Here is a 55,028-nt window from a genome sequence, read left to right on the forward strand (position 1 = left end):
CACGATGATCGGCAGGTTGAGCTCGCTGCAGCGCTCGTAGAGCGGGTACCAGTACGGCTCGTTGACGCCCGGGGTGGTGCGCAGGCCCTTCGGGTCCGGCGAGAGGTAGGCGGCGACGAAGTTGTACTCGTTCACGCAGCGGTCGAGCTCGGGCAGCACGTGGCTGATGTCCGCGGCGTCGGAGTCCTGCGGGAGCATCACCGCGCCGAGGAAGCGGTCGGGGTTGAAGGTGATCTGCTGGTGGATCGTGTCGTTCACGTAGCGCGCCCACGCCGGGATGAGGTGCGGGGACATCCAGCCGAGCTGCATGAACGGTCGCGGGCCGATGATCTGGACGTCGATGTCCCGGTCGTCCATGTAGGCAAGGTGACGGGCCGCAGCGGCGCGGAACTCCTCCTCGGTGGCCTGACCCCGTCCTCCCTGGGAGAGCGGGCTCTTCATCACCGTGTTCGACGCCATCAGGCTCGCGACGAAGGCGTTCGAAGACGCCGGCACGGAGACGTGACTGTGGACGTCGTAGACCTTGACGCCGTTGTACATGGATCCTCCCCTATCTCTGATCTCGCACTGCGACCCTGACCACTGCGGTGGACCATTCGGTGCCGACCGCCAAGGCGCTCAGTTCAGAACCTTCACACGGGAGCGGTCCCCCCGTCAACGTGAAACTCCGCCGGTGCGGTGGTGCCGCCGGGGAGGTCCCGCCCCGACGGCGGTCAGCCGGCCGGGGTCGGCCGCGGCGCGACCGCCGAGGGGGTCTCCGCGAGCGCCTTCAGGTAGGCGTCGTGGTTGCGCAGGAACTCGCTCAGGGAGTCTCCGCCGAACTTCACGAGCGCCTCGCCTGCAAGGACGAGGGCGACCATCGTCTCGGCGACGACGCCCATCGCGGGGACGGCGACGGCGTCGGTCCGCTCCCGGAAGGAGAGCGCGTCCTCTTTGGTCTCGACGTCGACAGTGTGCAGCACCGGGCGGTTGAGCGTGGCGAGGGGCTTCATCGCGGCGCGCGCGACGATCAGCCCGCCGGTGGTGATGCCCCCCTCGGTGCCCCCGGCGCGGGCCGTCTCGCGCACGTAGCCCTCCCCGTCCCAGAAGATCGCGTCGTGCGCCTCCGAGCCGCGGCGGCGGGCGAGGTCGAAGCCGTCACCGAGCTCGACGCCTTTGATCGCGTGGATGCTCATCAGCGCCTGGGCGAGGAGGCCATCGATCTTGCGGTCCCACTGGACGTGGCTCCCGAGGCCGACGGGGACGCCGTAGGCGAGCACCTCGGCGATGCCGCCGAGCGAGTCGCCGACCTTCATCGCGGCCTTGATCTCGGCGACCATCGCCTCGGCCGTCGCGGGGTCGAAGCAGCGCACCTCGGACTCGTCGACAGCCGCGAGGTCGCCGGGCAGAGGTCGGACGCCCTCGGGGGCGCGCGCCTCGCCGATCTGGACGATGTGGCTGATCACATCGACGCCGATGCGCGCCAGCAGGGCCTTCGCGAAGGTCCCGGCCACGACGCGCGCCGCGGTCTCACGCGCCGAGGCCCGCTCGAGGACGTCGCGGGCGTCGTTGAAGCCGTACTTCTGCATGCCGGCGAGGTCCGCGTGGCCGGGGCGGGGGCGGGTCTCGAGCTTGGAGGGGGCGCCCGGGAAGGGTGACATCTCCTCGGTCCACTTCGGCCACTCGGTGTTCCCGATCTCGACCGCGATCGGCGAGCCGAGCGTGCGCCCGTGGCGGATGCCGGCGAGGAGGCGGATCTCGTCCTTCTCGAAGCGCATCCGCGGGCCACGCCCGTAGCCGAGGCGACGGCGACCGAGCTCGCCGTCGATCTCCTCGATGGTGATCGGGAGCCCCGCCGGGAGGCCGTCGATGGTGACCACGAGCGACTGGCCGTGGGATTCCCCGGCAGTGAGAAATCGGAGCATAATCGGCAATCTACTGCGACCCAGGGTGCAGCGACGCAGCCGATCACGGGCGGTGACGGGCGTTCTCGCCCGCCCGCGAGCGACACCGCAGCACCTCCAGAGAGCCGAGCCGGTCCACCGGCGAGAGACGAGACGAGGGCGGCAGTCCAGATGATCACCAAGGTGCTCGTCGCGAACCGGGGCGAGATCGCCATCCGCGCCTTTCGCGCGGCCTACGAGCTCGGCCTGCGCTCGGTCGCCGTCTACCCCTACGAGGACCGCAACTCGCTGCACCGCCAGAAGGCGGACGAGGCCTACCAGATCGGCGAGCTCGGCCGTCCCGTCGCCGCCTATCTCGACGTCGAGGCGATCGTCGACGCCGCCATGCGCGCCGGCGTCGACGCCGTCTACCCCGGCTACGGCTTCCTCTCGGAGAACCCGGCCCTCGCCGAGGCCTGTGCGGCGCGTGGCATCACCTTCGTCGGCCCCTCCCCGCAGGTGCTGCGCCTCGCCGGCAACAAGGTCCAGGCGCTCGCCGCGGCGCGCGCCGCGGGGATCCCGACGCTGCGCTCCACGCCGGCCGCGACCGAGGTCGGCGAGCTCGTCGCGGCGGCACCGGCGGTCGGCTTCCCGCTCTTCGTGAAGGCCACCGCGGGCGGGGGCGGGCGGGGGCTGCGGCGCGTCGAGGAGCCCGCGGCGCTGGGCGCCGCGATCGAGGCCGCGATGCGCGAGGCCGCCTCGGCCTTCGGGGACCCGCGTGTCTTTCTCGAGCAGGCGGTGGCCCGCCCCCGCCACATCGAGGTGCAGGTGCTCGCGGACGCGAGCGGCGAGGTCATCCACCTCTTCGAGCGCGACTGCTCGGTGCAGCGCCGCCACCAAAAGGTGATCGAGGTCGCCCCCGCCCAGAACCTCGACCCCGCGGTGCGCGCCGAGCTGTGCGCGGACGCGGTGCGCTTCGCGAGGACGATCGGCTACGCGAACGCGGGCACGGTCGAGTTCCTCGTCGGCGAGGACGCCAGCCACGTCTTCATCGAGATGAACCCCCGCATCCAGGTCGAGCACACCGTGACCGAGGAGGTCACCGGGGTCGACCTCGTGCAGGCACAGTTCCAGATCGCGGGCGGCGCCTCGCTCGCGGAGCTCGGGCTCTCCCAGGAGTCGATCCGCGTCTCGGGGGCCGCCCTGCAGTGCCGGATCACCACCGAGGACCCGGCGAACGACTTCCGCCCCGACTCGGGGCGCATCTCCGGGTACCGCTCGGCGGGGGGCGCGGGGATCCGCCTCGACGGCGGGACCGTGGCGACGGGTGCCGAGGTCCTCCCCTACTTCGACTCGCTGCTCGTGAAGGTCACCGCCCGCGGCAGGACCTGGAACGAGGCCGTCAACCGCCAGCGACGGGCCGTCACCGAGTTCCGGATCCGCGGCGTCACCACCAACATCGCCTTCCTGCAGGCCGTCCTCGACGACCCCGACTTCCGCGCCGGCAACGCGACGACGGCGCTCCTCGAGGAGAAGCCCGAGCTGCTGCTCGCCCGCACCGGCACCGACCGCGGCTCGCGGCTCCTCGCCTACCTCGCCGACGTCACCGTGAACCACCCGAACGGCGTCGCGCCCGGCCCCTTCGACCCGCTCGCGAAGCTCCCTGCGTGCGACCTCTCGCTCGCCGCGCCGCCCGCTTCGCGGGAGCGGCTGCAGCGCCTCGGCCCGGCGGGCTTCGCCAGCTGGCTGCGCGACGAGACGGCGGTCGCGGTCACCGACACGACCTTTCGCGACGCGCACCAGTCGCTGCTCGCGACGCGGGTGCGCAGCGCTGACCTCCTCGCGGTCGCCCCCTACCTCGCCCGCCTCACGCCCGAGCTCTTGAGCATCGAGGCCTGGGGCGGCGCCACCTACGACGTCGCCCTGCGCTTCCTCCACGAGGACCCCTGGCAGCGCCTCGAGGCGCTACGCGCCGCGGTCCCCAACATCTGCCTGCAGATGCTGCTGCGCGGCCGCAACACCGTCGGCTACACCCCCTACCCCGAGGTCGTCACCGAGCGCTTCGTCGCCGAGGCGGCGCGCACCGGCGTCGACCTGTTCCGCATCTTCGACGCACTGAACGACGTCGGCCAGATGCGTCCGGCGATCGACGCGGTGCTCGCGGCCGGGGCGCTCGCCGAGGGCACGCTCTGCTACACGGGCAACCTGTCGAGCGCCGAGGAGCGCACCTACACCCTCGACTACTACCTGACCATCGCCGAGCAGCTCGTCGCCGCGGGCGTGCACATCCTCTGCGTGAAGGACATGGCGGGCCTCCTCCGCCCCCCCGCGGCGCGCACCCTCGTCGGGGCGCTCAGGGAGCGATTCGACCTCCCGCTCCACCTGCACACCCACGACACCGCCGGCGGGCAGCTCGCCACCTACCTCGCGGCGACCGAGGCCGGCGTGGACGCGATCGACGGCGCGAGCGCGCCGATGGCGGGCACCACCAGCCAGCCCTCGCTCTCGGCGATCGCCGCCGCGCTCGACTCGACCGAGCGGGCGGGCAGCCTCTCGCTCGCCTCCCTCACCTCGCTCGAGCCCTACTGGGAGGAGCTGCGGCGCCTCTACGCCCCCTTCGAGTCCGGCCTCCCCGGCCCGACCGGGCGCGTCTACCTCCACGAGATCCCCGGCGGCCAGCTCTCCAACCTCCGCCAGCAGGCGGCCGCCGTCGGCCTCGGGGACCGCTTCGAGGAGGTCGAGCTGCGCTACGCGCAGGCGAACGCGATCCTCGGCAACATCGTGAAGGTCACCCCGACGAGCAAGGTCGTCGGGGACCTCGCCCTGCAGCTCGCGGCGAGCGGGGCCGACGCCGCGGAGTTCGCCGCCGAGCCGGAGCGCTTCGACCTCCCCGACAGCGTGCTGCGCTTCCTCGCCGGCGAGCTCGGCACCCCGGCCAACGGCTTCCCCGAGCCCTTCCGCAGCCGCGCCCTCGAGGGTCGTGAGCCGCTCCTCCTCGAGAGCACGGTGAGCGAGGAGGAGGCGGCCGCGCTCGACGGGCCGGAGCGACGCGAGACCCTCAACCGGCTCTTGTTCCCGGGGCCGGCGGGCGAGTACGAGGAGGCCTTCGACCGCTACGGCGACCTCTCGGTCCTCCCCTCCAGCGCCTTTTTCTACGGCCTCACCCAGCACGAGGAGCTCAACGTCGAGCTCGAGCCGGGGGTGCAGCTGATCTATGCGCTGGAGGCGATCGGCCACGCCGACGAGCACGGGATGCGCACCGTCGTCTGCCTGCTGAACGGCCAGTACCGGCCGATCTCGGTGCGCGACCGGACCCTCGCCGGCGACGCCCCCGTCGCCGAGCGCGCCGACCCCTCCGACGAACGCCAGATCGGCGCACCCTTCACCGGGGTCGTGACGCTGCGCGTCACCAAGGACGACTACGTGGAGGCGGGCGACGTGGTGGCGACCATCGAGGCGATGAAGATGGAGGCTGCGATCACCGCCACCGTGCCGGGCGAGGTCGCCCACCTCGCGATCGCCCAGGTCGCCTCCGTGCAGGCCGGCGACCTGCTGCTCCGTCTCGCCTAGACGCCCCTCGCCTGGTCGGGGCAGCAGGGCTCCGGTAGCGTGCGGCAAGGACCGGGGAAGGGAGCACACGGTGGCCGACACGAGACGGCGTTCGATCGACATCGAGGGCGCGGCACACGGCGCGCCGATCCCGATGGGCTGCCGGATCGACAACATCGTGTACTCGTCCGGGATCATGGGCACCGACCCGGCGACGGAGAAGGTCGCGGAGAGCGGTCCCGACCAGGTCAAATACGCCTTCGCCAACCTGCGCAAGTTCCTCGACGCGGCGGGCGTCACCCCCGAGGACGTGATCCGCATGACTGTGCTGCTCGGCGACAACTCGCTGCGCGGCGCGATCAACGAGGAGTGGCTGAAGATGTTCCCCGACGAGGCGAGCCGGCCCGCCCGTCACGCGATGAACCTCGAGCTCGCCGGCACGATGCTGGTGCAACTCGAGGTCATCTGCGTCGCGAAGGACTGACGGAAGCACCGAGAAAGAACGACCATGAGCCTCTCCCAGGAGTTCGAGGACCACTTCACGAGGACGGCGCCGCTCATCCGCGCCTTCGAGGGCTACAACTCGGACCAGGGGATGGACCTCGGCGAGCTGGAGGGGCTGATCCTCGAGGAGTTCGCGCAGCTGAGCTCGCTCCTTTTGAAGATGTCGATGATCGTCGACCACCTCGTGAGCGAGATGGCGAACCACCACGAGGTCTGAGCGCGCTCAGCGGCTCCTTCCGATGACGATCAACGCCCTCAGCGTCCTTGACCAGTCGCCGATGCCCGAGGGCTCCTCGGCAAGCGAGGTCCTCGCGAACACCGTGGAGCTCGCGCAGCTCACCGAGCGCCTCGGCTACCGCCGTTACTGGCTGGCCGAGCACCACGGCACCCTCGGCCTCGCGGGCAGCGCCCCCGAGATCCTCATCGCGCACGTCGCCGCGCACACGACGTCGATCCGCGTCGGCTCCGGTGGCGTGATGCTCTCCCACTACAGCCCCCTCAAGGTGGCCGAGCAGTTCCACCTCCTCGAGTCGCTGCACCCCGGCCGCATCGACCTCGGCCTCGGGCGGGCGCCGGGGGGCGAGCCGCTCACCTCGATCGCGCTGCAGCGCAATCGCGAGCACCCCGCCGGGGACGACTTCCTCGAGCAGCTCGCCGAGCTCGTCGCCTGGTTCGGTGGCCGCTTCCCCGAGCAGCACCCCTTCGCGCGGCTGGCCGCGACCCCCCTCCCCGAGGGCAACCCGCCGATCTGGCTGCTGAGCTCGAGCGGCTACTCCGCAGCCGTCGCCGGTCACTACGGCATGGGCCTGTGCTTCGCGCACTTCATCAGCGACGAGGGCGGGCCCGCCGCCGTCGAGCACTACCGGGCGCGCTTCACCGAAGCGTGGCCCGAGGACGAGCCGCAGGCGACCTTCGCCGTCGGCGTGATCTGCGCGGAGAGCGACGCCGAGGCCGACGAGCTCGCCACGAGTGCCGACCTCTGGCGCCTCCGCTCCCGCCGCTACAACGAGCGCGGCCCCGTCCCGAGCGTCGCCTCGGCGCGCGCCTTTCCCTACTCGCCCACCGACCGGAGCTTCATCGAGCAGTCGCGACAGAAGCTCATCGTCGGCTCGCCCGGCGTGGTCCGCGAGCGGCTGGAGACGCTGGCGGCTGCCTACGGTGCCGAGGAGATCGTGATCGTCACCGTGATCCACGACCACGCGGCGAGGCTGCGCTCCTACGAGCTGCTCGCCGAGACCTTCATCCCCTCGGGTGCCGCCGCCGCGGGGCAGGTAACCGCTTAGGCGCCCTTGGCCTCGGCCAGCCGCTCGCGCCGCACCTCGCGGAGGCGGTGGCGCACGTAGACGGCGATCGCGACCACGACGAGCGCGACGACGACGTAGCCCGCCAGCGAGAAGCCGTGCGCCACCCGGTGCCACGTCTTTCCGACGGCGTCGCCGATCACTGTGAGCACGGTGACGTAGACGAGCGTGCCGATGAGGCTGAAGACGAGGAAGCGCAGCCGCGGCATGCGGGCGATACCGGCGACGAGCGAGACGAAGGCACGCACCACCGGGAGTGCGCGGCCGAGCGCGACGGCGAACTCACCGCGCCCCGACAGCCAGCGCTCGGCGCGGTCGAGGTCCTTCGCGGTGACGAGGGCGAAGCGGCCGGCGCGCTCGACGAGCGGGCGTCCACCTTGTCGTCCGATCGTGTACGCGACGTACGAGCCGGCGAGCTCTGCGAGGGTCCCGAGCACGATCACGAGGCCGAGCTCGAGGTGGTGCTCCGCGACGAGCACGCCGGCGTAGCCGAAGGTGATCTCCGAGGGGATCGGGATGCAGCACGCCTCGACGAAGGCGAGGAGGACCAGCGCGCCGTAGCCCGCGCTCAAGAGGAAGTGCTCCATGGCGAATGTTGTACTCGATCGGCGCCCTCGGGGCCGTCCACCGGTCCCACGGTCGCGCCGATAGCGTCGCCGGGATGCCGACCCTCCTCGACGCCGCGGGCGGCGGGCAGATCGCGCTGCACGAGCTCGCGGGCGACGGCGAGCCGGGCATCGTCGTTGTCCACGCGACGAGCTTCAACGCCGCCGCGCTGGCACCACTCGCACGACGGATGGAGGGCAAGCGGGTGGTCGGCCTCGACCTGCGTGGCCATGGCGCCGCGTCGCGCGGTGATGCAGCGACCTTCGAATGGCGATCGATCGGCGACGACGTGCTCGCAGCCCTGGACTGGCTCGAGGCCCACCTCCCCGGGCCCCTCCACGGCTTCGGGCACTCGGCGGGAGGAACCGCCCTGCTCCTCGCCGCCGCTGCCCGCCCCGAGCGCTTCGCCCGCCTCTACTGCTACGAGCCCATCGCCCTCACCGACGCGCAGCGCGCCGAGGAGAAGCTGCCGGGAGCCTTCGCCGGCGCCGCGCGTCGACGGGCGCGCTTTGACAGCACGCTTGACGCACTCGCCTACCTCGGCAAGCGCCCGCCCCTCTCCGGCCTCGACCCGGAGGTGCTCACCGCCTACGTCGAGGGCGGTCTCCGCGAGCACCCCGGCGGAGGCGTCGAGCTCGCCTGCGCACCGGAGTTCGAGGCGGCCGTCTACCGCGCCGGCTACGAGGCCGACGTCACCGCCGAGCTGGCAGCGGTGCACTGCCCGGTGACGGTCGCCTTCGGCGGCGACAGCAGGGGGATCGGCGTGGCCGGCTCCTCGCTCGTCGCCTCCACCGTCGCGAACGGCGATCTGCTCCGCCTCGAGCGCCTCGGCCATCTCGGCCCGCTCGACGATCCCGGTGCGGTCGCCGCCTCGGTGATCACCGTCTTTGAGACACCCGAGTCCTAACCTCGGCCCCGATGACCCTCACCCTGCCGAGCACGCTCACGCCCTCGAAGCTCGGACGGTTCGTGAGCTGCCCCCTGGCCTTCCGTTACTCCTACATCGAACACCTTCCCGAACCGCCCTCGATCTACCAACTGCGCGGCACCCTCCTCCACCGTGCCCTCCAGCTGCTGTTCGAGGAGCGCTCCTCGGAGCGGACGATGGTCGCCGCCTCTTCGGCCCTCGCACGCGCCACCGGCGAGCTCGGCGAGGAGATCGAGGGCCTCGAGCTCGGCGCCACCGATCTCGCGGCCTTCCACCGCGAGGCCGGGGTGCTCCTCGAGCACTACTTCGCCCTCGAGGACCCGACGGGGGTGCAACCGGTCGGCCTCGAGCTCGACCTGCGCGCGAACTTCGAGGGCATCGAGCTGCGCGGGATCATCGACCGCCTCGACCGCCTGGCCGACGGCCGCTTCGTAGTCGTCGACTACAAGACGGGCCGCTCGCCGCGCCCCGAGCAGTCCCGCTCGCGACTCGTCGGCGTGCAGTTCTACGCCTTCCTCTGTGAGCAGACCCTCGGCATCCGCCCGAGCGAGGTCCGCCTCATGTACCTGAAGGACCAGGTCGTGGTGGTCGAATCACCGACGGACCAGTCGATGCGCGGCCTCACCCAGCGGGCGCGGGCGGTGTGGACGGCGATCGAGCGCGCCTGCACGGCGGACGACTTCCGCCCCAACCCGTCCCCGTTGTGCAACTACTGCGCCTTTCAGGACTTCTGCCCCGCCTACGCGGCTGCCTCGGCCTGAGGCCTGGCTAACGTTCGGCGGTGCTCCGCCGCCTGGTGACCGTCTTCGATGATCGCGTCGAGGCCCTGATCGCCCCGCTGCGGGGCAACCGGGCTGCCGACCGAGTGTTTTACACCGCGTCCGCGGTCGGCGACTTCGGCCTCATCTGGGTCGTCTACGCGCTGCTGCGCGCGCTGCGCGGCGGACGGCTGAACGAGCGGGCCGCGATCCGGACCGTGGTCGCGACCGGGGTCGAGTCCGTCCTCGTGAACGCGATCCTGAAGTCCTTCGTCGGTCGCGGGCGCCCTGTCCAGGCCTTCGACCATCCCCTCCCCCTCCGCCAGCCGCTCTCGTCGAGCTTCCCCTCGGGCCACGCGACCGCAGCCTTCTGCGGCGCGACGATGCTCTCCGAGGCCGACGGTCTCGCACCCCTCTACCTCGCGACGGCAGGGGTCGTCGCGCTGTCGCGCGTCTATGTGCGGATCCACCACGCCTCCGACGTCGCCGCCGGGGTCGCGGTCGGCGTCGCCCTCGGCAAGCTCGGCAAGTGGCTCGTTCCCCTCGGGCGGCGGCGCTGATCCTGCCTACGATGCGGACCCACGTCCGACACCAGCAGGAGGCGGCATGAGCGTCGCGATCGTCATGGGAAGCGACTCCGACGAGGGCGTGATGCGCGCCGCCGCGGAGGCACTCGACGAGTTTGGCATCGCCTGGGAGATGCACGTCTTCTCGGCCCACCGGAGCCCGGACGCCACCCTCGCCTACGCGCGCGGTGCCGCGGACGCCGGCATCGAGGTGATCGTCGCCGGCGCGGGCGGCGCCGCGCACCTGCCGGGGGTCCTCGCCGCGGTGACCCCGCTGCCGGTCATCGGGGTGCCGATCGCGCTGAAGGCGCTCGACGGCCTCGACTCGCTGCTGTCGATCGTGCAGATGCCGCGCGGCATCCCCGTCGCCGCGGTCGCGATCGACAACGCCCGCAACGCCGGCCTCCTCGCGGTGCGCATCCTCGGCGTCGGCGACCCCGAGCTGCGCGCGAGGATCCGCGACTTCCAGGCGCGCCTCGCCGCCGAGGTCGGTGAGCGGGACGCCGCGATGCAAAGCCGCCTCGGCCGCTGATCCCGCGCCGGAGCCTCGCCATGGCAGCGCTCGTCGAACGCCTCGGCCTCGCGCCCGGCACCCGGGCCCTCGTCGTCTCCTGTGACGACCTCGGCTTCAGCCACGAGGCGAACACCGCTATCTACGGCGCGCTGCGCAGCGGTGCGGCCACCTCCGCCTCGCTGATGGTCCCGGGCCCCTGGGCGCGCGCCGCCGCCGCGGAGTACCGGGGTGAGGCGGTCGGGGTCCACCTCGTGCTGAACGCCGAGCTCGACCTCTACCGGTGGGGTCCGATCACCCACTCCCCGAGCCTGCTCGACGGCGACGGTGCCTTCCCGCGGACCGTCGACGACGTCTGGGAGCACGCCGACCTCGATGAGGTGCGTCGGGAGTGGCGCGCGCAGCTGGAGCGGGCGGTGCTCTGGGGCATCGGCGTCGACCACCTCGACGCCCACCTCGGCGGCGTCGAGCTGAAGCCCGAGTTCTTCGACGTCTATCTCGACCTCGCCGAGGAGTATCACCTGCCCGTCCGCCTCCCCGGCCCCGACGCCGAGCGCCGCCTCGGCTTCCCCTTCCGCGAGCTCGCCCACGAGCGCGGGATCGTCTCGCCCGACCGCGCGGTCGCGATGAGCGCCCTCGGGACGACCGTCGCCGAGATCCGGGCCGCAGTCGCAGGGCTCCCCGAAGGGGTGACCGAGGTCTACCTCCGGCCGGCGCTCGACTCGCCGGCGCTGCGCTACGCGGCACCGGACTGGGCGGAGCGGGTCCGCGAGGCAGAGCTGCTCGCCGAGGGGGCGCTCACGGTGGTCGGCGGGACAGCCGTGGCGATCAGTTACCGCGTGCTCGCACAGCTGATGGGGCGCTGATCACCAGGGCGGCAAACGAACGGAATTGTCGCCGGACGCGCAAGTTTTCCTAACAAATCGCTAATAGTCGCCCCACGGAATGACCACGGGTTGACCATGGCCGCGAACCTAGGATCGAGCACATGCAGCTCGTCGTCCTCGCCGCGGGCCGCGGTCAGCGCTTCGGCGGGCTGAAGCAGCTCGCCGCGGTGGGGCCGAACGGCGAGGTGATCATGGACTACACCGTCGCCGCCGCCTACCGCTGCGGCTACGAGTCCGTCGTGGTGATCGTCCGCGAGGAGATCCGCGAGGAGATCGCCTCGCACATCCGCCGCTGCTGGCCTTCTGAGCTCCCCGTCGAGCTCGTCTGCCAGCCGCCGGTCCCCGGCACCGCCCAGGCGGTCTACGCGGCGCGACCGGCGATCCACGGGCCCTTCGGCGTCGCGAACGCCGACGACCTCTACGGGGACCACGCGATCGGGGCGCTCATGGGCCACTTCGAGCCAGACGGCGTCTCGGAGGCACCTTCGGACGCGCAGCGCCACGTGCTCGTCGCCTACGGCCTCTCCCACACGGTGCTCAACAACCGTCCGCTCACCCGCGGCCTGTGTGAGGTGGACGAGGACCAGCGCCTCACCGCGATCGCGGAGCACGTCGTCTCGCTGCGGGAGGACGGCCAGTTCGACTGCCGGCCACTCCCGAGCAACGACCCGCACGCGGCGCGGCACCTCGAGGAGCTCGCACCGAAGGTCCTCGCCGGCGACGAGCTCACCTCGATGAACCTGTGGGGCTTCCACCCCCGGATGCTCGAGCACCTCGGCACCGCCCTCGAGCACTTCGACCTCGAGACGGCGGCGCGCGAGCTGCTCCTCCCCGACGTGGTCGGCAAGGTGGTCGCGAGCGCCGAGGACGAGGTCCAGGTGACGACGACGACGAGTCGCTGCATCGGGCTCACGAGCCGCGACGACCTAGCCGTCGTCCGCGAGGAGCTCGGCTTCGCCGCGGCGCGCGCCGCCACCGGCAGCCCGGAGACCGCGCCGGCGATCTGACGGGCGAGCGCGACGGGCCGCCTCGTGACGCACCTCGGTACGATCGGCGGATGCCACTCGCCTACGTGAACGGCGCCCTCCTCGCCGAGGAGGACGCCCGCATCTCGGTCTTCGACCACGGCCTCGTCGTCGGCGACGGCGTCTTCGAGACGGTCCTCCTCCACAACGGCGCGCCCTTCGCCCTCACGCGCCACCTGCAACGCCTCGAGCGCTCTGCGACGGGCCTCGGGATCTCTCCTCCGCCGAGCGAGGAGGTCGCCGCGGCGGTGGCGGCCGTGGTCGGCTCGGTCGACTACCTCCTCGGGCGCATCCGCATCACGGTGACCGCCGGCCTCGGACCCCTCGGCTCGGGGAGGATCCCCGGGCCGCCCACGCTCGTCGTCGCCTGCAGCGAGGTCGAGGACGAGGACCACCTCGGCCGCGCCGCGATCGTGCCCTGGACGCGCAACGAGCACGGCGCTCTCACCGGCCTAAAGACCACCTCGTACGCGGAGAACGCCCTCGCGCTCGCCCGCGCCGCCGAGGAGGGCGCCGACGAGGCCCTCTTCGCCAACACCGCCGGAATGCTCTGCGAGGGGACGGGCTCGAACATCTTCGTCGTCCACGAAGGCGAGCTCGTCACCCCGCCGCTCTCCTCGGGCTGTCTCGCCGGGGTCACCCGCGCGCTCGTCCTCGAGCGGATCGCGGGACACGAGGCGGACGTCCCGATGGCCGAGCTCGACTCGCCGAGGGTCACCGAGGCCTTTCTCACCTCGACGATCCGCGGCGTCCAACCGCTCGCCTGTCTCGGCAGGCGGGAGCTCGCGGCACCGGGGCCCGAGAGCGAGAAGGCCGCGCTCTGTTACCGCGAGCTCCTCGGCGAGGTGGACCCGTGACGGGGACACCGCCCCGGTCCGTCGACACCGTGGCGTGAGCGAAGGACCCGGCCTCGGCAACTTCGTCGAGGACCCCCTCACCGGCGAGCTCGCCGAGGTCCGGCGGATCCAGCCCTACGCAGCGGAGAAGGAGTACCGCTGCCCGGGCTGCAACCAGGAGATCTTCGCCGGCACCGGCCACGTGGTCGTCGTGCCGCTGTCGACGCCCTCCGAGCGCCGCCACTGGCACCTCGCCTGCTGGGACCGACGGGGCCGCAGAGCTGGTCGCTGAGCACCCGCGCAGGGCGCCCGCGCACCCCGCGGCCACACGCCAGTAGCATCGCGCCATGTCATTAGCGACGGAGGGGCCGATGAGCAACGCCTTTCTGTTCGTCGCGATCTGGCTCGCATGCGCGCCCTCGGGCTACCGGATCTCGGTCCGGCACCAGCTCCAGCGGGGTGTCACGCCCTGGAACTTCCCCTCGATCGTCTGGGCGCTGATCTGCCTCGCGACCGGCCCGCTCGGCATCCTCGTCGAGTTCTTCGCCGGCGTGACGACGCGGCCGGCGCCCAGCCCGCCCGCCGCCGAGCACGGCGAGCGGGCCACGGTCGGGCGCGTCGACCTCCCCGTTCGCAGAGAAGCGGTTGCCGAGATCCCCGATGAGCTGCCGATCAACCCGGCGGCAGGGCTCGCGTCACCGCGGACCGCCGACGGCACGACGGCGCTGTTCGGCTGGTACCCCGACGTCCTGCGCCGCCACGAGTTCCGCTACTTCGACGGCAAGTACTGGAGCGAGCACGTCGCCGACGCAGGCGTGGTCTCGACCGACCCCGTACAGCGCTAGAGATCCTTCTCCGGCAGCGCCTCGACGTTCACGTCGCGCACCGTGACGACGTTCACCGAGGAGACAAAGCGCGCCGGGCGGTACATGTCCCAGACCCAGGCGTCGCCGAGCTCGACCTCGAAATAGGTCGTGCCCGCCCCTTCGTGCGGCGTGACCTTGACGTCGTTCGCCAGATAGAAGCGTCGCTCGGTCTCGACGACGAACTTGAACATCGGGAGCACAGCCCGGTACTCCTGGTACAGCGCGAGCTCGATCTCCGCCTCGAACTGGTCGAGCTCCTCTTCGGCGCTCATGGGCGACCTCGCTCAGCGAGCGACGCGACGCTCTTTGATCTTGGCGGCGCGGCCCACCCGGTCGCGCAGGTAGTAGAGCTTGGCGCGCCGCACGTCGCCCTCGGTGATCCGCTCGATCTGGGCGATGATCGGGGAGTGCACCGGGAAGGTGCGCTCCACGCCGACGCCGAAGCTCACCTTGCGGACGCTGAAGGTCTCACGCGCCCCCGAGCCCTGACGGCGGATGACGGCGCCCTGGAAGATCTGGATGCGCTCGCGGGTCCCCTCCACCACGCGAACGTGCACCTTCACGGTGTCCCCAGGGCGGAAGGGGGGGACGTCGTCGCGCAGGGTCGCGCGGTCGACGAGGTCGGTGGGGTTCATTGCCGGTCAGTCTCCTCGGGGGGCTCCACTGCGGTGACGGGCGTCTCCGCCTCGTCGTCCGCGGTCGGTAGAGGATAGCCGTGCTCGGAGAGCAGCCGCGCCTCGTCCCCGCTGAGGCCGCCCCGGCGGGCGATGAGGTCGGGGCGACGGGCCGCCGTGCGCGCCAGCGCCGCGGCACGCCGCCAGCGGGCGACCCGACCGTGGTCTCCGGAGAGGAGCACCTCGGGGACCTGCGCACCCCGGAACTCCGCCGGCCTCGTGTACTGCGGGTACTCGAGCAAGCCGGTCGTGAAGCTCTCGTCCTCGACCGAGGACTCGTTGCCGAGGGCCCCCGGGATCAGCCGGCAGACCGCCTCGACGACGACAAGCGCAGCGAGCTCGCCCCCCGCGAGCACGTAGTCGCCGATCGACAGCTCCCCGTCGACGAGGCCGGTGACGACCCGCTCGTCGACCCCCTCGTAGCGGCCGCAGAGGAGGGAGAAGCCCCCCTCGAGTCGCGAGAGCTCGAGGGCGCGGGCCTGGTCGAAGCGCTCGCCCCCCGCGGAGAGGAGGAAGAGCGGCCGCGGCGGCGCGAAGAGCTCGACCGCGGCGAACAGCGGAGCGGGAGCGAGCACCATCCCCGCCCCGCCTCCGAAGGGTGCGTCGTCGACGCTGCGCCGAGCGTCGGTGGCACCGGCGCGCAGGTCGTGCACGGCGACCTCGAGCAGCCCCTCGCGTCGCGCCCTGCCGAGGATCCCGACCTCGAGGTAATGGGCGAGGGCCTCGGGGAAGATCGACAGCAGCGCGATCCGGCGCTGCGCGCCCCCGCCGCTCACCCGAAGAGGCCCTCGGGAACCTCCACCGTCACCTTCCCCTCCGCGAGGCCGGTCACGAACCGCACCGGCACGTAGCCGTCGTCGACGACGAGAAGATCACTCGCCGGGTTCGCCTCGATGGAGCGCACCGGGCCGTGGCTCACGCCCAGCTGGTCGACGAGCTCCGCGCCGATGAGGTCGTGCACGAAGAGGACGTCGGGGTCCTCGACCGCCTCTGCGCTCAGCACGAGGCCGCGCAGCGCCTCGGCCGCGTCGTGGTCGTCGATGCCCGCGAAGCAGACGAGGTAGCGGCCCTGATGGGGACGCGCGGTGAGCACCTCGAGGGTGCGTGCTGCCTCCCCGGGCACTGACGCCGTGAGCAGCGAGCCGGCATCCAGGCGGTCGGGACGATTCGTCACGAGGGAGACCACGACCTCACCGCGCAGGCCGTGAGGACGGACGATCCTCCCGACTTCGAGCAGCGCCATCGGCGCCCGGTCAGTCGACGATGTCGACGGACGCGTCGGCGCCGTCACGCGCCGCGGCGGCGCGCACGACGGCGCGGATCGCCTGCGCGACCCGTCCGCGCTTGCCGATCACGCGGCCCATGTCGCCGGGCGCGACGTGCAGCGAGAGCCGGGTCTGGCCACGGGACTCGCTCGCCTCGATGACGACGGCCTCGGGCTCCTCGACGATCGAGCGGGCGACGTGCTCGAGCACCGCCTGCGCGGTGCCGCCGGTGACGCGGTTGACGTCCTCGGCCGGCTCGGCAGCCTCCTCGACGAAGTCCTCCTCGACGAAGTCCTCCTCGTCGAAGGCCTCGTCGTCGTCATCGTCGTCGATCGACGCCTCGGGGAGGTCGGGGGGCTGAAAGGGCTCGCTCATGCTTCGGCGTCCGCGGACTCTGCGGCTGCCTCGTCGGCGACAACCTCGTCGGCAGCGACCTCGGCGACAACCTCGTCGGCGCTCGGCTCCTCGGAGATGGGGGTCGCCTTCGCGGCGGGAGCAGCTGCGGCCGGGACCTTCGGGGCCTCGGCCTTGGCCGCCTCAGCCTTGGGGGCGGCCGTCTTCGCGGGCGTCCCCTTCTTCGTGACCACCGAGGCCTTCGGGTGGGCGGCGCTGAAGGTCGCCCAGGCCCCGGAGATCTCGAGGAGCTTGCGCACGGTCTCGGTCGGCTGCGCGCCCTTCTCCAGCCAGGAGAGGGCCTTGTCGTTGTCGAGGTTGATCACCGAAGGCTCCGCGCGCGGCGCGTAGGTGCCCACGATCTCGATGAACCGTCCGTCACGAGGTGAGTGACTGTCGGAGGCGACGATCCGGTAGCTCGGTTGCTTCTTCTTTCCGACCCGCATGAGGCGGAGTTTTACGGACACAGCGTTTCCTCTTTGCTTTCTGGTTGTCGCGATTGTCTCACGTGGGCACGGGGTCGCTACCCGAAGGAGCGCCCACCCTTTGCCGTGACGCGCCCGCCCTTTTTCTTGCCGCGGGCGGCACCACGGGCGAGCCCACCGACGAGGCCCGAGGACCGCATCAGCTTCTGCATCTCTTTGAACTGCCGTAGCAGGTTATTCACATCCGTCGGGCTCGTCCCACTCCCGTTCGCGATGCGCAGTCGCCGCGAGCCGTTGATGAGCGCCGGCTCGTCGCGCTCCGCGGGGGTCATCGAGCGGATGATCGCCTCGACGCGCGCGACGTCGCGGTCGTCGATCGAGGCGTTGCGGATCTCCTTCGGCATGCCCGGGAGCATCCCCATCAGGCTCTGCAGTGGACCCATCTTCTTCATCTGCTGCAGCTGCTCGTGGAAGTCGCCGAGGGTGAAGCGCCCCTGGCGGAGGCGCTCCATCGTGTCGGCGGCCTGGTCCTCGTCATAGACGCGCTCGGCGCGCTCGATGAGGGTGAGGACGTCGCCCATCCCGAGGATGCGGCTCGCCATGCGGTCCGGGTGGAAGGGCTCGAAGTCGGCGATCCGCTCGCCGGTCGAGACGAAGGCGACCGGGCGGTCGACGACGTGCTTCACCGAGAGGGCCGCGCCTCCGCGCGCGTCGCCGTCGAGCTTGGTGAGGATGAGGCCGTCGAGGCCGATCGCCTCGTTGAAGGCGCGCGCCGTCCCGAGCGCGTCCTGGCCGGTCATCGCGTCGAGGACGAGGAAGCGGTACTGCGGGGTGAGCGCCGCGGAGATCTCGCGGACCTCGTCCATCAGCGCCTCGTCCAGGGTGACGCGCCCGGCGGTGTCGATGATCACGACGTCGCGCCCGACCCGCTCCGCCTCGGCGACGCCGCGGCGGGCGACGTCGACGGGGTTGGTCGCCTCGGAGAAGACCGAGGCCCCCACCTCGCGCCCGAGCACCCGCAGCTGCTCGACGGCGGCGGGGCGCTGAAGGTCGGCGGCGACGAGCAGCGGGTGGCGCCCCTGCTGGCGGAACCAGTGGGCGAGCTTGGCCGCGGCGGTCGTCTTGCCCGAGCCCTGCAGCCCGGCGAGGAGGACGACGGTCGGCGGCCGTGAGGCGTACTGGACGCGGAAGGGCTCGCCGCCGAGCGTCGCTGTGAGCTCCTCGTTGACCACCTTGATGACCTGCTGGGCGGGGGTGAGGCTCTTGGAGAGCTCGGCGCCGCTGCAGCGGGCGCGGATCGCCTCGACGAGGTTGCGGACGACCTCCAGGTTGACGTCGGCCTCGAGGAGGGCGACGCGGATCTCGCGGAGGACCTCGTCGACCTCGGCGTCGCCGAGGCGGCCGTGGCCGCGCAGGCGCGTGAAGATCTGGTCGAAGCGGTCGGTGAGGGTGTCGAACATCGGCGGGGAGAGGTTAGTGCCGCCGCTCCCCACGCCCGTCGGCGGGAGGCGATCGCTCGTCAGGCGAAGAGCGCGGCGGCGAATTCCTCCGGGTCGAACTCGACGAGGTCCTCGGCGCCCTCGCCGAGGCCGACGAGCTTGATCGGCAACCCGAGCTCGGCGCGGATCGAGAGCACGATGCCGCCCTTGGCGGTGCCGTCGAGCTTGGTGAGGACGATCCCGGTGACGCCGACCGCCGACGCGAACTCGCGCGCCTGCGCGAGGCCGTTCTGTCCGGTGGTGGCGTCGAGCACGAGCAGCACCTCGCGCACGCGCCCCTCCGGGCGGTCGGCGACGCGCCGCACCTTCTTCAGCTCCTCCATGAGGTTGGTCTTGGTGTGCAGCCGCCCGGCGGTGTCGGCGAGCACGAGATCGGCGTGCACCGCGGCGCCGTGCTCGATCGCGTCGAAGACGACCGAGGAGGGATCCGCACCGTCGGCGCCGCGCACGATCTCGGAGCCGGAGCGCTCGGCCCAGAGCTCGAGCTGCTCCCCGGCGGCTGCCCGGAAGGTGTCGCCGGCGGCGAGCACGACCCGCTCACCGGCGCGCGTCGCCGCGGCGGCGAGCTTTCCGATCGTCGTCGTCTTGCCGACCCCGTTCACCCCGACGAAGAGCCACACCGCGGGCTGGCCCCCCCGGTCAAGGGCCCGCTCCTCGCCGGCGAAGAGCGCGGCGACGGCGCCGCGGAGCGCGCCGAGCAGCTGCTCGGGCTCGGGTGAGATCGTCCCGTCACGGACCCCCGCGCGGAGCGGCTCGAGGAGGCGGGTCGTCGTCGGCAGGCCGACGTCGGCGAGGAGGAGCGCCTCCTCGAGCTCCTGGAAGGCCGCCTCGTCGACCTTGGCGCGGCTCCGAAGGGCGCCGAGCGGTGCCCCGAAGACCGAGACGGCGCGGGCGACGCGCTCGCGAAAGGCGGGTGTCGCCGGGGCTGGTGGGGCCTGTGGGAGGGGTTCGACAGCCGGACGTTCCGTGGCGGTGGGCGCGCTCGCCGCCGCCGGTGGCGCAGCGGTCGGCGGGGCGGGGCGGGCGAGCGCCTCGCCGGCCTCGCCGCCGATCGCCGGGTGACCGGCGCGCCCGCGGCGCACCAGAAGGAACGAGGCGGCGAGGACGACGACGACCGCGAGCACCACGATCACGACCGTCATGCCCAGCCTCCGCTCGGCTCGAGCGCGCGCCGGGGGCCCCCGGCACGGCTGACCCGCTCGCTCAGCACCTTGGAGCCGCCGCCGGGCTGCATCGAGATCCCGTAGAGGGAGTCGGCGATCTCCATCGTCTTTTTCTGGTGGCTGACGATGATCAGCTGCGCCTCGCCGCGGAACTCGTCCACCAGGCCGTGGAAGCGGGTGAGGTTCACCTCGTCGAGGGCCGCCTCGACCTCGTCCATCAGGTAGAAGGGCGACGGGCGCGAGCGGAAGACGGCGAAGAGGTAGGCCATCGCGACGAGCGAGCGCTCACCTCCCGAGAGCAGCGAGAGGCGTCGCACGTTGCGCCCGGCGGGGCGGGCCTCGATCTCGACGCCGCTCTCCAGCAGGTCGTCGGGAGCGGTGAGGCTGAGGCGCCCCTCGCCGCCGGGGAAGAGCATCGAGAAGAGCGACTCGAAGTGCGCCGCGACGTCCTCGTAGGCGGCGGCGAAGACGTCGACGATCTCGGCGTCGACCGCCCTGATCACCTGGTTGAGCTCGCGCCGGGCGCGGCGCACGTCCTCGAGCTGTCCCTCGAGGAAGACGCTCCGCTCGGTGAGCGAGGCGAGCTCCTCGGCGGCGAGGGGGTTCACGGGGCCGAGCTCGCGCAGCTCGCGCTCGAGCATGCGAAGGCGTGCTGCCGGCTCGATCCCCGGGGCGAGCTCGGGGCGCGGCGCGGCGAGCGCCTCGGCGGGCTCGATCTCGAGATCGCGGCGCAGCGCGTCGAGCGCCGTCTCGTGGCGGATCCTCGCCTCCGCGATCGCGATCTCGGACCGCTGGCGCCGCTCGCGGGCCTCGTGGGACTGCCGCTCGAGGTCGTCGCGCTCGCGGCGCAGGGAGCCGAGGCGTTCGAGGTGCTCCCTCCCGAGGGCGTGGCGGCGGTCGCGCTCCGCGGCGACGGCGGCGACCCGCCGGGCGAGGGACTCGGCGAGCGGCCGGAGCTCGCCCGCCAGTCCGAGCAAGGTCGCTTCCTCGGCGTCGAAGAGCGCCCGGCGCTGCCTCGCCTCTGCGACCGCCTCGCGCCGCTGCGCGAGCGCCGCGTCCAGCTCCTCACGCCGCCGCAACAGCTGCTCTCGGCGCCCCTCGAGGCCGGCGGCGCGCACCTCGAGGTCGCGACGGAGCGCGGCGAGCGCCCGCGCCCGCTCGTCGAGGAGGTGGCGGGCGGCGTCGGCCTCTTCGTAGTGCACGGCCGCCTGCGCCGCCTCGGCCTCGAGGAGCACGAGCTCGCGGGTGATCGCCGCGGCTGCCGCCTCGGCGGGCACGAGCTCGGCAGCTCGCGCCGCCTCCTCCGCAGCTGCGGTCTGCGCGGCGCGCTCCAGCTCGGCGAGCTCGCTCCCGAGGGAGTCGAGCTCGCGGTCCAGCCCCCCGAGCTCCGCGCCCGCGGCGTCGGCGGCGAGACGGCAGCGGCCCTCCTCCGCCGCGGCCTCGTGTTCGAGAGCACGCAGGCGGGCGACCTCCTCCTCGACCGAGGACTCGGTCTCGGCGGCGGCCCGCGAGAGCGCCCGCGCCTCGGCGTGGGCGGAGGCGGTCGCGCCCACCGACGAGGAGCAGAGGCGGATCGCTCCGCGAGCCACTACGTCACCGGCACGCGTCACGACGACGACGTCGTCCGCGCCGCGAGCGGCCTCGAAGGCCTCCGCCGCGGGCAGATCGGTGATCGCGACGCCGCGCAGCTGGGCGTCGAGGAGCGCGCGGAGCCCCGCACCCTCGGCGTCGACGAGCTCGCGCAGCCAGCGCGTCCCCACCGGGGCGGGGCCCGCGGGCGGCGTGGGGCCGTCGGGAAGCGGCAGGAGCACGCCGCCGCGCCCGGCGAGGAGCGCGAGCGCTTCGCCGAGGGCGCGCGGCTCGGCGAGGACGGCGGCGTCGAGGGCACCGAGCAGCGCCGCCTCGAGGGCGGGGGCGGTGGCGTCATCGACCACGACGAGCTCGCGGAGCGTGCCGAGCAGCCCCGGGAGCGCGCCGAGTCGGCCGAGGTCGGCACGCTCGCGCGCCTCGGAGAGGGCGAGCTCGAGCGCCTCCTCGCGGGACTGCGCGCGGCGCCGCGCGTCGGCGGCGACCGAGAGGCGCTCCTCCCCCTCGCGCCGCTCGGCGGCGCTGCGCTCGAGGGCTTGTCGCGCCGCCTCCGCGGCGCTGCGGAGGGTCGCTGTCGCCGTGCGGAGCTCGCCCTGTCGGTCCGCGAGCGACGCAGCGCGGCCACGGCGCAGCGCGAGGCGCTCTGCGAGCTCTCCCGCCCGCGCCCGGGCGACGAGTTCGTGCTGGCGGCGCTCCGCGAGCGTGGCGCGCGCCTCGTCTGCTGCGGCGCGGCGCCCGGCGAGCTCCGGCGCGGCGGAACGCGAGAGGCCGACGAAGCGCTCCGCGTGGGCCACCTCGGCTTCGATGAGCGCCGTCTCGGCCACCGCGAGGCGCTCCCATTCGGGGCCGAGCGCGATCGCCTCGCGCTCGGTCTCCTCGAGCTCGGTGAGGATCCGCCGGCGGCTCTCCTCGAGCGGGGCGACGTCGCCTGCCGCCTCCAGCGCGGCGAGCAGGGCGGCGCTCGCCCGCCGTCGCTCCTCGATCAAGGTGAGCAGCCCCGTCGAGCGCTGGTGGAGGCGGTCGAGCGAGCTGAGCTGGGGGGCGAGGTCTTCGTCGGGCTCACGGGCGAGCGAATCGGTCGCCGCCTCGAGCTTCGCTTCGACCTGCTCGAGCGAGGCCGCGAGCACGGTGGTCCGCTCCTCGAGCGAGCGCAGGCTCGCCGCCCCCTCGCGCACCGCCGTCTCGAGGGTGCGCAGCTCGACCCCGGCGAGGAAGCGCCGGATCGCGGTGAGCTCCACCTCGAGCTCGCCGTGCAGGTGCGCCGAGGCCGCCTGGCGCTCGAGGGGCCGCATCTGCCGACGGACCTCACGCAGCAGGTCCTGGAGGCGGGTGAGGCTCGCCTCGCTGCTCTCGAGGCGACGCACGGCGCGCTCACGGCGGCGCCGGTACTTCAAGATGCCGGCCGCCTCCTCGATCACCATCCGCCGCTCCTCGGGGCGGGCGGTGAGGATGCCGTCGATCTGGCCCTGGCCGATGATCACGTGCTGGCTGCGCCCGACGCCCGAGTCCGAGAGCAGCTCTTGGACGTCGAGGAGGCGGCACGCCACGCCGTTCAGCGCGTACTCGCTCTCCCCGCTGCGAAAGAGCGTGCGCGTGATCGTGACCTCGTTGAAGTCGAGCGCCAGCTCGTGTGCGGAGTTGTCGATGACGAGCGAGACCTCGGCGCGGCCGAGGGCGGGGCGCTTCGCGGTGCCGGCGAAGATGACGTCGTCCATCTTCGCCGAGCGCACGACGCGCGGCCCCTGCGCGCCAAGCACCCAGGCGACGGCGTCCACGACGTTCGACTTGCCGGAGCCGTTCGGGCCGACGACGACGGTGACGCCCGGCTCGAGCTCGAGGGTGGTCGGATCGGCGAAGGACTTGAAGCCCTTCAGCGTGAGCGACTTGAGGTACACGGCGGCCTCACCCTACCCAGCCCGCCGACCGGTCGGGTTGGATGGCAGGGCGCCGAGCGCTCCTGTCGGACAGGCCGGCGGCCCCCCTCGTTTCGAAGCGCCCCTCAGCGCTCGGCGTCCGCCGCCAGCTCGCCGAGCGCCGCGGCGGAGGCGCTGTTCGGCGGCTCGGCATCGAGGACCTCTTCGTCGCAGATGATCTCCCGCACCGCCGCGATCTCCCGGCGGAGCGACTGAGCGGCCGGCGAGGACGTCGCCCCGCCCTCCCCGTCCAGGTAGTGGCGCTTGAAGACCCGCATCACGTGCGAGACGCCCTCGTCGGTGATCGAGCGGAGGTCGTCGGCGAAGTAGCGACCGCCCGAGGAGGTGCTGGTGACGATCTCATAGGAGGGGAAGTAGTCGACGTGGCCGTAGGCGGCGCTCACCTCCGCGGCGGCGACGCGCAGCACCGCCTTGGAGTACACCGTCGCGGGGAGCACGTGCTGGTCGGTGTAGGTCGCGATGAGCGGCACCGGACTCACCGTGAGGAGCACCTTCAGCTGCGGGTTCACCTTGCGGAGCTCGCGCACGAAGCGGTGCAGGTCGGCCGTCACCTCCGCCGCGCCGAAGTTCACGAACTCGTAGTCCGCGGCGCGGTACTCGCCGCCGCTCGCGCCGGGCACGACGGGGAAGACGAGGCCGCTGTGACGCGAGCGCCAGCCCTCGGTGAGGCCGAGGGTGAAGACGAGGACGTCGCTCTCCTCGAAGACCCGGCGCACCGCGAGCAGGTGCGCGGCGCGATCGGCGCGCAGCTCCTCCTCGGAGGGAAAGCCCGCCGGCTCGACCTGGGGGCGGAGGCTGTCGACGTAGCGGTCCCCGCGTCGCCAGACCTCCTCCCTGCGGCGCCAGCGGCGCGAGTAGACCCGCTCGACGAGCTGGACCGCCTGGCGAACCGTGTAGACGTTGCCGTAGCGGGCGGAGAAGGTCCCGTAGTTGCGGAGCGCACGCTCCTCCTCGCCGAGCGCCTCGTCGCCGCCCTCGGTGACGAAGTAGTTGAGCCCCGAACGCGACAGGAAGCGTGAGAGGTGCTGCGCGAAGCACGAGCCCATCGTCGCGACCTTGTCGTCCGGGCCGACGTGGAACTTGGCGGTGCGCACCGGATCGAGCGAGTGGAAGGCCACCGGCGTCACGACCCGCGACCAGAAGTGCAGGTCGTCGAGCTCCTGGTAGGGGTGACGAGCCATCAGTGCCTCCCTCGGATCTCGGCGAGCGCCGGGGCGAGCACCTCGTCGTAGCGGCCGTCGCCGAGGCGGTGACAGGTCACCGAGGAGGGGTCGACGCCCGCGTACGCCCCGTACGCCGCCTCGAGGTACTCCGCGACCGAGAGGTACTGCCGCTCCTGGAGGCGCCAGTGCCACGCCCCCGGGACCCCGAGGCGCCTGCCGACGAGCGGGAAGACGGGCCACACCGCGCTCGGGCAGTAATCGGTGAGGTAGCGGGTGAGGGGGTAGTCCCAGACGTCGGTCGAGGCGCCGATGCGCGCCGCGATGGACTTCGCGAACGCCGCCACCCCGAGGAGGTTCGGGTGGTTGATGGTGTGCATGAAGACGCCGCTTCGGTGCACGTTCGCCCAGAAGGGGGCGAAGTCGAGGTCCGAGGCCTCGAAGGTCTCGCGCGCCGCGTCGACCGAGACGTCCCAGTACTCGTCGTAGCCGAGGGCGACGAGCAGGTCGTCGCGGAAGAGCTGGCTCGCCTGCTCGGCGCTCGCCCCCTGCTTCCAGGCCCAGAGCCCGATCGCCGAGTGGTAGTCGGCCTCCCCGCGGAAGAGGTCGCCGTCGGCGGCGAGTGCGTAGACCATGTCGGGGTGGAAGGCCGAGAAGGTGAAGGACGGGATCTCGACCAGCTGCTGGCCGGGGGCCTCCCCGATCATCTCCTGGCTGAGGGGGCTGTCGACGAGCGGCATGCGGATCTGGACGTCGAGGGAGCGCAGGTAGGCCGTCGCCTTCGCGGTGTACTCCTCGTCGAAGTCCCAGCTCGCGATCTCGATCACGAGGTCGCCCGGGAACAGCATCCGCAGCGCGTCCGCGAGCGGCCGCACCTGGCAGTTGCCGACAATGAAGATCGATCGCTCGGCCATCGCCTACCTGGGGGGAGAGGGCGCCGTCAGCCGGGCACTCTACCGGTGCGGGTGAGGGGACGGGCCTGGCGGGGGCGGGACCGGCCGGAGCGGCGAACGGTCAGCGCTGGCAGCGCGGGCAGGAGTAGGAGGAGCGCCCGGCGACCCGCACGCGGCGGATCGTCCCCGAGCAGCGCAGGCAGGGCTCGTCGAGGCGGTCGTAGACCGCGTGGCGGATCTGGAAGGTGCCGGTGCCACCGAAGAGGTCCCGGTAGCGGGCGTCGCGCAGCGTCGAGCCACCGAGGGTGACCGCCTCGGTGAGGACCTCGTCGATCGCCGCGACGAGGCGGTGCACCGCAAGGCGGGTGAGGGTGTCGCTCCGTCTGAGCGGCGAGAGGCGGGCGACGAAGCAGATCTCGTCGGCGTAGATGTTCCCGATCCCCGCGAGCTCGCGCTGGTCGAGGAGGAAGGCCTTGAGGGCGACCCGCCGGTGGGCGAGGCGATGGCGCAGCTCGGCCTCGTCGACCCCGTCCACGAGGGGGTCGCGCCCGATCGAGGCGAGGGCGAGGGGGGCGTCCCGCCCGTCGAGCTCGCGGGCGACGAAGAGCTCGCCGAAGGTCCGCGGGTCGCTGAAGCGCACCTCGCTGCCGTCATCGAGGGCGAGGACGACGTGGGTGTGCGCGACCGTCGGCGACTCCGGGCGGGCGTGCAGCAGCTGGCCGCTCATCCGCAGGTGGACGACGAGCACCGCCGCGTCGTCGAGGTCGACGAGGAGGTACTTCCCCCGCCGGCGCGCGCCGACGAGGACCCGCCCCTCGAGCGAGGCGCAGAACTCCGGTGCCGACTGGCGCCGGACCGAGCGGCGCCCGGTCACCGAGACGGCGACGACCCTCCTCCCGAGGAGCGTGCCCTCGATCCCGCGGCGGACCGTCTCGACCTCGGGGAGCTCAGGCACGGGGAGGCCCCGCGGCGCCCCTCCCCGGTGCGGCGAGGCGGACGAGGAGCGCCTCGGCGGCGAGGCGCTCGGCGAGCTTCTTGCTCCGCCCCTCTCCTTCGCCGAGGTGCTCCCCGACGGTCACGACCGAGCGGAACGAGCGCGCGTGGTCCGGACCCCGCCCCGTCGTCTCGTAGGCCGGCGTGGGGAGCGAGAGCCGCGCGGCGAGCTCCTGGAGGCGGTTCTTCGCGTCGCCGAGCTCGCGCCGCGCGGTCTCGGCCAGAACGAGGTCACCGAGGAGGTCCCCCACCATCGCCTCGGCGGCGGCGGCGCCGGAGGCCAGGTAGGCCGCGCCGATCAGCGCCTCGAGCGCGTCGGCGAGGAGCGAGGCCTTGGCCCTTCCGCCCGAGGACTCCTCCCCGCGCCCGAGGAGGAGCGCCTCGCCGACCCCGAGGGCCGCGGCGACGGGCGCCAGCGCCTCGGTCGACACCACCCCCGAGCGGATGCGCGCCATGTCCCCCTCGGCGCGCGCCGAGAGGGCGCGGTAGAGGTGCTCGGTGACGACCACCCCGAGCACGGCGTCGCCGAGGAACTCGAGGCGCTCGTTGGACTCCTCGCCGGGGTGCTCGGCGCACCAGGAGCGGTGCGCGAGGGCGAGGTGGAGGAGGCCGGGATCGCGGAGGTAGGGCGAGAGGCGGGCGGCGAGCGCGGCCTCGGCCGTCTCCTGCACGGTGGCGCCGCCGCGCTCTCGGACGGCAGCGGCGGGGTCGCCGCCGCCGGAGGCCTCGCTCAGGCGACCTCGAGCTTCGCCGTCACGTAGTCGACGGCGTCGCGCACGGTCCGCAGGTCCTCGAGGTCCTCGTCGTCGATCCGGAAGCCCTCGACCTTTTCGCGCAACTCCTGTTCGAGCGCCTCGACGAGCTCGATGAGCGCGAGCGAGTCGGCGTTCAGGTCCTCGGCGAACGAGGCCGTCTCGGCGATCCCCGCCGGCTCGATCTCGAGGATCTCGGCGAGCTGGGTGCGCACGAGGTCGAGCACCTCGTCCCGGCTGATCTGCCCTGCAGCACTCTCCGCCACCTGCGACTCCTCATCTGCTCGCGCCTCTCGGCGGAGCGATGTTACCGGGAGACCGCCTCCCGGACCCTCCCGACGAGGTCGCCTTCGGCCATGTCGTGCGCGACGCGCACCGCGTTCACGATCGCCCGCTCCGAGGAGCTGCCGTGGCTGATGATGCAGACGCCGTCGACGCCGAGGAGCATCGCCCCACCCGTCTCCTCGGGGTCGATGTTCGCCGCATAGGGCAGCAGCGCAGGGATCAGCACGTCGCCGGCGGCGCGGGTCTCCTCGGTCGAGCCGATCACGGTGAGGAGGATCCCCATGAAGGTCTTCGAGGCCCCTTCCAGGGTCTTCAGGGCGACGTTCCCGGTGAAGCCGTCGGTGACGACGATGTCGGCGACCCCTTGCAAGAGGTCGCGCCCCTCGACGTTGCCGATGAAGCGCACCCCGACCCCCTTCGCGAAGAGCGCGTGCGCCTCCTTCACGAGGGTGTTGCCCTTGGAGTCCTCCTCGCCGATCGACAACAGGGCGACGGAGGGGTCCGGGTTGCCGTAGCGGCGGGTGACGAAGGCGGAGGCCATCTGCGCGAACTGCACGAGCCACTCCGGCTGGCACTCGGCGTTCGCCCCGGCGTCGATGAGCACGGTCGGCGTGCCCCCGGGCACCGGGAGGGGGGTGGCGATCGCCGGCCGGGCGACGCCGGCGATGCGTCCCATCCGGAAGAGCGCGGCCGCCATCGCCGCGCCGGTGTTGCCGGCGGAGACCATCGCGCTCGCCTGGCCGTCGCGCACCGCCTCGGCGGCGCGCACGAGCGAGCTGTCCTTCTTGGTACGCACCGCGCGCGCCGGGTCCTCGTCCATCGCGATCGCCTCGCTGGCGGCGAGGAGGGGGAGGGGGCCGAGGTCACCGAGGGAGCCGTCGTCCGGCCCGACGAGCAGGACGGGGATGCCGAACTCCTGGTGCGCCCGGAGGGCGCCCTTCACGATCTCGGCGGGGGCCTTGTCGCCCCCCATTGCGTCGAGCGCGACGGGGAGCGTCAGTCGACCTCGACGGCCTGGCGGCCCTTGTACCAGCCGCAGTGCGGGCAGACGACGTGCGGAACCTTGGCGTTGCCGCACTGCGGGCAGTTGCTGCGAGCGGGCGCCCGCAGCACCCAGTTCGAGGCGCGCCGACTGCGGCTCTTTGCCTTTGACGTCTTCTTCTTCGGGACGGCCATCTCGCTACTTCTTCTCCTCTGGTCGCTCGCTCTCGCCGAGAGCGGCGAGCGCCCCCCAACGCGGGTCGACGGGCGCCACGCAGGCGCACGCTTCAGCGTTGCGGTTGGCGCCGCACTCGGCACAGATCCCGAGGCACTCCTCCGAGCAGAGGGGCGCGAGCGGCAGCTCGAGGATACACGCGTCGTGGACGAGCGGCGCCAGGTCGAGCAGGTCGCCGTCGAGGCGGTAGGTCGTCTCCTCGTCGTCGGGCTCCTCGACGCAGAGCTCGCGGACCTCCACCTCGAGCGGGCCGGTGGCGCGCTCGAGGCAGCGCCGGCACTCCCCCTCCCAGCGCGCCCGCACCACCCCGGTGACGAGGATCCCCTCGCTCACCGACTCGAGGAGCGCGTCGATGCAGACCGGCTCGCCCTCGGCGACGGTGCTCGTCGGCACCCCGAGGCCGGTCATCGGCCCGGCCAACGAGACCCTGCGGGCGCTGCCGGGCTCGCGCCGCAGCGCGGCGACCTCGACGACGAAGGGCTCGTGCGCCTTCGGCGGCCGCCATCGGCTCACCGGCGGCGCACCCCGCCCGGCACCCTCCCCGCCGACATCGCAGGGAGCGCCACTACAGCTGGTCCTGGTCGAACGGCGAGATCTCGCCGCCCGCCTCGCCCTCGTCGCTCTCGGCCTCCCGCTCGCCGCCCGGGATCGGCGGCGCCACGCCGAGGCGCTCGCGGCCGGCCTGCACGGTGCGGATCGTGCGGTCGAGGACGATCTCAAAGGCGGCGAGCTTGCGGTCGACGTAGTCGTCGGCGTCGTGGCGGACCCGCCGGGCCTCTGCCTCGGCGTCGAGGACGATCCGCTCGGCGTGGTGGCGGGCCTGACGGACGACCTCGGTGCGCTGCACGAGGTTCGCGGCCTGCGCCCGCGCCTCGTCGAGCAGCTCGTCGGACTCCTGCTGGGCGCGGCGGCGCAGGTCGTCGAGCTCGCGCAGCATCCGCCGCGCCGCGAGCAGCTCGCCCGGCAGTGCCCGGCGGGCGCGGTCGGCGAGCTCGAGGACGTCGTCGCGGCTGATGATCGCGGAGGAGCTGAGGGGCATCGACTTCGCCCTCTCGATGACGTCGAAGAGCTCGTCGAGGAGGCCCTCGACGTCGTCGGGGCCCTCGGTGCGGAGCTCGCCCTCCTCGGGCGGGAAGTCAGTCACCGAAGCGCCCGGACATCGCCAGCGCGACGGCGGGGGGGACGAAGCGCGTGACGTCGCCCCCGAGGCTCGCCACCTCGCGCACGAGGCGCGAGGAGATGAAGGAGTAGGTCGCCCCGGTCGGGACGAAGAGCGTCTCGATCCCGGAGAGCTCGTGGTTCATCTGTGCCATCTGCAGCTCGTTCTCGAAATCCGACACCGCACGCAGCCCGCGGACGATCACGTCCGCGCCCACCGTGCGAGCGACGTCGACGACGAGCGTCGACATCGAGACCACCTCGACGTTGGGGAATCCTGCCAGACACGTGGCGATGATCTCCTCACGCTCCTTCGGGGCGAAGAGGGGGTCGCCCTTGGCCGAGTTCTGCAGGACGGCGACGACGACGCGGTCAAAGACGCGGTGCGCCCGCTCGACGATCTCGTAGTGGCCGTTGTGGAAGGGGTCGAAGGAACCCGGAAAGATCGCGCTCGTCACCCGAGCACGCCACCCCCACTCGCCCCGTGGGCGGTCCGCCGTGCCACGGTGACGAGCGTAGTGCCGTAGCGGTAGACGCGATGGAGCTCATGGGCGGGACCGAGCTCGATCGGCGCCGAGGACTCGAGCACGACGAGCTCACCGGGGAGCACGTCGAGCAGCGCCGCCCAGTCGGCGAAGCCGTACGGGGGGTCGGCGAAGCAGAGCGAGCAGGCGGGCCGGCTGTGCGCGAGGTAGCCGAGGACCTCGCGGGTGACGACCTCGTGCGGCCGCTCGGCGAGCCCCGTGGCGGTGAGGTTGGCGACGATCGCCTCGGCGTGGCGACGCTCGCGCTCGACGAAGGTGGCGCGCGCCGCGCCGCGCGAGAGCGCCTCGATGCCGAGCGCGCCCGTCCCGGCGAAGAGATCGACGACCTCCGCGCCGTCGACGACCCCGAGACTGCCGAGGACGTCGAAGATCGCCTCCCGCACGCGGTCCGCCGTCGGCCGCAGCGTCGCGCTCTTCGGCGCCGTGAGCGGCCGCCCGCGCGCCGTCCCCCCGATGACCCGCACTCAGCTCCGCTCGAGGTACTCGGCCGCGCCCTCGCCGATGAACAGCTCGAGCTCCTCGGCGAGCAGCGGGTGCGAGGCGAGCGCGGGGTCGGCGTCGATCACCTCCGTCGCCACCTGCCTCGCCGTCGTGATGAGCGCCCGGTCGCGGCGCAGCGAGGCGAGGCGCAGGTCGCTCCGCCCCTTCTGGCGGGCGCCGAGCACCGTCCCCTCGCCGCGCAGCTCGAGGTCGACCTCGGCGAGCTCGAAGCCGTCGGCGAGGCGCGCGAGGGCGTCGAGGCGACGGGCGGCCTCCTCGTTCACCTCGCTCGCGAGCAGGTAGCAGACCGAGGCGTGCGCGCCGCGCCCCACCCTGCCGCGCAGCTGGTGGAGCTGGGCGATGCCGAAGCGGTCGGCGTCCTCGATGACCATCACCGTGGCGTTGGCGACGTCGACGCCGACCTCGATCACCGTGGTGGCGACGAGCACCTGGGTGAGGCCGTCGCGGAAGGAGGCCATCACGCGGTCCTTTTCGCGCGAGGGGAGCTGGCCGTGCAGCAGGCCGACGCTGAAGCCGGCGAGCTCGCCCTCGGCGAGGCGGAGGTGCTCCTCGATCGCGGCGCGCGGCGGCGGCCGGCCGGACTGCTCCTCGGCGCGGAAGAGCTGGCCCTCGCCCTCCTCGTCCTCGTAGAGGAGGCCCTCGCCGGCCCCCTCGTCGTCGTCGACACCCTGGTGGACCCGCGAGCAGACGACGTAGGCCTGCCGCCCCGCGGCGAGCTCGGCCCGCACGCGCTCCCACACCGCGGCGACCGCCTCTCCCTCCTCCGCGACCCAGCGCGTCTGCACCGGCGTGCGCGAGGGCGGCAGCTCGTCGAGGACGCTGTAGTCGAGGTCGCCGTAGACCGTCATCGCCGCGGTGCGCGGGATCGGGGTCGCGGTCATCACGAGGACGTCCGGGTCGCGCCCCTCGGCCTCGCGGGCGGAGCCCTTCTCGCGCAGGGCCGCGCGCTGGTCGACGCCGAAGCGGTGCTGCTCGTCGATGACGACGACGCCGAGGGAGGAGAAACGCACGTCCTCGGTGAGCAGCGCGTGCGTCCCGACGAGGACGTCGACCTCGCCGCGTACGAGGCGGGTGAGCAGCCGCCGCCGTTCGGCGGTCGTCGTGCGGCTCGTGAGGAGCGCCGCGACCACCGGGCGGCGCCCCCCGAGGCGGCCGGCGTCGTCGACCTCGAGGCCGGAGAGGAGGCGGCGGGCGGCGAGGTAGTGCTGCTCGGCGAGAACCTCGGTCGGCACCATCAGGGCCCCCTGGTGCCCCCCCTGCACCGCGTAGAGGAGGGCGGCGAGCGCGACCACGGTCTTGCCCGAGCCGACGTCGCCCTGCAGCAGGCGGTGCATCGGGAGCGGGCTCCCGAGGTCGGCGGCGATCTCCTCGATGACCCGCCGCTGCGCGCCGGTGAGGGCGAAGGGCAGGCCCTCGATGAACCCCGCCACGAGGCCCGGGCCCTCAGCCGGGGCGAGGAGGTGCGTGATGCCGCGCGCCGCCTCGGCGGCGGCGCGCTTGCGCAGCACGAGCGAGAGCTGCAGGCGGAGCAGCTCGTCGAAGGCGAGGCGGCGCCTCGCGGCGAAGCGCTCCTCGTCGTCGTCGGGTGCGTGGATCGCACGCAGCGCCGTCGTGCGCGAGACGAGCCGCAGGCCCTCGAGGAGCGGGCCGTCGAGGGGGTCGGCGAAGGTGCGCGCCCGCTCGAGTGCCTCGGCGACGTACTCGGTGAGCTCGGCGGAGGTGATCCCCGCCTTCTGGGACTGCCGGTAGATCGGGACGATGCGGCCGGTGCGGTCGCCGACGAGGTCGACGAGCGGGTTCACCATCTGCAGGTGGCCGTGGTACTCGTCGACGCGGCCGAAGACGACGACGTGCGCCCCCTCGCTCAGCTGGCGGGCCCGCCACGGCTGGTTGAAGAAGCTCACGGTGAGGTTGCCGGTGCCGTCGTCGACGGTGAGCTCGACGATCGCCCGCCGGTTGCGCGGCCGGCGGGTGCTCACCCGGCGGACCTCGGCCGAGACGACCGCCTCCTCGCCGACGCGCACCGCGGCGATCGCCTGGCAGTTCGTCCGGTCGGCGTAGCGCCGCGGGTAGTGCATGAGGAGGTCGAGGACGCTCTCGATGCCCATCGCGGCGAGCGCCGCTGTCTTGCGGGGGCCGACGCCACGCAGCTCACCCACCTCGATCTGCGCGAGCTGCTTCAGCCTGCGGCCGCCCGTCGCCGGGGGGGCCGGCGTCGCCTGGCTCACTCCACCGAGATGAGCAGCGGGTAGAGCGGTTGCCCGCCCTCCAGGTGCTCGACGGCGAGGTCGGGATACTTGGCCTTGAGGACGCGCTCGATCTCGTCGAGCTCCTCCTCGGGCGCCTCGTCGCCGGCGATGAGCGTGACGATCTCGCAACCCGGAGAGACGAGGATCTCAAGGAGCGAGAGGGCGGCGTCGGCGAGACGGCCGCCGACGGCCTCGATCCCCTGGCGGGAGAGGCCGATCCAGTCACCCGCGTTCACCGGTCCGACGGCCGTGCGCGCGGCGCGCACCGCGCGGGTCACCTCCCCGGCCATCACCTGGGTGGTGGCCTCGAGCATGAGGCGCGCGTTGTCCTCCCCCGAGGCGGCGGGGTCGTAGGCCAAGAGCGCGGCGAAGCCCTCCTGGATCCCCTTGGTCGGCACCACGAAGACCGGCTTGCTCGCGATCAGGCAGACCTGCTCCGCGACGGGGAAGATGTTCGAGTTGTTCGGGAGCACCACGACCTGGGCTCCCGGCGCGGCCTCGGCCGCGGCGAGGATCTCCGCTGTCGAGGGGTTCATCGACTGCCCGCCGGCGACGAGGCGGTCGACGCCGAGCGAGGAGAAGATGCGCTGCACGCCGGGGCCGGTCGCGACGGCGACCACCGAGGTGAGCGGCCGCCCGCTCCCGACGGCGCCGGCCGACGGCACGGCGCGCACCCACGCCTCCTCCTCGACCTGGTGCTGCAGGTCCGTGACGCGGATCTCGCGGGGGCGCCCCGCCTCGATCCCCGCCTCGATCGCCGCCCCGATGTCGTCGGTGTGGATGTGGCAGTTCCACAGCCCGTCGCCGCCGACGACGACGATCGAATCGCCGATCGCGGCCCAGCGCTCCTTGAACGGTGCCATCCGCTCGTCGTCGGAGTCGAGGAGGTACATCACCTCATAGGTGAGCCCCGCGAGGGCGCCCTGCGGCGCCGCCTCCTGTTCGTGCGGCGCGCCGGCGAGCAGCGCGAGCACCGTCGCGGGGAGGTCGAGCTCCGCGGGGGCCGCCACGCCGGCCGCGACCTCGAGGAGCGCGTCGAAGAGCAGCAGCAGCCCGGCGCCCCCGGCGTCGACGACCCCGGCCTCGGCGAGCACGCTGAGCTGGGTCGGTGTCGCCCAGAGGGCGTCGCGCGCGGCGACGCGCACCTCGGCGAGCAGCACCGCGACGTCGTCCTCCTCGGACTTCTCCGCCGCCGCGGCGGCGGCGTCGCAGACGCTCAGGATCGTGCCCTCGACCGGACGGAGCACCGCGGCGCGGGCGGCCGCGGCGGCACAGGTGAGCGCCGAGCGCAGCTCGTCGGCACCGAGCGCCCGGGCCTGTGCGGCGGAGGAGGCGAGGCCCCGGAGGATCTGACAGAGGATCACCCCCGAGTTCCCCCGCGCGCCCATCAGCGAGCCCTTCGAGATCGCGGCGCCGACGGCGGCCGGGTCGGCGAGGCCGGCCTCGTCGAGGCGGCCGATCTCCTCGAGCACCGAGTCGAGGGTGAGCGTCATGTTCGTCCCGGTGTCGCCGTCGGGCACGGGGAAGACGTTCAGCCGGTTGATCTCGTGCTGGTGGCGCCGGAGGGCGTCCCGGAAGGCCGTCATCACGGTGGCGAGCGCAGTCGCCGCGAGCGGCTCAGCCGGCATAGCCAACGGCGAGGCCGTGCCACCGGACGACAAGTGCGCGATCGGCCCCCACGGCGGGGGATGGTAATGTCACTGGCCGTTCCCCGGGCCCGTTCGCGTCAGGCGCGGCGCCCGTCCCCCGTTCTGTAGAGGTGGGTCGTCGTCGTGGCAGCCGTTTGTGAGATCTGCGGGAAGCACCCGAGCTTCGGGATGAACGTCTCCCACTCCCACCGTCGGACCAAGCGCCGCTGGAACCCCAACATCCAGCGCGTGCGGGCGCTCGTGAACGGCACCTCCCGACGGATCGACGTCTGCACCTCCTGCATCCGCGCCGGCAAGGTCACCAAGCCGCCGCTGCGCCGCTTCGTCCTCGCCGCGAAGGGCTGAGCGGCCTCACTCCCCTTCGGGGCGCCCGCCCGAGAGGCGGTGCAGATAGCCGAGCAACGGGAGCGGGGCGCCGCGCAGCGTCCGCCGGTCACGGTCCCCTACGAGCACCCCGATCTCGATCGGCGTCGCCAGCCCGCGCGCTGCGAACAGCCCGGCGGCCTCGCGGCCGGGCGGCAGGCTGAAGAGCAGCTCGTAGTCCTCGCCGCCCCCGAGCGCCTCCTCCTCGCTGGCCCCGGCCGCGACCGGCACGGTGATGAGCTCGACCCCGACGCCGCTCGCCCGCGCGAGGCGGTCGAGATCGAGGCTCAACCCGTCGGAGAGGTCGAGCATCGCGCTCGCCCCGAGCTCGGCGGCCGCCGTACCCTCGCCGAGGCGCGGGAGCGGCCGCCGGTGGCGGCGGACCGCCTCGTTCGACTCCCCCTCGCCTGCGCGCAGCAGTCGCAGCCCCGCGGCCGAGCTGCCGAGCGGCCCGGTTACGAAGAGCCGGTCGCCGGGGCGCCCGCCGCTGCGCAGCACCGGTGGACGGCCGTCGGTCGTGCCGAGCACGGCGACCGTGACGACCATCTCCTCGGCGTCGGAGAGGTCCCCACCGACGACGGCGCAGCCGTAGCGCTCGGCGGCGCCGGTCACCCCGCGGTAGATGCCGTCGAGGTCCGCTGCCGCGGCGCCGCAAAGGGCGACGACCGCCGCGAGCGGGCGGCCGCCCATCGCCGCGAGGTCCGAGAGGTTGCAGGCGAGCGCCTTCCACCCGATGTCCTCGAGCGAGGAGAGGGCGCGCGTGAAGTGCACGCCCTCGACGAGCGCGTCGGTGGAGAAGAGCAGGTGGCCGGGCGGGTTCTCGACCACCGCGGCGTCGTCGCCCGCCCACACCTCCCCCGCCGGTGGCGGGCCGAGCAGCGTCGCGAGGCGCTCGAGCACGGTGCGCTCGTCGCCGCTCGTGGGGACCCCGGACACGCGCGGACGCTACCAACGACGCCGTCGGGCGTGCCCGGCGCAGTTGTCGCGCGTTAGCGTGTCTGATGCTCCTCCCCGTGGTATCGGGCGGATGAATTATCGAAGCTGGCAGATGACACGCGTGTGTCGGGCGGGCTGCCCCGTTGGTGGGAAAGGAACATCACTTGGCCCCGACTAGCCATCGCAAACTTCTCGAGTGGGTGGAGGAGTTCGAAGCACTCGCCAAGCCCGACCGCATCCACTGGTGTGATGGGTCGCGCGAGGAGTACGAGCGACTCTGCGCGCTGCTCGTCGCGAACGGCACCTTCACCGAGCTCTCAGACGCCAAGCGGCCGCACAGCTACTGGGCGCACTCCGACGTCCGCGACGTCGCCCGCGTCGAGGCGCGCACCTTCATCTGCTCCGAGCGCGAGGTGGACGCCGGCCCGACCAACAACTGGGTCGCGCCGATCGAGATGCGCACGACCCTGGAGGAGCTCTTCGCCGGGTCGATGAAGGGGCGCACGATGTACGTCGTGCCCTTCTCGATGGGGCCGATCGGCTCCCCGATCGCGAAGCTCGGCGTGCAGCTCACCGACTCCCCCTACGTCGCGGCGAGCCTGCGGATCATGACGCGGATGGGCGACGCCGCCCTCGATGCGATCGGCGCCGACGGCGAGTTCGTCCGCTGCCTGCACTCGGTCGGCGCCCCCCTCGAGGCGGGCGCTGCCGACGTGCCCTGGCCCTGTGACCCGGAGCACATCTACATCTCGCACTTCCCCGACACGCGCGAGATCTGGTCCTACGGCTCTGGCTACGGCGGCAACGCCCTCCTCGGGAAGAAGTGTCTGGCGCTGCGCATCGCCTCCGCGATCGCCCGCGATGAGGGCTGGCTCGCGGAGCACATGCTGATCCTGAAGCTCACCTCCCCCGTCGGCGAGGTCCGCTACATCACCGGCGCCTTCCCGTCTGCCTGCGGCAAGACCAACCTCGCGATGCTCGTCCCGACGATGCCCGGCTGGAAGGTCGAGACGATCGGCGACGACATCTGCTGGATGAAGATCGCCCCCGACGGCACGCTGCGGGCGATCAATCCAGAGGCCGGCTTCTTCGGCGTGGCACCCGGCACCAACTCCGAGACGAACCCCAACGCCCTCCTCACGCTCGGGGCGAACACGATCTTCACCAACACCGCCCTCACCGACGACGGTGACATCTGGTGGGAGGGCCTCACCAAGGAGGCTCCGGCACACCTCACCAACTGGAAGGGCGAGGACTGGACGCCCGCGTCGGGCACCCCCGCGGCGCACCCGAACTCCCGCTTCACGGTCTCGGCGAGCCAGGATCCGGCGATCGCCCCCGAGTGGGACGACCCCGAGGGGGTGCCGATCTCGGCGATCCTCTTCGGCGGCCGCCGCGGCAGCGTCGTCCCCCTCGTGCACGAGGCCTTCGACTGGCAGCACGGTGTCTTCCTCGGCTCGATCATGGCCTCCGAGACGACGGCCGCCGCCTCAGGCGAGGTCGGCAAGCTCCGCCGCGACCCCTTCGCGATGCTCCCCTTCTGCGGCTACAACATGGCCGACTACTGGTCGCACTGGCTCGAGGTCGGCGAGAAGGTCGACGCGGAGAAGCTGCCCCGCATCTTCTACGTGAACTGGTTCCGAAAGAGCGAGGACGGCCGCTACCTGTGGCCCGGCTTCGGCGACAACTCGCGCGTCCTCGAGTGGATCTTCGACCGCTGCGCCGGCCGCGCCGAGGCGCAGAAGTCGGCGATCGGCCTGCTGCCGGCTCCCGGTGCGATCAACGTCGAGGGCCTCGACGTCTCCTCGGACGACCTCACCGAGCTGCTGCGGGTCGACGTCGAGCAGTGGCTGGCCGAGCTCCCTGCGATCGGGGAGTACTACGACCGCTTCGGCGAGCGGATGCCGACGCAGCTGCGCGACGAGCTCGAGGAGCTCGACGACCGGCTGCGCGCCAACTAACGCCCGCCGGTAAAGGATCAGCCCTCGCGCACCGGCGAGGGGCTGGGGCTGCGACGCGTCGCCGCGCCCGAGACGAGGGAGAGCAGCGCGAGCAGGCTCGCCGCGGCGACGACGCCGTCCCCGACGCGCACCGGGAAGGGGATGAGCACCGCGATCACCGCGGCGAGCACCCAGGCGAGCTGCAGTCGCGTCTCCAGCCGGCCGAAGGTCCTTCCGAGCTGGGCCGGGGGGACGGCCCGCTGCAGGATCGAGTCGAGCGCCGGTTTCGCCGTCGTCGGCGCGACGCCGGCGACGAGGGCGAGGAACGCCTGCGCGCCGAGGTCGCCGGCGATCCCCGCGGCGAGGCTCCCGGCCACGAGGGCCCCGAGCGCGCAGAGCACGATCTGGCGCTCGTCGAGGCGACGGCGAAGGAAGGGCACCCCGAGCGAGCCGACGAGCGAGCCGACGCCGCTCGCGACGAGGAGCAGGCCGAACCACAGCGCGCCCGCATGCGCCCGCCGCAGCGCGAAGGCGAGGAAGAAGGTCGAAAAGCCGAGGGTGGCGCGGATCACGGTCATCGCGTTCGCCATCGCGAGCACCCCCGAGAGGCGCGCACGGCGCTGCGCCGCCCGCTCGCCCGCCGGTGCTGGCGCGGCGGGCGGGGCGGGCACCTCGGCGTCAGCGCGCGGGCGGGGCAGCCGCAGCGACGCGACCGTGCCGGCGACGAAGAGGACCGCCGCGAGGCGCAACCCCCAGGCGGCTCCGATCTTCAGCAGTGCGATCCCGAGGGGCAGCACCGCGAAGCTGGCGAGCGACGCGAGCACGGCGAGCTTCGCGTTCGCGTTCGCGAGGTCGTCGCCCTCGAGGACGACCTCGGGGACGAGTGCGGCGCGGGCGACCAAATAGAGCTTCCCGAGGACGAGCACCACGAAGGCCTCGGGGAAGAGCAGCAGGTCGTGGATGTTGCGTGCCATCGCCAGGCAGGCAAGGGCCGAGAGGGCGCTCGCGATCGCGACGCTCGCGCGCCGCGCGCGCCGGCCGCGGTCGAGCAGGGGGCTGAGCGCCGGCCCGGCGAGCGCGAAGGGCGCGATCGTGAGCAAGAGGTAGAGGAGGACCTTGCCCTTCGCCGCGTCGGGCGAGATCGAGAAGAAGAGCGAGCCGGCGAGCGAGATGGTGATCAGCCCGGTCCCTGCCGCCTGCAGGCTGTGCACCACCGCGAGGCGCCCGAAGGGGCGGCGCTGATCGAGCAGCGCGAGCAACGCCGCGCGCGCCACCTCGGTCCCCCGACGGAACGGCGCGCGATCCACCATCGCCGATGGTACGGGGGCGGGGGGGGCGGTGCCGACGATTCGCCCTTTGCGGACGCGCTCGCTACCTTTCCGATTCATTACAACCGGGAGTCGAGATGACGGTTCGTGCCTTCGTGCTCATCAAGACCGAACTCGGTGCCGCGGCCGACGTCGCCCGTCGGATCCGACAGGTCCCGGGAGTGGTGAACGCCTCGGACGTCACCGGGCCCTACGACGTGATCGCGGAGGCCGAGGCGATCACCGTCGACGACCTCGGGCGGATGGTCGTCGGCAGGGTGCAGCAGATCGAGGGGATCACCCGCACCCTCACCTGCCCCGTCATCCAGCTCTGAGCAGGCAGCCGGGCCCCGCCGCGACGGGTGCGCTCAGCGGCCCCGTCGCCTGAACATTCTCCGCCAGCCGCTCTCGCGGCGGTGCTCCGCCGCTTCGACCTCGGCGCGGATCTCCGGGCCGGCGGCGTTCACGATGTCCTCGGCGGCGTCGAGCAGCGAGGCGATCTCCTCGGGTGCCTCGTCGGGCTCGTCCTCGACCGCCGGCTCCACGAGCGAGCCGTGCGTCCATCCCGCGTCGGCGAGGCGGCGCTCGTAGCGGGGGCAGTCCGCGGGGCAGCGCCAGGGCGCCTCGGGCGCGAGGTCGAGCACGCACAGGCGCGCCACCTCGCCCGAGGCGTAGGTCCGGGACTGGTAGTGCTTGCACTCCTCGCGCATCGGCACGGCGCTGCTCCTTTGGCCACGCGCTCCACGCAACCCTCCGGGGTAGCACAGGGGCCCGCGGGGCAATTTTACCTGCACTCGGCGCAGCGCCCGCTGCGCGCCGCGCGGAAGCCTTCACCGCACGAGCACGGAGGACGACCCTGCCTATGCTGGCCGGACGCGATCACGACGACCGCCCCAGGACAAGGAGCCGCAGTGAGCTTTGCCGACCAGTTCCTCGCGGAGAGCGCCGAGGTCCTGAAGGCGGTGGACACCGGGGCGATCGAGCGTTGCGCGACGGGCCTCGCCGCCGTGCGCGAGCGGGGCGGCAGGCTCTTCATCCTCGGCGTCGGCGGCTCCGCCGGCCACGCCTCGCACGCCGTCAACGACTTCCGGAAGATCTGCGGCTTCGAGGCTTACACGCCGACCGACAACGTCTCCGAGCTCACCGCGAGGGCCAACGACGAGGGCTGGGAGACGACGTTCTCCGAGTGGCTCGACGGGTCGCACCTGCGCGAGGACGACGGGGTGCTCGTGTTCTCGGTGGGCGGCGGCGACCGGGAGCGGGGCGTCTCCGCGAACCTCGTGAAGGCGCTCGAGCTCGCCCGCGAACGGGGCGCGGCCATCTACGGCATCGTCGGACGCGACGGCGGCTACACCGCGACCGTCTCCGAGGCTTGTGTCCTCCTCCCGCCGCTCTACCCCGACCACATCACCCCGCACACCGAAGGGCTCTGCGCGGTGATCTGGCACCTGCTCGTCAGCCATCCAGCCCTCGCCCGCGTGCCGACGAGGTGGGAGTCGCTGCGTTGAGCGGATCGCCGCCCGCGCGGGCGGCGATCCGGAAGGTCGTCGTCGTCGGCGGGGCGGGCTTCATCGGGGGCCACTTCGTCGACCGGCTGCTGGCCGCCGAGACGACCGAGCAGGTCACCGTGTACGACAACTTCTCCTCGGGCCTCGAGTCGAACCTCGCCGCCCACGAGAGCGACCCCCGCCTCGTCGTGGTGCGCGGCGAGGTCGCTCACGGGTCGGCGCTGCGCGAGGCGATGGAGGGCCACGACTCGGCGATCCACCTCGCCTCCAACCCCGACATCGCGGCGGCGATGGCCAACCCGGCGATCGACTTCGACGAGGGCACGCTGCTCACCCACCGGGTCCTCGAGGCGATGCGCCAGGCGGGGGTGGGGCGGATCGTCTACGCCTCGGGGAGCGGCGTCTACGGCGACCTCGGGGAGGTCCCGGCGGAAGAGGACCGCGGGGGCCTGCTCCCTGTCTCCACCTACGGGGCGAGCAAGCTCGCCGGCGAGGTGCTCATCTCGGCCTACTGCCACATGTTCGGGATGACCGGGAGGATCTTCCGCTTCGGCAACGTCATCGGCCCTCGCCAGTCCCACGGGGTGGGCCTCGACTTCGTCAGGAAGCTGCTCGCCGAGCCTTTGCACCTCGACGTGCTCGGCGACGGCCGGCAGTCCAAGTCCTACATCCACGTGAGCGACGTCCTCGAGGCGGTGCTCCTCGCGGTGGCCCAGCCCGAGCCGCCGGTGCGGGTCTTCAACGTCGCGACCGAGGACTACCTCACCGTCCGCGAGATCGCCGACCTCGCCGTCGAGGCCGTCGGGCTGCGCCCCGACGACGTCGAGTACCGCTTCAGCGGCGGCAGCCGCGGCTGGAAGGGCGACGTCCCGGTGGTGCGCCTCGACACCTCCCGGATCCGCGGCCTCGGGTGGAAGAACGAGCGCAACACCACAGAGGCGATGCGCGCCGCCCTCGACGCGCTGGTCGAGGAGCAGCACCGCCCCCGCTGAAGGTCAGGTGGCCGCCGGCGCCTGCGGGGTGAGGACGACTCGGTAGGCGCCGGTGCGGTGCGGTGGAAGGGCGAGCGGAACGCCGTTCACGTTGATCGTGCTGACCTGTGCTGGCGCCCCGATCTCGATGAAGACGGTGCCCTGGGTGGTGTCCGCGGCGCTCGCCGCGGCCGGAACGGTCTCCTCCCAGTCCCAGCTGGTGTTGCTCACCTGATGCTGGGTGCCGATCCAGCACCGCCCGGTCGTCGTGAAGGTGATCGTGTACGAGCTCTCGGGGACCGTGTAGCTCACGAGGGTGGCCGACACCGAGTCCGGCTGGAGCGTCGTCGGCGCCGGCACGGTCGCCGCGTGGTGGTGGGCGGCGTGGTGGCGGGCGGCCTTCGCGGGATGAGATGGCGCAGGCGTCGCGGGCGGCGCGGCGTCGGGATGCGACGAGGAGGCCAGCCGCCAGCCACCGACACCGAGGGCACCGAGCGCCACGGCCGCAGCCACCCCGGTCACCGCGCGGCGCCGCGCGACGTGTGGTGTACGGGCGAGGCGGCGCACGGACCGCGGCGGGCGCGTGGGTAGCGGCGTCTCCTCGAGGTCGTCGAAGGCCACGACCACTTCGGGCGGGGGGGTTGCTTCGGCACGCCAGGGGGCGCGGCGGCGGGTCGGTGGCGGCGTCTCGTCGAGGTCGTCGAAGGCCACCACCACTTCGGGCGGCGGCGCCGCCGCTGCGCGCGAGGGGGCACGGCGACGGGCGGGTGGCGGCGTCTCGGTCTCGGCGGCGGGGCCGTCGGCCGCGGCGGCAGGGGCGTCGCGGACGGGCCTGCGGGTGCGGGCGCCCGAGGCCGGCTGGGAGGTGGGTGGCTGCGGCGGGACGGGCGGCTCGAGTCGGACCTGCGGCGGGGGCACCTCCGCCCGCTGCAAGGGGCGCACGGGGAAGGCCTCGGCGGGCTCGACGTGCGGCCGGGCGAGCTCGTCGTCGGTCGGCGCACGCACGGAGGCGGGGGCCTTCCCGCGACGCGCGACTCCGCCGAGCACCCCGAGGGCGTGCTCGTAGGTGGCCACCGATTGCCGCTCGGAACGGCCCGCCGCGAAGCGGGCCCAGGCGGCGATCACGAGCACCAGTGCGAAGGCGCCTGCGATGACGGCGATCACGTCGGTGCGGGCCTCACAGAGACATCCACCGCACCATTCAATCGCACCCTTCGCAACCGGGGAACGCGGTCAGGTGCGAAGGCCGTAGCGGGGGCGCAGCCACTCCGGCAGCTCGGCCTTGCGGACGTTGCCGAGATCGCGCTTGGAGAGCACCGGCGCCGCGACGTCCCAGCTCGCGGCCACCTCCGGGTCGTCCCACGCGACGCCGAGCTCGTCGTTCGGGTTGTAGTAGCCGTCGACCAGGTAGGTGAGGGTGAGGTCGGTGAGGGCGAGGAAGCCGTGCGCGACGCCGGGTGGGATGAACAGTCCCGGCTCATCCTCGCCGCCGAGCTCGTAGGAGGCCGTCGAGCCTTCGGTCGGGGAACCGATCCGCAGGTCGTGGAGGACGACCTGGGCGAGACCGTCGGTCACGTACCAGTAGTCCGCCTGATGGAGGTGGTAGTGCAGACCGACGAGCGAGCTGGACTGTCGGTCGGCGCGGTTGCTCTGGACCATCTCGCGGCCGAGCGGGAACCACGACCGGCGGTAGGTCTCGATGAAGCGCCCCCGCTCGTCGACGTGGACGTCCGGCTTCACCAGCACGACGCCTTCGATCTGTTCTGAACTCGCGAACTGCGCCACGCTGTGCCCTCCGGCTATCGGCTCCGGCCCACGTTAGGGGCCGGAACGCGGCTCAGGGGAGCGTGAGGGCGCCGCCCGGGCGCTCGACGAGGAAGCCCTCGCGGACGAGATCCCCGAGGATGCGCAGCGCCCGCTCCGGAGCGGCCGCGAGGCCGATCAGCGGTGCCACCTCGTCGCGGGACAGCTCGCGCTCGCAGGCGATCGCGACGATGCGACCCCGGTACTGCCGGTCCGAGCCGCCGAACGCCGACTGGCGGCGCCCGGCCGCGGCGGAGCCGACGGCGGGATCGCCGTCCCCGCCCGCCGCCCGCCACGCGCAGCTCCCGCTGGCGGCGACCGGGCACTCCGAGCAGCGTGGTGCCGCCTTGCGGCAGAGCAGGCTCCCGAGATCCATGAGCGCGAGGTTCCAGTCCCGGCCGCCCGCCGCCGGCACCAACGAGTCTGCGAGGTCCTGGGCGGCACGTGGCCCGAGCCGACTGCCGGCGACGGCGCGCGCGAGCACCCGTCCGATGTTGGTGTCGACGACCCCGACGCTCGTGTCGAAGGCGAACGCGGCGAGCGCCCGCGCGACGTACGCACCGACGCCGGGGAGCGCGAGCAGCTGGTCGAGCCCCTCGGGGACCTCCCCGCCGTGGCGGTTGACGATCACCTCGGCGCAGCGGTGGAGGCGCAGCGCCCGGCCGTTGTAGCCGAGGCCCTGCCATGCGCGGAGGAGGTCCCCGGGGGCGGCCACGGCGCAGGCTGCAGGGGTCGGGAAGGCCTCCATGAACCCGACGAAGGGGGCCGCGACGCGCGCCGCCTGGGTCTGGGTGAGCATCACCTCAGAGACGAGGATCCCCCAGGGGTCGCTTCGGCCGCGCCACGGGTACCGGTCGCGCTCGGTGCGCGCGTCGGCCCACCAGGCGGTGACCGCCTCAGCAAAGGAGGGCGCCGCCGGGCGCCGCTCGAGCGAGCCGGCCGTCAGGCCGGCGGGACGGGCCGCGTGGAGAACTCGAGCGACCAACTCTCGTCTGACTCCCCGTTGATCGCGAGCCGCCACGTGTAGCGGGCCCCGGGTGCAAGGGGCAGTGGCCCGAAGTTGAGGGACAGCGCCACGTCGACGGGGCTCCCCGGTGGCACCGCCTCGGGGCGGGCGACCTCGAAGTCACCACGCACCTCGATCGGCTGCGCCCCGTCAGGGGTCTCGGCGAGTACGGGCTGTCCGTCCTCGTCGAGCAGGTAGAGCTCCCAGTGGTGGGGGTGGTCCACCTCGCTCCAGTCGACGTCGATCTTCATCGCCACCGCCGTCGGCATCGGGTCGGGGCCGATCAGGCTCCAGCCGCCGCCGAGGATGTAGAGCTTGCCGTCGGCCACTTGGGCCGAATCGCAGAGGAGCATCGTCACGCGCACGGCTCGACGCTAGCGGCAACGCCCGAAGTCGCACCCGGTCACCGCGGCCCCGCGGCTGCCGTTCGGTAGCGTCTTCGGATGGCCGAGCTCGGGCTCCGCAACGACGTCTACCGGCGACCGCTCTCGACGGCGCTCACCCGCCTCGGCCTCGGTGAGGGCTGGCGCTGCGTGGACGTGGGCGCCGGAGCCGGCGACGTCTCGGTCGCGATCGCCGAGATGGTCGGCGGCAGCGGCCGCGTCTACGCGGTCGACAGCGACCCGCGGGCGCGAGATGAGGTGGCGGCGACCGCCGCACGGGCGAGCGACGCGCAGGTCATCGCGATCACCCAGGCAGGCGAGGACCTGCTCCTCCCCGAAGCCGTGGACCTCGCCTTCTGCCGCTTCCTCCTGCTGCACGTGATCGACCCGCTGCGCGTGCTCACCCGCATGGTCGGCGCGGTCCGCGCCGGTGGCTACGTCGTCGCGCAGGAGCCGATCACGACCGCCGGCAGGATCGGCGGTGCCCCCTTCTCGATGCCCGACGCCCGCCACGGTGACGTCGGTGCCCTGCTCCCCGCCCTCGTCGTGCAGGCCGGGTGCGAGCTCCTCGATGCCTGGGCCGAGGCGCCCGCCGGCTTCGGGGCGGGCGCGGTCTGCGAGTACGTCGAGGAGATGACGGGCGTGGCGACAGAAGACGAGCCGATCGTCCTCCCTCCCCTCGTCACGGTGATCGCCCGTCGCCTCCCGTCGTGACACGGGCGGCCTTCCTCGACCGCGACGGCCTCGTGACCGCGCTCGTGCCCGACCCGCAGAGCGGCCTGCCCGAGAGCCCGAACCACCTGAGCGAGCTCCGCCTGCTCCCGGGCGCCGCAGCGGCGATCAACGCCCTGCACGAGGGGGGCTACCTCGTGGTCTGTGTCACCAACCAGCCGTCGGCCGCGAAGGAGAAGACCACCGCCGGGGAGCTCCTCGCCATCCAGGCGCAGGTGGAGGCGCGCCTCGCGCCAGACGGAGCCTTCTTCGACGACACCGAGATCTGCCTCCATCATCCCGAGGGGAGCGACCCCGCCCTGACCGTCACCTGTGCATGCCGCAAGCCTGCCCCCGGAATGCTCCTGGCCGCGGCGGCCCGGCTCGGCATCGACCTCGCCGCCTCGTGGATGGTCGGGGACAGCGACACCGACGTGCTCGCCGGCCAACGGGCGGGCTGTCGGACGCTGCTCGTCGAGCACGCGGCGAGCGCCCACCGGAGGAGCAGTTCGGCGGCTCCCGACGGCCGCGTCGAGGACCTCGCGGCCGCCGTTCGGGTCCTCCTCGCCGTGAGGGACGGCTGATACCATCGCCTGGTCATGCTTGAGCAACTTCGCACGCGGATCTTCGCCGACGGGGCGAACCTGGAGTCGATCCTCAGCCTCACCGAGGACCCGCGGATCCAGGGCTTCACCACCAACCCGACCCTCATGCGCCAGGCCGGCATCTCGGACTACGAGGCCTTCGCCCACGACGTCCTCGAGCGCGTCACCTCGCTCCCGATCTCCTTCGAGGTCTTCGCCGACGACCTCGCCGAGATCCGCCGCCAGGCGCTCACCATGAGCGCGTGGGCGGAGAACGTCTACGTGAAGATCCCCGTCACGACCACGGCCGGCGAGCCGCTCACCGACCTCGTCCACGAGCTGTCGAGCGACGGCGTGAAGGTGAACGTCACGGCGATGTTCACCCTCGACCAGGTCGCCGCGATCACCAAGGCGGTCGCGGACGGCGCCCCCTCGTACCTCTCGGTCTTCGCCGGGCGCATCGCAGACGCGGGAACCGACCCGATCCCCCTCATGCGTGAGGCGATCGGCATCATGGCCGACGCGCCCGGTGCCGAGTGCATCTGGGCCTCGCCGCGTGAGGTGCTCAACCTCATCCAGGCGGACAGCGTCGGCTGCCACATCATCACGATGACCCCCGACCTGCTCAAGAAGCTCGACGGCCTCGGCAAGGACCTGACCCAGTTCTCGCTCGAGACGGTCCAGATGTTCTTCAGGGACGCGGCCACCGCCGGCTACAAGCTGTAGCGGTGCCCGAGCGACGGAGCGGCCCCGGCAACGGCGGCAGCCCTCGAGAAGGATGCCGGCCGTGAAGCGTGCCTGCATCACGGGGGGCGCCGGCTTCATCGGCAGCAACCTCGCCGACGCGCTCGTCGCGGCGGGCGTCGAGGTCGTCTGCGTCGACAATCTGCGGACCGGGCGCCGCAGCTTCCTCGACGGCCTCGTCGGCCGCGAGTCCTTCCGCTTCGTGGAGGGCGACGTCCTCGACCGGGCACTCATGGAGGAGGCGATCGCCGGCTGCGACTGGGTCTTCCACCTGCAGGCCAACGCCGACGTCCGTCACGGCCTCGAGCACCCGACGCTCGACCTCGAGCAGAACACGATGGCGACCTCGGTCGTGCTCGAGGCGATGCGGGCGGTCGGGACGAGGCAGATCGCCTTCTCCTCGACCGGCTCGGTCTACGGCGAGCCGGAGGTCTTCCCCACCCCGGAGGACGCCCCCTTCCCGCTGCAGACCTCGCTCTACGGCGCCTCGAAGCTGGCATGCGAGGGACTGATCTCGGCCTACGCGACGGGTTACGACTTCACCGGGGTGATCTTCCGGTTCGTCTCGATCCTCGGCGAGCGCTACACCCACGGCCACGTCTTCGACTTCTACCGGGCGCTCCGGCGGGACCCCGAGCGGATCCTCGTCCTCGGCGACGGCAAGCAGGAGAAGTCCTACCTCTACGTGGGCGACTGCGTGAGCGCGATCCTCACCGCCGCCGCGGCACACGAGGACTCCCCCGGGGTGGCTTGCTACAACCTCGGGACCGACGAGACGATCGTCGTCGACGACTCGCTCCAGCTCCTCCTCGACCACCTCGACCTGCACCCGAAGGTCGAGCACAGCGGGGGGCGCCGCGGCTGGACCGGCGACAGCCCGCTGATCCTGCTCGACACGGCGAGGATCCGCTCGCTCGGGTGGGCCCCGAAGCTGAGCATCAAAGCGGCGCTCGGCCGGACGCTCGACTGGTTCGACGCCAACCCGGCGGAGGTCCTCGGTTGACCTCCGCCGTGAGCAGCGGGGAGGCCCGATGAGCGTCATCTTCAGCCGCGCACCGCTCCGCATCCCCCTCGGCGGCGGCGGGACCGACCTCCCCTCGTACTACGAAGAGCACGGCGGCTTCCTGCTCGCGGGGGCGATCGACAAGTACGTCTACATGCTCGTGCACACCGTCTTCCAGCGCCGCTACCGGATGAAGTACTCCGAGATCGAAGAGGTCGACGAGATCGCGGAGATCCGCCATCCGATCCTGCGCGAGACGCTGCTCCGCCACTGGCGGGGGAACCCCCTCGAGATCGCCTCGCTCGCCGACGTCCCCGCCGGCACCGGGATGGGCTCCTCCGGCGCCTACACGGTGTGCCTGTTGAAGGCCCTCGCCCATGCCCGCTGCACCTCGATCACCGCCGGCGCGCTCGCCGAGGCGGCGTGCCACATCGAGATCGACGTGCTCGGCGAGCCGGTCGGCAAGCAGGACCAGTACGTCGCCGCGCACGGGGGCATTTGCGCCTACACCTTCCGCCCCGGCGGCGAGGTCGTGGTCGAACCCCTCGAGCTCGGGACCGAGACGCTCCGGGGCCTGCGCGAGCACCTCCTCCTCTTCTACACCGGCGAGGCGAGGTCGGCCTCAGCGGTGCTCCAGGACCAGGATTCCCGTTCGCGTTCGGGTGACACCGAGATGATCGAGAACCTCCACCGCACCAAGGAGCTCGGCCACGAGAGCCGCAAGCTGCTCGAGCTCGGCGACCTCACGGCCTTTGCTGAGCTGATGCACGAGCACTGGGAGAACAAGCGAAAGCGCTCCCCCGGGATGGCGAACGCGCGCATCGACAGCATGTACGCCACGGCACGGGAGAGCGGCGCGATCGGCGGCAAGCTGATCGGCGCCGGTGGTGGCGGTTTCCTCCTCGTCTACAGCCCCCGCCCAGAGCAGACCCGGCTCGCGATGGCGACGATGGACGCCTCAGAGCTCACCTTCGACTTCGAGTACGGCGGCGCCTACGCGAGCGAGCACGCGTGACCAACGCCCGCCGCGTCGGAATCGTGGGTTGCGGGCTCATCGGCCGAAAGCGCGCCGAGTCGCTCGGAGACGACCAGCTCGTCGCGACCTACGACATCCGCCACGAGGCGGCCGAGGAGCTCGCGAAGGAGCGTGAGGCACTGGCCTGCCGCACGCTCGAGGAGCTGCTCGAGCTCGACCTCGACATCGTCGTCGTCGCGGCGATCCACAACGAGCTCCCGGCACTCACCTGCGCCGCGCTCGAGAGCGGTGCCCACGTGCTCGTCGAGAAGCCGGCGGGCATCGGCACCGCGGGGATCGACTCGATCGCCCGCACCGCCGAGGCACGGCAGCGCCGGGTGAAGGTGGGCTTCAACCACCGCTTCCACCCGGGCATCGCCCGCGCCATCGAGACCGCCCGCTCCGGGCACTACGGCCGCGTGCTCTACCTGCGGGGCCGCTACGGCCACGGTGGGCGGCTTGGCTACGAGAAGGAGTGGCGTGCCGATCCGGCGCTCTCCGGGGGCGGGGAGATCGTCGACCAGGGCATGCACTTGCTCGACCTCAGCCACTGGCTGCACGGTCCCCTCCCCGTCGCCGCCTCGCTCCTGCGGACCCAATTCTGGGACGCGCCGATTGACGACAACGCGGTCCTCGTGCTCGGTGAGGCGGGCGGGGTGGGTGACAAGTCGCCCTTCTCGCTCCTGCACGTGAGCTGGACCGAGTGGAAGAACACCTTCTCGTTGGAGATCGCCTGCGAACGGGCCAAGCTCGCAGTCGACGGCCTCGTCCGTTCCTACGGCCCGCAGGTGCTCCGGATCTACGAGATGCGCCCAGAGCTCGGTCCCCCCGACGTCGAAGAGGTCCGGTACCCGGACCGCGATCTCTCCTGGGCACGGGAGTGGGAGCACTTCACCCGAGCCATCGAGGACGGCACGCCGCTCCTCGGCGACCTCGAGTCTGCCCGCTATGCCTGGGCATGCATCGAGGCGGCCCAGCGCGCCTGAGGGCACTGACCCTCCGGCGCTAGGGAAGGAGTGGGGGGCATTGGGCCAGCAAGCCGCCGACGAACCCGCGCTTCCCGCCGTCTGCGTGCTGGCGGGGGGGCTCGGCACTCGCCTCGGCGGGCTGACCACCCGCCAGCCCAAGCCGCTCCTCGAAGTCGCCGGCAAGCCCTTCCTCCGCCATCAGCTGGCGCTGCTTTCCGAGCACGGTTTCACCCGAGTGGTCCTCTGCGTCGGCTACCTCGGCGAGCAGATCGAGGCGGCGATCGGCACGAGCTGTGAGGGGCTCGCGGTCCAGTACAGCTATGACGCCCCCGGCCTCGACGGCACGCTCGGAGCAGTGCGTCGCGCCGCGCCGCTGCTCGGCGAGCGCTTCCTCATCCTCTACGGCGACACCTACCTGCTGATCGACTACCAGGCGGTCACGCGGGACTGGATCGCGAGCGGCGAGCCGGCCCTCATGACGGTGCTTCACAATCACGGCGAATTGGAGCGCTCCAACGCCGAGTACGCCGCGGGGAGGGTCGTCGCCTACGACAAGTTCGCGCCGACGCCGGAGATGGAGTGGATCGACTACGGCCTCGGCGGCCTCACCACCGGTGTGCTCGATCTCGTCCCCGAGGACGAGCGCGATCTCGCCAGCCTGTACCACGCGCTCGCCGCGGCAGGTCGCCTGCACGGCTACCCCGCCGAGCGGCGCTTCTTCGAGATCGGGACTCCCGGCACCCTGCGGGAGACCGAGCAGTTCCTGCTACACAGGAGCGGCGCGCCAGACGGCCCCGGCCCGGCGGACGCCCGGCCGGGCGGGAGCAGACGGTGACGACCGTCGGCCTCGACCTGGCGCGAGAAGTCGGACCTGGGGGGCGCACGCTGCAGCAGCGGCCGGCGGCAGCTCCCCGACCGGACCCGGCCAGTGAGCGGCGGGCGTCGGCCCTCTCGCTCGCAGTCGCCGCCGCGGTCATCGGCGTCTTGGCGGCCCCGCTGCTGTTCACCGAGAACGGCTTCGCCTCGGACTTCACCAACCTCGCGTGGCTGAGCTCGGTTCAGTCGGCGACCGTGACCCACGGCCTCATCCCGTCGTTCTTCATCAACACCACGGGCACGTCGCCCCTCCCCGCCGGCTACGCCTACCCCTATCCCCAAACAGGGCTGTTCGACCCCGTCTACGCCTTCTACGGCGGACCGCTCCTCGCGAACGTCGGCTACCTGTCGGTGGCGCTTGGCCATCACGTGATCGCGGCCTTCGTCCTCGTCAGCCTGCTCGCCTTCGCCGCTGCCTACCGCGGCGTGTACTGGTGCGCCCGCCTCGCCGGGTGCCGGCGCGTCGTCTCGCACGCCGCGGCGATCACCTTCGTGGCGAGCGCCTACTACCTCACCGACCTCTACGGCCGGAGCGACTGGTTGGAGTTCGTGGCCGTGTCCGCGCTGCCGCTGTTCGCCGCCTCGCTCGCGGCGATCCTCTGGCAGCCGAAGGTGCGCGCCAGCTCCCTCGCCTGGCTCTACGTCACCGCCGTCTTCCTCGGCGGGAGCCACAACACCACCTTGTTGTGGGGATCGATCTTCCTCGCGCTGGTGGCGGCGATCCTCCTCGCCTCGCGGGCGGTTCCGTTGCCGGCGCGCCGACGCGTGCTGCTCTTCGCCGTCGTCGCCTTCCTCGGCGTCGGCCTCAACGGCTGGGCCATCCTCCCGGCCCTCGCCTACGCAAGTCACACCTACTTCGTGCACGCGGAGTCCGTCATCGGGACGCCGTTCATGGACACCTTCACGCATCTCTTCGACCCGCTGCGGATGGTGCCGCGCGAGTCGACCACGCCCGCGCTCTACGTACAGGTCGTCGACTGGATGCTCGCCTGGGCGCTCGTCGCCGGGGCGGTGCTCTGTGCGGTGCGGGGGAGCAGGCTCGAGCGCCGGCTCTTCGTGGCCTTCTGCACGCTCAGCGGACTGTGCCTGTTCTACCTGTTGAACCGGCAGATCTGGCAGGTGATGCCACACCTTTTGTGGACGATCCAGAACCCGTTCCTCCTCGGCACCTACTTCACCCTGAGCGTCTGCGCGCTACTGATCGCGGTCGGCTCGAGCTCGGCGCTGCGGAACCCCCGGGCACGGCGCCGGGTCGCGATCGGCGCCCTCGTCGGCTGCGCGGCGGTCACGCTCGCCCTCGGCGCGTGGCAGGCGCTCGTGCCCAACGACCGCCAGCCCATCGAGTCCTACGTCAACCGCTACGACGCCCTCACCGGGGTGAACACGCTCCCCAAGTCCTGGTACGCGGTGCTCGACTGGGTCGACCAGCAGCTCCCGGTGGTGGCCGTCGACCCGAACCGCTTCGTGACGCTGCCCGCGGCCGTCGTCGACGCGCACGGCGACGGGATCGACACCTTGATGAACACCCCCGCAGGTCCGGCCCCGATCGGGATCAACGTGGTCGCGGTGCCGGACCTCATCACGCTCGGTGGTGACCTGCGGGTGATCGGACGGACGAGCTCGGGTTATCTCGCGGTCACCCGCGCGGCCGCGGTGACCGGGCCGGCGCGCCTGATCGTCGGGACCGCGAGGTCCAAGCCCATCCTCCTCGGCCGCCTCTGGACCGCCCTCTCGGCAGCGGGCGCGCTCCTCGGCACGGCTGCCTTCGCCGTGCGTGCACGGCGTCGCCAGCGTGTCACCGCGGCCGCGGGCATCGGGTGAGGCGGCCAGCGAGCTCAGGTGCGGCGCTCGACGAGACCGGGCGTGGTGCCCGGGATCGCGAAGGGGCGGTAGGCACCGCAGGCGTCGGCGAAGTAGAAGTACGAGCGCTCGGAGATGACGAGCCACTCGGTGCCGTGCGCGACGAGGTAGTCGCACATCAAGCTCGCCGTCGCGGCGCTGGCGACCACGTCGTAGGGATCGTTGAAGAGCATCGCGGAATGGACGCCGAGCGCGAGGGAGAGGTAGTTGGCACCCTCTCCGAGATAGGAGACCCGGCCGCCCGCAGCAGTGGCGTACGCCTGGGTGATGAGGACGTCGGTGAGCGCGCCCTGCAGTGACGGAGACAGGTAGCCCTGCCCAGCTGGCGGGTCGATCAGGTGCTCGGCCGTGAGCACGGGGCCCGGGCTCTGCAACGTCGATGCTCCGAGCAGCGACACGACGACCAGCAGTGGGAAACGTGTCAGCGAGCGGCTCGACCAAAGCGCCTCCCCCTTGTCGTCGGTGCGCTCGCCTGTCCGTGAGTGCTGCGCCAGGGCGAGCACGGCGACGACGCCGACCGCCGCCGGCAAGAGCAGCACCTGGAGCTGGCCCGAGGCGAACGAACGGTTGAGGTAGTAGATGAAGCCGAGGGAGGACCAGGTCCCGAAGAACGCGGCCGTGATTGCCGCGTAGTCGACCGGCCCACGTTGCTCGCAAGCAACGTTCGCGGCAGGGCAGAGGAGCGACCGCCAACCGATCACCGCGGTCGCCAGCACGACGGGGAGCACGAGCATCACCGGGCCAGGGACCTGGATCGGCGCTGCGCCGTAACCAGAGCCGAAGGTCCGATCGAAGAACGCCACGTAGTGGACCGACAGGGGGCTGCCTGCGAGCGCGGCCGCGACGGGATAGGCGCCGACGCCGACCGCGAGGCCCAGCAACCACGGCGCCGAGCGCGCCACTTCCACTCGAGCGACGACGCTCCCGACGAAGAGCACGCCGCCGAAGGCGAGGACCGCGGCGACGCCGAAGTCCTGTGAGTTCCACGCGACGAGACCACCGGCGAAGCCGAGGGCCCCGAGTCGCCAACCGCGACGCGCGCCACCCCTGACCGCAAGCAGGGTGCCCGAGCCGGCGAGGAAATAGAGCATCCCAGGGAACACCCGGATCGGAAGCTCCTGGACCGACGAGGCGATCGAGCCCTGGAGCGCCGCTCCGTGCAGCACGGTCACGCAGGTGAAGGGCACCACGAGAAGGAGAGCGACGCCGAGCGAGCGGCGCCCGAGGAGGCGATGCGCGATCGCGACGCCGATGAGGACGGCAGCGACCGCGAACGCGCTGAGCAGGGCCAGGGCGACCTGCGCGACGGCCGGCGCATCCAGTGCTCCCACCAGTGGCTTCAGGAGGTAGCCGTAGAGCGCGTCGTACTGCGGGATGAAGTTCGCGTCGGGGACGCGTTGTGCGGGCGCAGCGAGCAGCTCGTTCAGCGCGTAGAGATTGTTGACCGGGTCCGACGTGTAGCCGCTCATGCGCACGAGGCTGGCCAGATCGGCAACCGCCAGTGCGCTTGTCGCGACGAGAAGCGAGCGATTGAGAATGCGCCTGCCGCGAAGCCCCGAGAGCCAGCGACCAGCGAGCGCCACGACGACGCTCACGACCAGCACGCTCACTCCGAAACCGTCCCAATAGGTGTGGGCGAGGTCGGGGCGTTCGATGGCGCCGATCCCTACGCCAAGCCCGCCGAGCGACACGATCGCGACGGCGCCGTCGACGTACCTCCTCCGGGCGGCGCGCGCCCAACGGAGCCCGACAATGACGGCGGCCAACGTCGCGCCGACGAACAACGCCCGATCCCAGCGCTCGCTCGTCGAGCTGCCGCGCAGAATCGCGATCAGTCCGATGAACAGTGCAACCGGTGCGGTCACGCGGGCAAAGAGCGTCGGAACAGTTGCTGTCCCTGGCTGCGGAGTCCGCCCCGGGGGCGGCGGCTCGCCCTCCGTATCGATCGGAAGAGCCGACGACTTCAGCTCGGTCACCGGCTCTTCTTAGTGCCCATTGAACAATCAGCGGGCTATCGACGAGTCGGGCGTGCCCCGTGTCAACCGGTAGCCACAGGGCCGCGATGCGCGACGAGGGTAGGATTCGTCAGTGGTCGAGCCGTCCTCAAGCGGCGCTGAGCTGGGCGGCTTGCCCGCTGCGCTCCCTCTCCCGAGACTCGCGCTCATCCTGGGCGGGACCGGCTTCATCGGCCGCGCGATTGCACGCCGCTTCCTGGCCGTCGGCGTCCCGGTACGGATCGTCGCCCGAAGCGGTCGCGAGGACGCGATAGAGGCGGGGACCGAGGTTGAGTTCGTCCAGGGCGACGCCGCGGATCCACTGCTCATGCAGGAGGCCCTGCGTGGCGTCGATCGGGTGGTCTATGCGGTCGGCCAATCCTTGCCCAGAGAGTCGAACCTGAAACCGATCGAGGACGTGTTCTCGGCCCTCCCGCCGCTGTTGTCGGTCCTTGAAGCCCTGCGAGGAGTTCCGGGCACGGGGTTCACTTTCTTGTCTTCCGGCGGGACCGTGTA

The 55,028-nt window shown here is 72.5% G+C and carries 60 protein-coding genes; 27 read left to right on the forward strand and 33 right to left on the reverse strand.

The window, feature by feature from the left end:
- Together VNF07_09115 and aroC are read right to left on the reverse strand one after the other, a co-directional pair.
- Positions 1-540 (reverse strand): amidohydrolase family protein (locus VNF07_09115; GenBank protein ID HVB06385.1); only part of this gene is annotated, 540 nt, incomplete at its 3' end.
- Positions 541-713: 173 nt separating this feature from the next.
- A complete protein-coding gene (gene aroC, locus VNF07_09120) occupies positions 714-1,904 on the reverse strand; it encodes a chorismate synthase (protein HVB06386.1) in 1,191 nt (396 codons plus the stop codon).
- Positions 1,905-2,054: 150 nt separating this feature from the next.
- Here aroC and VNF07_09125 point away from each other — a divergent pair, with 150 nt between their 5' ends.
- The 4 genes from VNF07_09125 to VNF07_09140 all read left to right on the forward strand — a co-directional run bounded on the left by VNF07_09125 (position 2,055) and on the right by VNF07_09140 (position 7,198).
- Complete coding sequence (locus tag VNF07_09125) at positions 2,055-5,432, forward strand: pyruvate carboxylase (protein HVB06387.1); 3,378 nt, start codon at positions 2,055-2,057, stop codon at positions 5,430-5,432.
- Positions 5,433-5,502: 70 nt separating this feature from the next.
- A complete protein-coding gene (locus tag VNF07_09130; GenBank protein ID HVB06388.1) occupies positions 5,503-5,895 on the forward strand; it encodes a RidA family protein in 393 nt (130 codons plus the stop codon).
- A gap of 24 nt (positions 5,896-5,919) precedes the next feature.
- Positions 5,920-6,132, forward strand: coding sequence for a hypothetical protein (locus VNF07_09135; GenBank protein HVB06389.1), 213 nt, complete (start codon positions 5,920-5,922; stop codon positions 6,130-6,132).
- Positions 6,133-6,154: 22 nt separating this feature from the next.
- On the forward strand, positions 6,155-7,198 hold the full coding sequence (locus VNF07_09140) for an LLM class flavin-dependent oxidoreductase (protein ID HVB06390.1): 1,044 nt from the start codon (positions 6,155-6,157) through the stop codon (positions 7,196-7,198).
- Here VNF07_09140 and VNF07_09145 read toward each other — a convergent pair.
- Positions 7,195-7,803: a DedA family protein gene (locus tag VNF07_09145; protein HVB06391.1), complete on the reverse strand. Its 609-nt coding sequence runs from the start codon at positions 7,801-7,803 to the stop codon at positions 7,195-7,197. The genes VNF07_09140 and VNF07_09145 overlap by 4 nt on opposite strands.
- Positions 7,804-7,877: 74 nt before the next feature.
- On the opposite strand from VNF07_09145, the gene VNF07_09150 reads away from it, so the two are divergent.
- From VNF07_09150 to VNF07_09190, 9 genes are all read left to right on the forward strand, one after another.
- Complete coding sequence (locus tag VNF07_09150; protein ID HVB06392.1) at positions 7,878-8,729, forward strand: alpha/beta hydrolase; 852 nt, start codon at positions 7,878-7,880, stop codon at positions 8,727-8,729.
- Positions 8,730-8,740: 11 nt separating this feature from the next.
- A complete protein-coding gene (locus VNF07_09155; protein HVB06393.1) occupies positions 8,741-9,511 on the forward strand; it encodes a PD-(D/E)XK nuclease family protein in 771 nt (256 codons plus the stop codon).
- 20 nt (positions 9,512-9,531) lie between these two features.
- Positions 9,532-10,068, forward strand: a complete 537-nt coding sequence (locus VNF07_09160; GenBank protein ID HVB06394.1) for a phosphatase PAP2 family protein — start codon at positions 9,532-9,534, stop codon at positions 10,066-10,068.
- A 46-nt stretch (positions 10,069-10,114) separates the two neighbouring features.
- A complete protein-coding gene (purE, locus tag VNF07_09165) occupies positions 10,115-10,606 on the forward strand; it encodes a 5-(carboxyamino)imidazole ribonucleotide mutase (protein ID HVB06395.1) in 492 nt (163 codons plus the stop codon).
- A gap of 20 nt (positions 10,607-10,626) precedes the next feature.
- Positions 10,627-11,451, forward strand: a complete 825-nt coding sequence (locus VNF07_09170; protein ID HVB06396.1) for a ChbG/HpnK family deacetylase — start codon at positions 10,627-10,629, stop codon at positions 11,449-11,451.
- A gap of 122 nt (positions 11,452-11,573) precedes the next feature.
- Positions 11,574-12,479, forward strand: a complete 906-nt coding sequence (locus VNF07_09175) for an NTP transferase domain-containing protein (protein ID HVB06397.1) — start codon at positions 11,574-11,576, stop codon at positions 12,477-12,479.
- A gap of 50 nt (positions 12,480-12,529) precedes the next feature.
- Positions 12,530-13,354 carry an aminotransferase class IV gene (locus VNF07_09180; GenBank protein ID HVB06398.1) on the forward strand — a complete coding sequence of 275 codons (825 nt, stop codon included), beginning with the start codon at positions 12,530-12,532 and terminating at the stop codon, positions 13,352-13,354.
- A gap of 34 nt (positions 13,355-13,388) precedes the next feature.
- Entirely contained in the window at positions 13,389-13,625 is a 237-nt protein-coding gene (locus VNF07_09185; protein HVB06399.1) for a hypothetical protein, read from the forward strand.
- A 79-nt stretch (positions 13,626-13,704) separates the two neighbouring features.
- The gene (locus VNF07_09190) at positions 13,705-14,178 is read left to right on the forward strand and encodes a DUF2510 domain-containing protein (GenBank protein HVB06400.1); all 474 of its coding nucleotides are present in this window, start codon (positions 13,705-13,707) and stop codon (positions 14,176-14,178) included.
- Here VNF07_09190 and VNF07_09195 read toward each other — a convergent pair.
- From VNF07_09195 to VNF07_09300, 22 genes are all read right to left on the reverse strand, one after another.
- Complete coding sequence (locus tag VNF07_09195) at positions 14,175-14,471, reverse strand: DUF2469 family protein (protein HVB06401.1); 297 nt, start codon at positions 14,469-14,471, stop codon at positions 14,175-14,177. The two genes, VNF07_09190 and VNF07_09195, sit on opposite strands and share 4 nt — an antisense overlap.
- Before the next feature lie 12 nt (positions 14,472-14,483).
- The gene (gene rplS, locus VNF07_09200) at positions 14,484-14,834 is read right to left on the reverse strand and encodes a 50S ribosomal protein L19 (GenBank protein HVB06402.1); all 351 of its coding nucleotides are present in this window, start codon (positions 14,832-14,834) and stop codon (positions 14,484-14,486) included.
- Positions 14,831-15,649, reverse strand: coding sequence for a tRNA (guanosine(37)-N1)-methyltransferase TrmD (gene trmD, locus VNF07_09205; GenBank protein ID HVB06403.1), 819 nt, complete (start codon positions 15,647-15,649; stop codon positions 14,831-14,833). Before trmD ends, rplS begins: the two co-directional genes overlap by 4 nt.
- Positions 15,646-16,116: a ribosome maturation factor RimM gene (gene rimM / locus VNF07_09210; GenBank protein ID HVB06404.1), complete on the reverse strand. Its 471-nt coding sequence runs from the start codon at positions 16,114-16,116 to the stop codon at positions 15,646-15,648. Before rimM ends, trmD begins: the two co-directional genes overlap by 4 nt.
- A gap of 10 nt (positions 16,117-16,126) precedes the next feature.
- Positions 16,127-16,513 (reverse strand): KH domain-containing protein, encoded by a 387-nt coding sequence (locus VNF07_09215; protein ID HVB06405.1) that lies wholly within the window; start codon positions 16,511-16,513, stop codon positions 16,127-16,129.
- The gene (rpsP, locus tag VNF07_09220) at positions 16,510-16,998 is read right to left on the reverse strand and encodes a 30S ribosomal protein S16 (protein HVB06406.1); all 489 of its coding nucleotides are present in this window, start codon (positions 16,996-16,998) and stop codon (positions 16,510-16,512) included. The genes VNF07_09215 and rpsP overlap by 4 nt, the downstream gene beginning before the upstream one ends.
- 56 nt (positions 16,999-17,054) lie before the next feature.
- Positions 17,055-18,416, reverse strand: a complete 1,362-nt coding sequence (gene ffh / locus VNF07_09225; protein ID HVB06407.1) for a signal recognition particle protein — start codon at positions 18,414-18,416, stop codon at positions 17,055-17,057.
- A gap of 59 nt (positions 18,417-18,475) precedes the next feature.
- Positions 18,476-19,597 carry a signal recognition particle-docking protein FtsY gene (gene ftsY, locus VNF07_09230; GenBank protein ID HVB06408.1) on the reverse strand — a complete coding sequence of 374 codons (1,122 nt, stop codon included), beginning with the start codon at positions 19,595-19,597 and terminating at the stop codon, positions 18,476-18,478.
- On the reverse strand, positions 19,594-23,100 hold the full coding sequence (gene smc, locus VNF07_09235; GenBank protein HVB06409.1) for a chromosome segregation protein SMC: 3,507 nt from the start codon (positions 23,098-23,100) through the stop codon (positions 19,594-19,596). The genes ftsY and smc overlap by 4 nt, the downstream gene beginning before the upstream one ends.
- A 104-nt stretch (positions 23,101-23,204) precedes the next feature.
- Positions 23,205-24,320, reverse strand: coding sequence for a GSCFA domain-containing protein (locus VNF07_09240; GenBank protein HVB06410.1), 1,116 nt, complete (start codon positions 24,318-24,320; stop codon positions 23,205-23,207).
- Positions 24,320-25,213, reverse strand: coding sequence for a WcbI family polysaccharide biosynthesis putative acetyltransferase (locus VNF07_09245; GenBank protein ID HVB06411.1), 894 nt, complete (start codon positions 25,211-25,213; stop codon positions 24,320-24,322). The genes VNF07_09240 and VNF07_09245 overlap by 1 nt, the downstream gene beginning before the upstream one ends.
- A 100-nt stretch (positions 25,214-25,313) precedes the next feature.
- The gene (gene mutM, locus VNF07_09250) at positions 25,314-26,147 is read right to left on the reverse strand and encodes a bifunctional DNA-formamidopyrimidine glycosylase/DNA-(apurinic or apyrimidinic site) lyase (GenBank protein ID HVB06412.1); all 834 of its coding nucleotides are present in this window, start codon (positions 26,145-26,147) and stop codon (positions 25,314-25,316) included.
- Positions 26,140-26,856: a ribonuclease III gene (gene rnc, locus VNF07_09255; GenBank protein ID HVB06413.1), complete on the reverse strand. Its 717-nt coding sequence runs from the start codon at positions 26,854-26,856 to the stop codon at positions 26,140-26,142. The genes mutM and rnc overlap by 8 nt, the downstream gene beginning before the upstream one ends.
- Before the next feature lie 59 nt (positions 26,857-26,915).
- Positions 26,916-27,203 (reverse strand): acyl carrier protein, encoded by a 288-nt coding sequence (locus VNF07_09260; GenBank protein HVB06414.1) that lies wholly within the window; start codon positions 27,201-27,203, stop codon positions 26,916-26,918.
- A gap of 41 nt (positions 27,204-27,244) precedes the next feature.
- Positions 27,245-28,300, reverse strand: a complete 1,056-nt coding sequence (gene plsX / locus VNF07_09265; GenBank protein ID HVB06415.1) for a phosphate acyltransferase PlsX — start codon at positions 28,298-28,300, stop codon at positions 27,245-27,247.
- A complete protein-coding gene (rpmF, locus tag VNF07_09270) occupies positions 28,219-28,398 on the reverse strand; it encodes a 50S ribosomal protein L32 (protein HVB06416.1) in 180 nt (59 codons plus the stop codon). The genes plsX and rpmF overlap by 82 nt, the downstream gene beginning before the upstream one ends.
- A 4-nt stretch (positions 28,399-28,402) precedes the next feature.
- On the reverse strand, positions 28,403-28,951 hold the full coding sequence (locus VNF07_09275; GenBank protein HVB06417.1) for a DUF177 domain-containing protein: 549 nt from the start codon (positions 28,949-28,951) through the stop codon (positions 28,403-28,405).
- Between the two features lie 52 nt (positions 28,952-29,003).
- Positions 29,004-29,582, reverse strand: coding sequence for a hypothetical protein (locus VNF07_09280; GenBank protein ID HVB06418.1), 579 nt, complete (start codon positions 29,580-29,582; stop codon positions 29,004-29,006).
- Positions 29,575-30,054 (reverse strand): pantetheine-phosphate adenylyltransferase, encoded by a 480-nt coding sequence (coaD, locus tag VNF07_09285; GenBank protein ID HVB06419.1) that lies wholly within the window; start codon positions 30,052-30,054, stop codon positions 29,575-29,577. Before coaD ends, VNF07_09280 begins: the two co-directional genes overlap by 8 nt.
- Positions 30,051-30,605 (reverse strand): RsmD family RNA methyltransferase, encoded by a 555-nt coding sequence (locus VNF07_09290; protein HVB06420.1) that lies wholly within the window; start codon positions 30,603-30,605, stop codon positions 30,051-30,053. Before VNF07_09290 ends, coaD begins: the two co-directional genes overlap by 4 nt.
- Positions 30,606-32,870, reverse strand: a complete 2,265-nt coding sequence (recG, locus tag VNF07_09295; GenBank protein HVB06421.1) for an ATP-dependent DNA helicase RecG — start codon at positions 32,868-32,870, stop codon at positions 30,606-30,608.
- Positions 32,867-34,519: a DAK2 domain-containing protein gene (locus VNF07_09300; protein HVB06422.1), complete on the reverse strand. Its 1,653-nt coding sequence runs from the start codon at positions 34,517-34,519 to the stop codon at positions 32,867-32,869. The genes recG and VNF07_09300 overlap by 4 nt, the downstream gene beginning before the upstream one ends.
- 144 nt (positions 34,520-34,663) lie before the next feature.
- Between VNF07_09300 and rpmB the strand changes: the two genes are divergently transcribed.
- The gene (rpmB, locus tag VNF07_09305) at positions 34,664-34,885 is read left to right on the forward strand and encodes a 50S ribosomal protein L28 (protein HVB06423.1); all 222 of its coding nucleotides are present in this window, start codon (positions 34,664-34,666) and stop codon (positions 34,883-34,885) included.
- A 6-nt stretch (positions 34,886-34,891) separates the two neighbouring features.
- Here the strand turns inward: rpmB and thiL are convergent, their stop codons facing one another.
- On the reverse strand, positions 34,892-35,839 hold the full coding sequence (thiL, locus tag VNF07_09310) for a thiamine-phosphate kinase (protein ID HVB06424.1): 948 nt from the start codon (positions 35,837-35,839) through the stop codon (positions 34,892-34,894).
- A 146-nt stretch (positions 35,840-35,985) separates the two neighbouring features.
- Here thiL and VNF07_09315 point away from each other — a divergent pair, with 146 nt between their 5' ends.
- The gene (locus tag VNF07_09315; GenBank protein HVB06425.1) at positions 35,986-37,800 is read left to right on the forward strand and encodes a phosphoenolpyruvate carboxykinase (GTP); all 1,815 of its coding nucleotides are present in this window, start codon (positions 35,986-35,988) and stop codon (positions 37,798-37,800) included.
- Between the two features lie 17 nt (positions 37,801-37,817).
- Here the strand turns inward: VNF07_09315 and VNF07_09320 are convergent, their stop codons facing one another.
- The gene (locus VNF07_09320; protein ID HVB06426.1) at positions 37,818-39,089 is read right to left on the reverse strand and encodes an MFS transporter; all 1,272 of its coding nucleotides are present in this window, start codon (positions 39,087-39,089) and stop codon (positions 37,818-37,820) included.
- Positions 39,090-39,184: 95 nt separating this feature from the next.
- Between VNF07_09320 and VNF07_09325 the strand changes: the two genes are divergently transcribed.
- On the forward strand, positions 39,185-39,421 hold the full coding sequence (locus VNF07_09325) for an Lrp/AsnC ligand binding domain-containing protein (protein ID HVB06427.1): 237 nt from the start codon (positions 39,185-39,187) through the stop codon (positions 39,419-39,421).
- A 33-nt stretch (positions 39,422-39,454) separates the two neighbouring features.
- Here the strand turns inward: VNF07_09325 and VNF07_09330 are convergent, their stop codons facing one another.
- Positions 39,455-39,802, reverse strand: a complete 348-nt coding sequence (locus tag VNF07_09330) for a hypothetical protein (protein HVB06428.1) — start codon at positions 39,800-39,802, stop codon at positions 39,455-39,457.
- Between the two features lie 195 nt (positions 39,803-39,997).
- Here VNF07_09330 and VNF07_09335 point away from each other — a divergent pair, with 195 nt between their 5' ends.
- Both VNF07_09335 and VNF07_09340 read left to right on the forward strand, forming a co-directional pair.
- Positions 39,998-40,594 (forward strand): SIS domain-containing protein, encoded by a 597-nt coding sequence (locus VNF07_09335; protein ID HVB06429.1) that lies wholly within the window; start codon positions 39,998-40,000, stop codon positions 40,592-40,594.
- The gene (locus VNF07_09340; protein HVB06430.1) at positions 40,591-41,586 is read left to right on the forward strand and encodes an NAD-dependent epimerase/dehydratase family protein; all 996 of its coding nucleotides are present in this window, start codon (positions 40,591-40,593) and stop codon (positions 41,584-41,586) included. Before VNF07_09335 ends, VNF07_09340 begins: the two co-directional genes overlap by 4 nt.
- A gap of 3 nt (positions 41,587-41,589) precedes the next feature.
- Here VNF07_09340 and VNF07_09345 read toward each other — a convergent pair whose 3' ends face one another.
- From VNF07_09345 to VNF07_09360, 4 genes are all read right to left on the reverse strand, one after another.
- Positions 41,590-42,729, reverse strand: coding sequence for a hypothetical protein (locus tag VNF07_09345; protein HVB06431.1), 1,140 nt, complete (start codon positions 42,727-42,729; stop codon positions 41,590-41,592).
- 69 nt (positions 42,730-42,798) lie between these two features.
- Entirely contained in the window at positions 42,799-43,350 is a 552-nt protein-coding gene (locus tag VNF07_09350) for a dTDP-4-dehydrorhamnose 3,5-epimerase family protein (GenBank protein HVB06432.1), read from the reverse strand.
- Positions 43,351-43,402: 52 nt separating this feature from the next.
- Positions 43,403-44,353: an A/G-specific adenine glycosylase gene (locus VNF07_09355; protein ID HVB06433.1), complete on the reverse strand. Its 951-nt coding sequence runs from the start codon at positions 44,351-44,353 to the stop codon at positions 43,403-43,405.
- Positions 44,311-44,739 (reverse strand): hypothetical protein, encoded by a 429-nt coding sequence (locus VNF07_09360; protein HVB06434.1) that lies wholly within the window; start codon positions 44,737-44,739, stop codon positions 44,311-44,313. Before VNF07_09360 ends, VNF07_09355 begins: the two co-directional genes overlap by 43 nt.
- A 78-nt stretch (positions 44,740-44,817) precedes the next feature.
- Between VNF07_09360 and VNF07_09365 the strand changes: the two genes are divergently transcribed.
- The 8 genes from VNF07_09365 to VNF07_09400 all read left to right on the forward strand — a co-directional run bounded on the left by VNF07_09365 (position 44,818) and on the right by VNF07_09400 (position 52,479).
- Entirely contained in the window at positions 44,818-45,471 is a 654-nt protein-coding gene (locus VNF07_09365; GenBank protein HVB06435.1) for a methyltransferase domain-containing protein, read from the forward strand.
- Complete coding sequence (locus VNF07_09370) at positions 45,468-46,052, forward strand: HAD-IIIA family hydrolase (GenBank protein ID HVB06436.1); 585 nt, start codon at positions 45,468-45,470, stop codon at positions 46,050-46,052. Before VNF07_09365 ends, VNF07_09370 begins: the two co-directional genes overlap by 4 nt.
- A gap of 15 nt (positions 46,053-46,067) precedes the next feature.
- Positions 46,068-46,778: a transaldolase gene (locus tag VNF07_09375; protein HVB06437.1), complete on the forward strand. Its 711-nt coding sequence runs from the start codon at positions 46,068-46,070 to the stop codon at positions 46,776-46,778.
- A 61-nt stretch (positions 46,779-46,839) separates the two neighbouring features.
- Positions 46,840-47,799 (forward strand): NAD-dependent epimerase/dehydratase family protein, encoded by a 960-nt coding sequence (locus VNF07_09380; GenBank protein ID HVB06438.1) that lies wholly within the window; start codon positions 46,840-46,842, stop codon positions 47,797-47,799.
- 28 nt (positions 47,800-47,827) lie between these two features.
- Positions 47,828-48,814: a galactokinase gene (locus VNF07_09385; protein HVB06439.1), complete on the forward strand. Its 987-nt coding sequence runs from the start codon at positions 47,828-47,830 to the stop codon at positions 48,812-48,814.
- Positions 48,811-49,800, forward strand: coding sequence for a Gfo/Idh/MocA family oxidoreductase (locus tag VNF07_09390; protein ID HVB06440.1), 990 nt, complete (start codon positions 48,811-48,813; stop codon positions 49,798-49,800). The genes VNF07_09385 and VNF07_09390 overlap by 4 nt, the downstream gene beginning before the upstream one ends.
- Positions 49,801-49,840: 40 nt before the next feature.
- Positions 49,841-50,617, forward strand: coding sequence for an NTP transferase domain-containing protein (locus VNF07_09395; protein HVB06441.1), 777 nt, complete (start codon positions 49,841-49,843; stop codon positions 50,615-50,617).
- On the forward strand, positions 50,614-52,479 hold the full coding sequence (locus VNF07_09400) for a hypothetical protein (protein HVB06442.1): 1,866 nt from the start codon (positions 50,614-50,616) through the stop codon (positions 52,477-52,479). The genes VNF07_09395 and VNF07_09400 overlap by 4 nt, the downstream gene beginning before the upstream one ends.
- Before the next feature lie 14 nt (positions 52,480-52,493).
- On the opposite strand, the gene VNF07_09405 is transcribed toward VNF07_09400, so the two are convergent.
- Positions 52,494-54,383: a hypothetical protein gene (locus VNF07_09405; GenBank protein HVB06443.1), complete on the reverse strand. Its 1,890-nt coding sequence runs from the start codon at positions 54,381-54,383 to the stop codon at positions 52,494-52,496.
- A gap of 223 nt (positions 54,384-54,606) precedes the next feature.
- On the opposite strand from VNF07_09405, the gene VNF07_09410 reads away from it, so the two are divergent.
- Positions 54,607-55,028, forward strand: a 422-nt coding sequence (locus VNF07_09410) for an NAD-dependent epimerase/dehydratase family protein (GenBank protein HVB06444.1), incomplete at its 3' end; no start/stop codon positions are given.

Source organism: Acidimicrobiales bacterium (assembly GCA_035533595.1).
Lineage (GTDB): Bacteria > Actinomycetota > Acidimicrobiia > Acidimicrobiales > Bog-793 > DATLTN01.

What these genes read in the sequence shown, in the direction of transcription:
- VNF07_09170 (HVB06396.1), top strand. Translation starts at nt 10,627, where the DNA reads ATGGCAGCGCTCGTCGAACGCCTCGGCCTCGCGCCCGGCACCCGGGCC.
- rimM (HVB06404.1), bottom strand. Translation starts at nt 16,116, where the DNA reads ATGGCGCTGCTCGAAGTCGGGAGGATCGTCCGTCCTCACGGCCTGCGC.
- VNF07_09140 (HVB06390.1), top strand. Translation starts at nt 6,155, where the DNA reads ATGACGATCAACGCCCTCAGCGTCCTTGACCAGTCGCCGATGCCCGAG.
- VNF07_09300 (HVB06422.1), bottom strand. Translation starts at nt 34,519, where the DNA reads ATGCCGGCTGAGCCGCTCGCGGCGACTGCGCTCGCCACCGTGATGACG.
- VNF07_09135 (HVB06389.1), top strand. Translation starts at nt 5,920, where the DNA reads ATGAGCCTCTCCCAGGAGTTCGAGGACCACTTCACGAGGACGGCGCCG.
- VNF07_09245 (HVB06411.1), bottom strand. Translation starts at nt 25,213, where the DNA reads ATGGCCGAGCGATCGATCTTCATTGTCGGCAACTGCCAGGTGCGGCCG.
- rpmF (HVB06416.1), bottom strand. Translation starts at nt 28,398, where the DNA reads ATGGCCGTCCCGAAGAAGAAGACGTCAAAGGCAAAGAGCCGCAGTCGG.
- VNF07_09190 (HVB06400.1), top strand. Translation starts at nt 13,705, where the DNA reads ATGAGCAACGCCTTTCTGTTCGTCGCGATCTGGCTCGCATGCGCGCCC.
- VNF07_09195 (HVB06401.1), bottom strand. Translation starts at nt 14,471, where the DNA reads ATGAGCGCCGAAGAGGAGCTCGACCAGTTCGAGGCGGAGATCGAGCTC.
- VNF07_09385 (HVB06439.1), top strand. Translation starts at nt 47,828, where the DNA reads ATGAGCGTCATCTTCAGCCGCGCACCGCTCCGCATCCCCCTCGGCGGC.
- VNF07_09175 (HVB06397.1), top strand. Translation starts at nt 11,574, where the DNA reads ATGCAGCTCGTCGTCCTCGCCGCGGGCCGCGGTCAGCGCTTCGGCGGG.
- VNF07_09240 (HVB06410.1), bottom strand. Translation starts at nt 24,320, where the DNA reads ATGGCTCGTCACCCCTACCAGGAGCTCGACGACCTGCACTTCTGGTCG.
- VNF07_09365 (HVB06435.1), top strand. Translation starts at nt 44,818, where the DNA reads ATGGCCGAGCTCGGGCTCCGCAACGACGTCTACCGGCGACCGCTCTCG.
- VNF07_09150 (HVB06392.1), top strand. Translation starts at nt 7,878, where the DNA reads ATGCCGACCCTCCTCGACGCCGCGGGCGGCGGGCAGATCGCGCTGCAC.
- VNF07_09155 (HVB06393.1), top strand. Translation starts at nt 8,741, where the DNA reads ATGACCCTCACCCTGCCGAGCACGCTCACGCCCTCGAAGCTCGGACGG.
- rplS (HVB06402.1), bottom strand. Translation starts at nt 14,834, where the DNA reads ATGAACCCCACCGACCTCGTCGACCGCGCGACCCTGCGCGACGACGTC.
- VNF07_09125 (HVB06387.1), top strand. Translation starts at nt 2,055, where the DNA reads ATGATCACCAAGGTGCTCGTCGCGAACCGGGGCGAGATCGCCATCCGC.
- ftsY (HVB06408.1), bottom strand. Translation starts at nt 19,597, where the DNA reads ATGACGGTCGTGATCGTGGTGCTCGCGGTCGTCGTCGTCCTCGCCGCC.
- ffh (HVB06407.1), bottom strand. Translation starts at nt 18,416, where the DNA reads ATGTTCGACACCCTCACCGACCGCTTCGACCAGATCTTCACGCGCCTG.
- purE (HVB06395.1), top strand. Translation starts at nt 10,115, where the DNA reads ATGAGCGTCGCGATCGTCATGGGAAGCGACTCCGACGAGGGCGTGATG.
- aroC (HVB06386.1), bottom strand. Translation starts at nt 1,904, where the DNA reads ATGCTCCGATTTCTCACTGCCGGGGAATCCCACGGCCAGTCGCTCGTG.
- VNF07_09145 (HVB06391.1), bottom strand. Translation starts at nt 7,803, where the DNA reads ATGGAGCACTTCCTCTTGAGCGCGGGCTACGGCGCGCTGGTCCTCCTC.
- VNF07_09215 (HVB06405.1), bottom strand. Translation starts at nt 16,513, where the DNA reads ATGAGCGAGCCCTTTCAGCCCCCCGACCTCCCCGAGGCGTCGATCGAC.
- VNF07_09375 (HVB06437.1), top strand. Translation starts at nt 46,068, where the DNA reads ATGCTTGAGCAACTTCGCACGCGGATCTTCGCCGACGGGGCGAACCTG.
- VNF07_09320 (HVB06426.1), bottom strand. Translation starts at nt 39,089, where the DNA reads ATGGTGGATCGCGCGCCGTTCCGTCGGGGGACCGAGGTGGCGCGCGCG.
- VNF07_09325 (HVB06427.1), top strand. Translation starts at nt 39,185, where the DNA reads ATGACGGTTCGTGCCTTCGTGCTCATCAAGACCGAACTCGGTGCCGCG.
- VNF07_09180 (HVB06398.1), top strand. Translation starts at nt 12,530, where the DNA reads ATGCCACTCGCCTACGTGAACGGCGCCCTCCTCGCCGAGGAGGACGCC.